Source organism: Polyangium jinanense (assembly GCF_028435365.1).
This window is the reverse complement of sequence record NZ_JAGTJJ010000019.1, coordinates 57,672-115,342: the sequence shown is the minus strand read 5'-3', so window position 1 is coordinate 115,342 and position 57,671 is coordinate 57,672. Positions and strand designations below refer to the sequence as shown.

At 68.0% G+C, this 57,671-nt stretch carries 46 protein-coding genes and 1 tRNA gene (1 of these 47 only partly in view); 27 read left to right on the top strand and 20 right to left on the bottom strand.

Annotated features, from left to right (window positions below; translation table 11 throughout):
- On the bottom strand, window positions 1–295 hold the 5' portion of the coding sequence (groES, locus tag KEG57_RS27500) for a co-chaperone GroES (protein ID WP_272419104.1). The gene continues 2 nt to the left of window position 1, outside the view; only the first 295 of its 297 coding nucleotides appear in the window; its start codon is at window positions 293–295; only part of the stop codon is in view: it crosses the left edge, with 1 base visible at window position 1.
- A gap of 505 nt (window positions 296–800) precedes the next feature.
- Here groES and KEG57_RS27495 point away from each other — a divergent pair.
- Together KEG57_RS27495 and KEG57_RS27490 are read left to right on the top strand one after the other, a co-directional pair.
- A complete protein-coding gene (locus KEG57_RS27495) occupies window positions 801–1,358 on the top strand; it encodes a hypothetical protein (protein ID WP_272419106.1) in 558 nt (185 codons plus the stop codon).
- Entirely contained in the window at window positions 1,358–1,966 is a 609-nt protein-coding gene (locus KEG57_RS27490) for a hypothetical protein (RefSeq protein ID WP_272419108.1), read from the top strand. Before KEG57_RS27495 ends, KEG57_RS27490 begins: the two co-directional genes overlap by 1 nt.
- Here KEG57_RS27490 and KEG57_RS27485 read toward each other — a convergent pair.
- Window positions 1,963–2,970 (bottom strand): NAD-dependent epimerase/dehydratase family protein, encoded by a 1,008-nt coding sequence (locus KEG57_RS27485; protein ID WP_272419111.1) that lies wholly within the window; start codon window positions 2,968–2,970, stop codon window positions 1,963–1,965. The two genes, KEG57_RS27490 and KEG57_RS27485, sit on opposite strands and share 4 nt — an antisense overlap.
- A 251-nt stretch (window positions 2,971–3,221) precedes the next feature.
- On the opposite strand from KEG57_RS27485, the gene KEG57_RS27480 reads away from it, so the two are divergent.
- From KEG57_RS27480 to KEG57_RS27430, 11 genes are all read left to right on the top strand, one after another.
- Complete coding sequence (locus KEG57_RS27480) at window positions 3,222–3,992, top strand: response regulator transcription factor (protein WP_272419112.1); 771 nt, start codon at window positions 3,222–3,224, stop codon at window positions 3,990–3,992.
- Between the two features lie 289 nt (window positions 3,993–4,281).
- The gene (locus KEG57_RS27475) at window positions 4,282–6,279 is read left to right on the top strand and encodes a DUF8809 domain-containing protein (protein WP_272419113.1); all 1,998 of its coding nucleotides are present in this window, start codon (window positions 4,282–4,284) and stop codon (window positions 6,277–6,279) included.
- A 52-nt stretch (window positions 6,280–6,331) separates the two neighbouring features.
- The gene (locus KEG57_RS27470; RefSeq protein WP_272419115.1) at window positions 6,332–7,333 is read left to right on the top strand and encodes an AAA family ATPase; all 1,002 of its coding nucleotides are present in this window, start codon (window positions 6,332–6,334) and stop codon (window positions 7,331–7,333) included.
- 14 nt (window positions 7,334–7,347) lie between these two features.
- Window positions 7,348–8,295, top strand: coding sequence for a DUF58 domain-containing protein (locus KEG57_RS27465; RefSeq protein WP_272458904.1), 948 nt, complete (start codon window positions 7,348–7,350; stop codon window positions 8,293–8,295).
- A gap of 3 nt (window positions 8,296–8,298) precedes the next feature.
- Window positions 8,299–10,194, top strand: coding sequence for a vWA domain-containing protein (locus tag KEG57_RS27460; RefSeq protein ID WP_272419117.1), 1,896 nt, complete (start codon window positions 8,299–8,301; stop codon window positions 10,192–10,194).
- Window positions 10,191–12,995: a VWA domain-containing protein gene (locus KEG57_RS27455; protein WP_272419118.1), complete on the top strand. Its 2,805-nt coding sequence runs from the start codon at window positions 10,191–10,193 to the stop codon at window positions 12,993–12,995. The genes KEG57_RS27460 and KEG57_RS27455 overlap by 4 nt, the downstream gene beginning before the upstream one ends.
- Window positions 12,996–13,191: 196 nt before the next feature.
- Window positions 13,192–14,136: a homocysteine S-methyltransferase family protein gene (locus KEG57_RS27450; protein WP_272419120.1), complete on the top strand. Its 945-nt coding sequence runs from the start codon at window positions 13,192–13,194 to the stop codon at window positions 14,134–14,136.
- A 49-nt stretch (window positions 14,137–14,185) separates the two neighbouring features.
- Window positions 14,186–15,547, top strand: a complete 1,362-nt coding sequence (locus KEG57_RS27445; RefSeq protein WP_272419122.1) for a glutamate--cysteine ligase — start codon at window positions 14,186–14,188, stop codon at window positions 15,545–15,547.
- Window positions 15,548–15,618: 71 nt separating this feature from the next.
- Window positions 15,619–16,971 (top strand): hemolysin family protein, encoded by a 1,353-nt coding sequence (locus KEG57_RS27440; RefSeq protein ID WP_272419123.1) that lies wholly within the window; start codon window positions 15,619–15,621, stop codon window positions 16,969–16,971.
- 43 nt (window positions 16,972–17,014) lie between these two features.
- Window positions 17,015–19,393 (top strand): S9 family peptidase, encoded by a 2,379-nt coding sequence (locus KEG57_RS27435; protein WP_272458903.1) that lies wholly within the window; start codon window positions 17,015–17,017, stop codon window positions 19,391–19,393.
- A gap of 224 nt (window positions 19,394–19,617) precedes the next feature.
- Window positions 19,618–19,694 (top strand) — tRNA-Pro (locus KEG57_RS27430).
- Between the two features lie 7 nt (window positions 19,695–19,701).
- On the opposite strand, the gene KEG57_RS27425 is transcribed toward KEG57_RS27430, so the two are convergent.
- From KEG57_RS27425 to KEG57_RS27415, 3 genes are all read right to left on the bottom strand, one after another.
- On the bottom strand, window positions 19,702–20,709 hold the full coding sequence (locus KEG57_RS27425) for a glycoside hydrolase family 19 protein (protein ID WP_272419127.1): 1,008 nt from the start codon (window positions 20,707–20,709) through the stop codon (window positions 19,702–19,704).
- Between the two features lie 63 nt (window positions 20,710–20,772).
- Window positions 20,773–21,189 (bottom strand): SpoIIAA family protein, encoded by a 417-nt coding sequence (locus KEG57_RS27420; protein WP_272419128.1) that lies wholly within the window; start codon window positions 21,187–21,189, stop codon window positions 20,773–20,775.
- Window positions 21,190–21,622: 433 nt separating this feature from the next.
- Window positions 21,623–22,396 carry a TetR/AcrR family transcriptional regulator gene (locus KEG57_RS27415; protein WP_272419130.1) on the bottom strand — a complete coding sequence of 258 codons (774 nt, stop codon included), beginning with the start codon at window positions 22,394–22,396 and terminating at the stop codon, window positions 21,623–21,625.
- Between the two features lie 58 nt (window positions 22,397–22,454).
- On the opposite strand from KEG57_RS27415, the gene KEG57_RS27410 reads away from it, so the two are divergent.
- The 3 genes from KEG57_RS27410 to KEG57_RS27400 all read left to right on the top strand — a co-directional run bounded on the left by KEG57_RS27410 (window position 22,455) and on the right by KEG57_RS27400 (window position 27,062).
- Window positions 22,455–24,014: an FAD-dependent oxidoreductase gene (locus KEG57_RS27410; RefSeq protein WP_272458902.1), complete on the top strand. Its 1,560-nt coding sequence runs from the start codon at window positions 22,455–22,457 to the stop codon at window positions 24,012–24,014.
- A 158-nt stretch (window positions 24,015–24,172) separates the two neighbouring features.
- Window positions 24,173–26,692: a S8 family serine peptidase gene (locus KEG57_RS27405; RefSeq protein ID WP_272419135.1), complete on the top strand. Its 2,520-nt coding sequence runs from the start codon at window positions 24,173–24,175 to the stop codon at window positions 26,690–26,692.
- Window positions 26,679–27,062 carry a hypothetical protein gene (locus KEG57_RS27400; RefSeq protein ID WP_272419137.1) on the top strand — a complete coding sequence of 128 codons (384 nt, stop codon included), beginning with the start codon at window positions 26,679–26,681 and terminating at the stop codon, window positions 27,060–27,062. The genes KEG57_RS27405 and KEG57_RS27400 overlap by 14 nt, the downstream gene beginning before the upstream one ends.
- An 87-nt stretch (window positions 27,063–27,149) precedes the next feature.
- On the opposite strand, the gene KEG57_RS27395 is transcribed toward KEG57_RS27400, so the two are convergent.
- From KEG57_RS27395 to KEG57_RS27385, 3 genes are read right to left on the bottom strand one after another with little or no spacing between them, the layout of a single operon-like run.
- Window positions 27,150–27,950, bottom strand: a complete 801-nt coding sequence (locus tag KEG57_RS27395; RefSeq protein WP_272419139.1) for an SDR family NAD(P)-dependent oxidoreductase — start codon at window positions 27,948–27,950, stop codon at window positions 27,150–27,152.
- Between the two features lie 27 nt (window positions 27,951–27,977).
- Window positions 27,978–29,696 carry an SMP-30/gluconolactonase/LRE family protein gene (locus KEG57_RS27390; protein ID WP_272419140.1) on the bottom strand — a complete coding sequence of 573 codons (1,719 nt, stop codon included), beginning with the start codon at window positions 29,694–29,696 and terminating at the stop codon, window positions 27,978–27,980.
- Window positions 29,697–29,741: 45 nt separating this feature from the next.
- Entirely contained in the window at window positions 29,742–31,538 is a 1,797-nt protein-coding gene (locus KEG57_RS27385; protein WP_272419142.1) for a flavin-containing monooxygenase, read from the bottom strand.
- Between the two features lie 118 nt (window positions 31,539–31,656).
- Between KEG57_RS27385 and KEG57_RS27380 the strand changes: the two genes are divergently transcribed.
- The gene (locus tag KEG57_RS27380) at window positions 31,657–32,211 is read left to right on the top strand and encodes a TetR/AcrR family transcriptional regulator (RefSeq protein WP_272419143.1); all 555 of its coding nucleotides are present in this window, start codon (window positions 31,657–31,659) and stop codon (window positions 32,209–32,211) included.
- 21 nt (window positions 32,212–32,232) lie between these two features.
- On the opposite strand, the gene KEG57_RS27375 is transcribed toward KEG57_RS27380, so the two are convergent.
- Both KEG57_RS27375 and KEG57_RS27370 read right to left on the bottom strand, forming a co-directional pair.
- The gene (locus KEG57_RS27375; RefSeq protein ID WP_272419145.1) at window positions 32,233–33,309 is read right to left on the bottom strand and encodes a glycosyltransferase; all 1,077 of its coding nucleotides are present in this window, start codon (window positions 33,307–33,309) and stop codon (window positions 32,233–32,235) included.
- A gap of 1 nt (window position 33,310) precedes the next feature.
- Window positions 33,311–35,875 carry an efflux RND transporter permease subunit gene (locus KEG57_RS27370; protein WP_272419148.1) on the bottom strand — a complete coding sequence of 855 codons (2,565 nt, stop codon included), beginning with the start codon at window positions 35,873–35,875 and terminating at the stop codon, window positions 33,311–33,313.
- A gap of 275 nt (window positions 35,876–36,150) precedes the next feature.
- On the opposite strand from KEG57_RS27370, the gene KEG57_RS27365 reads away from it, so the two are divergent.
- The 4 genes from KEG57_RS27365 to KEG57_RS27350 all read left to right on the top strand — a co-directional run bounded on the left by KEG57_RS27365 (window position 36,151) and on the right by KEG57_RS27350 (window position 40,850).
- On the top strand, window positions 36,151–37,047 hold the full coding sequence (locus KEG57_RS27365; protein ID WP_272419151.1) for a CDP-alcohol phosphatidyltransferase family protein: 897 nt from the start codon (window positions 36,151–36,153) through the stop codon (window positions 37,045–37,047).
- The gene (locus KEG57_RS27360) at window positions 37,044–38,915 is read left to right on the top strand and encodes an ArnT family glycosyltransferase (RefSeq protein ID WP_272419152.1); all 1,872 of its coding nucleotides are present in this window, start codon (window positions 37,044–37,046) and stop codon (window positions 38,913–38,915) included. The genes KEG57_RS27365 and KEG57_RS27360 overlap by 4 nt, the downstream gene beginning before the upstream one ends.
- 505 nt (window positions 38,916–39,420) lie before the next feature.
- Window positions 39,421–39,969 (top strand): hypothetical protein, encoded by a 549-nt coding sequence (locus tag KEG57_RS27355; protein WP_272419154.1) that lies wholly within the window; start codon window positions 39,421–39,423, stop codon window positions 39,967–39,969.
- Window positions 39,970–40,295: 326 nt separating this feature from the next.
- Window positions 40,296–40,850 (top strand): hypothetical protein, encoded by a 555-nt coding sequence (locus KEG57_RS27350; RefSeq protein WP_272458901.1) that lies wholly within the window; start codon window positions 40,296–40,298, stop codon window positions 40,848–40,850.
- A gap of 9 nt (window positions 40,851–40,859) precedes the next feature.
- Here the strand turns inward: KEG57_RS27350 and KEG57_RS27345 are convergent, their stop codons facing one another.
- The 5 genes from KEG57_RS27345 to KEG57_RS27325 all read right to left on the bottom strand — a co-directional run bounded on the left by KEG57_RS27345 (window position 40,860) and on the right by KEG57_RS27325 (window position 45,923).
- Window positions 40,860–41,501 (bottom strand): hypothetical protein, encoded by a 642-nt coding sequence (locus tag KEG57_RS27345; protein ID WP_272419158.1) that lies wholly within the window; start codon window positions 41,499–41,501, stop codon window positions 40,860–40,862.
- 7 nt (window positions 41,502–41,508) lie between these two features.
- Window positions 41,509–42,099: a hypothetical protein gene (locus KEG57_RS27340; protein WP_272419159.1), complete on the bottom strand. Its 591-nt coding sequence runs from the start codon at window positions 42,097–42,099 to the stop codon at window positions 41,509–41,511.
- Window positions 42,100–42,194: 95 nt separating this feature from the next.
- Window positions 42,195–43,556, bottom strand: coding sequence for a sigma 54-interacting transcriptional regulator (locus tag KEG57_RS27335; protein WP_272458900.1), 1,362 nt, complete (start codon window positions 43,554–43,556; stop codon window positions 42,195–42,197).
- A 7-nt stretch (window positions 43,557–43,563) separates the two neighbouring features.
- Entirely contained in the window at window positions 43,564–44,997 is a 1,434-nt protein-coding gene (locus KEG57_RS27330) for a serine/threonine-protein kinase (protein ID WP_272458899.1), read from the bottom strand.
- Window positions 44,994–45,923: a hypothetical protein gene (locus KEG57_RS27325; protein WP_272458898.1), complete on the bottom strand. Its 930-nt coding sequence runs from the start codon at window positions 45,921–45,923 to the stop codon at window positions 44,994–44,996. The genes KEG57_RS27330 and KEG57_RS27325 overlap by 4 nt, the downstream gene beginning before the upstream one ends.
- A gap of 136 nt (window positions 45,924–46,059) precedes the next feature.
- Here KEG57_RS27325 and KEG57_RS27320 point away from each other — a divergent pair, with 136 nt between their 5' ends.
- From KEG57_RS27320 to KEG57_RS27305, 4 genes are all read left to right on the top strand, one after another.
- Window positions 46,060–46,473: a hypothetical protein gene (locus tag KEG57_RS27320; protein ID WP_272458897.1), complete on the top strand. Its 414-nt coding sequence runs from the start codon at window positions 46,060–46,062 to the stop codon at window positions 46,471–46,473.
- A gap of 125 nt (window positions 46,474–46,598) precedes the next feature.
- Window positions 46,599–47,921 (top strand): fibronectin type III domain-containing protein, encoded by a 1,323-nt coding sequence (locus tag KEG57_RS27315; RefSeq protein ID WP_272419166.1) that lies wholly within the window; start codon window positions 46,599–46,601, stop codon window positions 47,919–47,921.
- Window positions 47,922–48,098: 177 nt separating this feature from the next.
- A complete protein-coding gene (locus KEG57_RS27310) occupies window positions 48,099–49,454 on the top strand; it encodes an extracellular catalytic domain type 1 short-chain-length polyhydroxyalkanoate depolymerase (RefSeq protein WP_272458896.1) in 1,356 nt (451 codons plus the stop codon).
- Window positions 49,455–49,532: 78 nt separating this feature from the next.
- Window positions 49,533–50,384 carry a hypothetical protein gene (locus tag KEG57_RS27305; protein WP_272458895.1) on the top strand — a complete coding sequence of 284 codons (852 nt, stop codon included), beginning with the start codon at window positions 49,533–49,535 and terminating at the stop codon, window positions 50,382–50,384.
- A gap of 3 nt (window positions 50,385–50,387) precedes the next feature.
- Here KEG57_RS27305 and KEG57_RS27300 read toward each other — a convergent pair whose 3' ends face one another.
- From KEG57_RS27300 to KEG57_RS27285, 4 genes are read right to left on the bottom strand one after another with little or no spacing between them, the layout of a single operon-like run.
- The gene (locus KEG57_RS27300; RefSeq protein ID WP_272458894.1) at window positions 50,388–51,146 is read right to left on the bottom strand and encodes a hypothetical protein; all 759 of its coding nucleotides are present in this window, start codon (window positions 51,144–51,146) and stop codon (window positions 50,388–50,390) included.
- 40 nt (window positions 51,147–51,186) lie between these two features.
- Window positions 51,187–51,798 carry a hypothetical protein gene (locus KEG57_RS27295; RefSeq protein WP_272419174.1) on the bottom strand — a complete coding sequence of 204 codons (612 nt, stop codon included), beginning with the start codon at window positions 51,796–51,798 and terminating at the stop codon, window positions 51,187–51,189.
- A gap of 17 nt (window positions 51,799–51,815) precedes the next feature.
- Window positions 51,816–52,889 (bottom strand): type IV pilus twitching motility protein PilT, encoded by a 1,074-nt coding sequence (locus tag KEG57_RS27290; RefSeq protein ID WP_272419176.1) that lies wholly within the window; start codon window positions 52,887–52,889, stop codon window positions 51,816–51,818.
- Entirely contained in the window at window positions 52,889–54,745 is a 1,857-nt protein-coding gene (locus KEG57_RS27285) for a type IV pilus twitching motility protein PilT (RefSeq protein WP_272458893.1), read from the bottom strand. Before KEG57_RS27285 ends, KEG57_RS27290 begins: the two co-directional genes overlap by 1 nt.
- A gap of 106 nt (window positions 54,746–54,851) precedes the next feature.
- On the opposite strand from KEG57_RS27285, the gene KEG57_RS27280 reads away from it, so the two are divergent.
- Entirely contained in the window at window positions 54,852–55,142 is a 291-nt protein-coding gene (locus KEG57_RS27280) for a hypothetical protein (RefSeq protein WP_272419181.1), read from the top strand.
- Window positions 55,143–55,266: 124 nt separating this feature from the next.
- On the top strand, window positions 55,267–56,001 hold the full coding sequence (gene ung, locus KEG57_RS27275) for a uracil-DNA glycosylase (protein ID WP_272419183.1): 735 nt from the start codon (window positions 55,267–55,269) through the stop codon (window positions 55,999–56,001).
- On the opposite strand, the gene KEG57_RS27270 is transcribed toward ung, so the two are convergent.
- Complete coding sequence (locus KEG57_RS27270) at window positions 55,980–57,479, bottom strand: serine/threonine-protein kinase (protein WP_272419185.1); 1,500 nt, start codon at window positions 57,477–57,479, stop codon at window positions 55,980–55,982. The two genes, ung and KEG57_RS27270, sit on opposite strands and share 22 nt — an antisense overlap.
- Between the last annotated feature and the right edge of the window lie 192 nt (window positions 57,480–57,671).

Here is a 57,671-nt window from a genome sequence, read left to right as displayed (position 1 = left end):
ACGACTCGATCACGCCCAGGATGTCGTCCTCGCGCAGGATGAGGTGCTCTTCCCCATCGAGCTTCACCTCGGTCCCCGAGTACTTTCCGAAGAGGACGCGGTCGCCTTCCTTCACGTCGAGCTTGCGCACCGTGCCGTCCTCGAGGACCTTGCCGTTGCCCACGGCGAGGACCGTGCCCTCCACGGGCTTCTCCTTGGCGGAGTCCGGGATGTAGAGCCCGCCCTTGGTCTTCTCTTCTTCCTTGAGTCGCTTGACGATCACGCGGTCCTGCAGCGGCCTGATCTTCGTCGCCATCGTGAAACCCTCCGGGGGTGGCCGAGAGCCACCAGATCCCATTCGCAATGGGCAGGCGCGGGGCGCGCATTCATCTGTGGGCGCCCCCGCCACATGCCCGATGAGCTTGCGGTTTTTCGATTGTTAGCACTCACGGGGGGTGAGTGCTAACGAACGGCGCGGAAGATAGTCATGGTCGTTCGGCTGTCAAGCGGCTGCAAATCACGGCCTTCGCGATCGCTGGCAGCCGCCCCTGGGGGTGGCCACAAATCCTCGGAATCCCACGTAAAACCATCTGCCGTCCGCTGGGCGTCGTGCGCCCGCTGCGGTAGATTCCGTTCATGAGGCCCGCGTCCGGCCCCGAGCCGTCCGCGAAGCCTCTGTCTCCGGTCTTTCGAGGACGAGCTGTTCAACCGGGCGCGTGGCGCCTGCTGGATCCCGGTCCCGAGGCGCCCCGTCCAGGACGAGGTGCCCCGTGAGCCGTACAACCAGCATTGCGATCTCTCCCAGTATCTCTGACTACTTCATGAGCGCCGTTGGCGATGCGCTGCGCTCGCGGAAGATGGAGGCCTCCGCGGCGGCGTCTCATTACCTCGTCGGTGTTCTCTGTGACTATGCCCACCCTAGCGAGGAAAACGAGTCGGCTTTTTCCCGACCCCTCGCCTTCCAGCTCCACGACGCGCTCAAGGCCTCGGGGGCCACGCGTTTCCGGCGCCTGCGCGCGCTCGGCGACGGCGTGCTCTACGGGGTCGGCTTCTTCGGCAGCCATGTCGAGCTGCGCGGCATCGATCGCGGCTACGTGATCCGCGTCGGCGCGACCGCGTACGACAACGCCTCGGCCATGCTGCGCACGCCGGGCCAGCGCGCGACCCACGACGTCCTGTCGGAGCTCGCCGACCGATTCGAGCAATTCGTGGAGGTCCTGAACGAGGTCGCCGACGGCGCCATCGCAAAGGGCGCGCAAGGCCAGCGCGGGCTGCTCAAGCTCTACGAGCGCTGGCTGCGCACGGGATCGTCACGCCTCGCGGAAGAGCTCGGCGCGCGTGGGCTCGTGCCCGTGCGTGGAAAGGAGGGCGTCCACTGATGGCGCCCTCGCTGCCCGCGCGCATTCAGGCAGCGCTCGAAGGCACGTACGGCATCCCGGAGGCGCCCTCGGTGGAGGACTTCATCCGGCCGATCGACGCGTCGGAAGACGAAGGGCGCGAGGTGCTTTTCGTGCGCGAGGACGAGGATGGCGTCTCGCTCTTGCTCCACCTGCCGCGCGCGGCGCTCGAATCGAAGAACCTCCCGTTCGATCTGCTCTGCCAGGTGGTGGAGGGAGTGAGCCATTTCCTCTGCCTGGCCGAGCGTGCGCGACGTGAGCTGCCGGTCACGCAGCTCGAGCTCGAGCTCCAGGCCGAGGTCGACAAGTACGTGCTCTTCGTGCACGGCCCGCTCGCCGCGCGCCGCTTCGATCCGGACCGCGCGGCCCGCATCCGCGCGCGGCTCTTCGAAGCCGTCGAGTATCTCCATCCGCCGGGCACCGAACGCGGCGATCGCTACCGCCTCGCGAACGATCTCGCCGCCCGCTTCGCCGGCAGGCTCGAAGAGACCTTCGCGCGGCGTGGCCACTTCGATCGCATGCGCCGCGCGCTTCGCTCTTTCTACGCGGCCGGACAATCCGACAAGATCACCCTCGCGCGCGCCGCCTAGACCATCCCGTTCGTCCGGAAATACTCGACCGCGCGCTCCACCGAGGTCCGGAGCGGCGTACACGGCATGCCGAGCTCGCGCCGCGCCTTCTCGCCGCTGAAGTACGCGTACTCCTGCATGTAGCGGACGCTCTTGTACGTGGCGATCGGCGGCGCGTGGCTCACGTGATCGGACCAGAATTCGAGGCCTGCGGCCATGGTCCGCGCGAGGCCCGAGGGGATCGGTAGCCGCGGCGGCTTCCTCCCCGAGACCTCGGCCACGAGCTCGAGGAACGCGCGGAACGTGACGTTGTGGTTTCCCAGGATGTACCGCTCGCCGAACCGCCCGCGCGTCTCGGCCGCGACGTGCGCCGTCGCGACGTCGTCCACGTCCACCGCGCAGAACCCGCCTTTCCCCACGCCGGGCATCTTTCCCTGGAGGAACGAGAGGATGATCCCGCCCGTCGGCGTGGGCCCGATGTCGCGCGGGCCGAAGGGGAACGCGGGGTTCACGATCACCACGGGAAAACCCGCCTCGGCGAGGCGCGTGACGACCCGTTCGGCGTGGTACTTCGAGGAGATGTAGTCGTTCGCGATGTTCCAGAGGTTCCACGGCGTCGACTCGTCCGCGGGCGTCCCGTCCTCCTTCAAGCCGACGGCCGCGATCGAGGACGTGTAGATCACGCGGCGCACGCCGACATCGCGGGCCGCGAGGAGCGAGGTCAACGTGCCCTCGATGTTGACGCGGTGGATCGGCGTCGGATCGGGCATCCACACCTTGTAGATCGCCGCGAGGTGGTAAAACGCGCTCGCGCCTTCGAGTGCCTTGCGCATGCCTTTCGCATCGCAGACGTCGACCTCGACCTGCTCGACACGATCCGCGGGCAAACCCGCGAGGTTTTTCGGATTGGCGCCGGGCTCGACGAGCGCGCGTACCTTGCGCCCCGCGTCGAGCAATTTGCGAACGACGGCCGAGCCGATGAATCCCGTGGCGCCGCTCACGGCGGCGAGGTCCTGGGTGGTCATGGTGCGCCTCCATGCTCGCCCGAGTTTGCGTCCGAGGGAACGAGGTACGTCGCGGCGAAGTTCGTCCGGCGCTCCCCGATGCGCGTCCGCGTGTAGGTGCAGGACTCTACGACGGCATCGGGAATGTCCAGGCGTCCTCGTTGCTTCCGGGCCGGGGCGCCTGCGCCGGGGCTCCGAAGCGCTGCGGTGAAAGTGCCCGGCGCATGTAGGCCTTGACCTTCTCCCCTTCGGCGTACTCTCATCCCGAAACGATGTCGTCCGCCAGCACCAGCACGAAGCCTCTCACCGTCGTCGTCGCCGAGGACGAGCCCGCCATGCTGAGCCTGGTGGCGCGGCATTTGAAGACCCTCGGCTTCCAGGTTCACGATGCCGCCGACGGCGAGACCGCCTGGCGCCTGACGCAGCAGCATCACCCGGATCTGGTGATGCTCGACGTGATGATGCCGCAGATGAGCGGCTGGGAAGTCGCGAAGCTCGTCAAGGCACCGGGCGCCGCGGGCGGAACGCTCGCGAACACGCCCGTCCTCATGCTCACGGGGATCGGCGAGAGCATGAACGCGATGACCTCGCCGCTCTTCGCCGACGGGTGGCTCGACAAGCCGTTCGAGTTCGCCAAGCTCGACGAGAAGATCGGCGAGCTGCTCGCGAAGTACGGCAAGGAGATGCCGGCGCGCCGCGCGCTCGACGACGCCGACCTCGACGAGGAGCCGGCCGAGGAAGCCGCGCCCGCGCCCGCGCCGAAGCCCGCGCGCGTCGCGAAGAAGGCCGCGAAGAAGCCGGTGAAGAAGGCCGCCGCGAAGAAGGCCGGAAAGGCCACGGCGAAGGCCGCAAAGACCACGAAGAAGCCGGCCGCGAAGGCCGCGGCGCCGGCGAAGAAGGCAGCCGCGAAGAAGGCCACGAAGAAGGCTTCGGGCGGCAAGGCGGCTGCGACGAAGAAGGCGGCGCCCACGAAGGCGAAGTCGACGGCGGGGCGGAAGTCGACGGCGAAGAAGCCCCGCGCGGCCGCGCGTCGATCGAGCTGACGACACGAGGGCCGGCACGAGGAGGGCGCGGCGGACGGTCTTCGTCCGAAGCGCCCTTCGTCGTTTGTGGCTGCTTGCGAGCTGCGAGGTTCCTGGAGGCGGGTAGGGGGCAGCCCCGAACGTGCTTGCGCCGTGGGGGAATCATCCAGGCACATGGCGCGTAAGATCGCGATGCGCGGCGCGTTCCCAAGGTTAGGAACTTACGAGCGCTCGAAACGTCAACAGCTACAATGACGCCCCTCACCACCCGGCGATCGGTCCTCCCGGGGCGATCGGAGCGACTTCTACCGTGAGCGATCACCGTACCCAAGGGCTCTCTCGCATCCGCCGCGCCGCAGCGATCGTCTCGCTCCGGCTGCGCATCGCGCGGGCCGTACGTTACGTGCCGAACGCGCTCACGCTGGCGTTTGCCGTCGTCGCAGGCACCCTCGCGTGCCGCAAGTTGTTCCCCGACCACCTCTCCGAGCAGCGCGCGCGCCACATCCTGATCGGCGCCGCCGCGGCCGTCGTCGCCGTGGCGCTCGTGGGGCTCCTCCGAAAGCTCCCGCCGCGGGCCGGGACGATCGCGCTCGATCGCCATCACAAACTCCACGACCGGCTCACGAACGCGCTCGCGTTCGACGCGATCAAGACCTCCGAGCGCACGCCGCTGATGGAGGTCGCCATCGATGACGCGGTCGAGAACGCGCGGGATCTGAAGCCTAGCAAGGCCGCGCCGATCCGTTTGCCCTCGGACTATCTCGCGGCGCTTTTCGTGGGCATCGGCGCCGTCGCGCTCGCGCTCTTCGAGATCCGCACGCCGATCAAGGAGGCGCCGCCGCAGCTCCGCACGATCGACGCGGTCGCGCTCTCGGACGACGATCTGGAGCTCTTCCGCGAGGCCGCGAAGGAGCTCGCGAAGAAGGATCAGACGCCCGAGGTGCAGGCCGCGATCGAGAGGTTCAACCAGCTCGTCGAGGACATCGCGAACAAGCGGCTCGATCGCACCGAGGCCTTCCGCAAGATGGAGGCCATCGAGCGTGACCTTCTGAAGGGCGCCGAGGCCGATCGGAAGGCGCTCGAAGAGGCGCTCGAGCAGATGGGCAAGGACCTCGAATCGAGCGAGCTCTCGAAGCCCGTCGGCGAGTCGCTGAAGAAGAAGGACCTCGAGAAGGCGAAGAAGGACCTGAAGGAGCTCGCCGAGCGGCTGCGCGACGGGAAGAAGAAGCCCGACAAGGCCTCGCTCGAGCGGCTCAAGGACGCGCTGAAGAAGGCCTCCGATCGGCAGAAGGAGGCGCTCGCCGCGATCAACGAGAAGCGCGCCGAGGCCCGCGAGGAGCTGCTCAAGAAGAAGCAAAAGAAGAACGAGCAGGACGGCGGCCCGCAGGACGAGCAAGAGGAGCGCCTGCTCAAGAAGAAGGAGCGCGAGCTCGAGCGGCTCGATCGCGAGGCGGAGAAGCAGGAACGCCTCGGGCGGCAGCTCGACAAACTCGATCGCGCGCTCGCGAAGGCGGCCGAGGATCTGATGCGCGAGCTCGGCGCGTCCGCCGAGGATCTCGAACAGGCTGCCGAGGACATCAACCGCATGCAGCAGGAGGAGATGTCCGAGAAGGAGAAGGAAGAGCTAAGGCAGCGGCTCGAAGAGCTGCGCGAGATGCTCCGGCAGCAGGGGCAATCGGGCAAGCAGCGCATGGCCCGCATGCTTCGCTTCGGCAAACGCGCGCGGGGCGGGCAGGGGCAAGGTCAGCCGCAACAAGGCCAGGGTCAGGAAGGCCAAGGCCAAGAGGGTCAGGACGGTCAAGAGGGCCAGGATGGCGAGGGCCAGGATGGTCAGAACGGCCAGAACGGCGGCCAGCAGAGCGGTGGTCAGGGCAAACAGTGGGTGATCGGCCCCGGCGGCAAGAAGATGCTCGTGCTCTCGCAAGGCAGTGGGCAGGGGCAGGGGCAAGGCCAGGGCGAGGGCCAGGGGCAAGGCCAGGGCGAGGGCCAGGGGCAGGGCGGTCAGGGCACGGAGCCGGGCGGTAAGGGCGTCGGCTCGGGGCACGACGGCGACATCGCCGGCAAGCGCACCGATCCCAAGATGGGGACGCAGGACGTGCAGGCCCAGGGGCTCGATTCCGGCGGCGGTCCTTCGAACAGCGAGGTGATCCTCGCGGCGGCCGAGAAGGGCTTCCGGGGCGGCGGCTACAAGAAGGTCTTCACGCAGTACAGGACCGTCGCCGAGGAGCAAATCAACAAAGAAAAGGTGCCCGACGGGTACCGATTCTACGTGCACCGCTATTTCCAGCTCATTCGACCCAGGGAGTGAGCGGCGCGCGCGGGCACGATTGGTTTTTCCAAGTAGAACGATAGGGGAAGAGATGGCCGAGAAAAACAAGGATCTCGCGCGCGCCGAGGTCGCCGATTTTCAGAAGAGCATCGGCGGGCTGCGTGAGGAGGTGGGGAAGGTCATCGTCGGCAACCGCGAGGTCGTCGACGGCGTGCTCACGTGCATGCTGGCCGGTTCCCACGCGCTGCTCGAAGGCGTGCCGGGCCTCGGCAAGACGATGCTCGTCCGGACGATGGCGCAGGCGCTGGAGCTCCAGTTCTCGCGCATCCAGTTCACGCCCGACATGATGCCGGCCGACATCCTCGGCACGACGATGATCGACGAGGGCGCGGGCGGGCAGCGCTCGCTCTCGTTCCGCAAGGGCCCGATCTTCGCGAACATCGTGCTCGCCGACGAGATCAACCGCGCCACGCCGAAGACGCAGAGCGCGTTGCTCGAAGCGATGCAGGAGCATCGCGTCACGGTTTCAAAGACGAGCTACACGCTCGAAGAGCCGTTCTTCGTCCTCGCCACGCAGAACCCGTTGGAGAGCGAGGGCACGTATCCGCTCCCCGAGGCGCAGCTCGATCGCTTCTTCTTCAAGCTCCACGTGCCGTTCCCCGGCCGCGAGGAGCTGCACGCGATCCTCGATCGCACGACGGGCATGGACGCGCCCGAGGCGAAGCCGGTGGTCGACAAGAAGCGGCTGCTCGCGATGCAGAAGCTCGTGCGCGAGGTGCCGGTCGCGCGGCACGTCCAGGACTACGCGGTGCGGCTGCTCCAGTCGACGCATCCGGAGGGCAAGTCGCTCGATCTCGTGAAGCGTTTCGTCAAGTTCGGCTCGTCGCCGCGCGGCGCGCAGGCGCTCCTGCTCGCGGCGAAGATCCGCGCGCTCTTCGAGGGGCGGTTCGCGGCGTCGGTCGATGACGTGAAGGCCGTGTGCTTGCCGGCGCTCCGGCACCGCGTGCTCCTCAACTTCGAGGGCGAGGCCGAGGGCGTGAAGACCGACGACGTCCTCCTCGCGATCATGAAGCAGCTCCCCGATACCGAGTAGGGATCGTCCTCGCCATGGGTGTGCTCGAGTTCCTGGGGCTCCGGCCCGACAAGCCGTCCTTGCGCCGCGGCGGCGCGGCCGGCGAAGACGACCTCTTCGACGACGAGTTCCAGCGCAAGCTCGAGTTCCTCGCGATGGTGAGCCGCCGCGTCTTCTCGGGCGCGATGCGCGCCGAGCGGCGGACGAAGAAGACGGGCTCGGGCATCGAGTTCGCCGATCACCGCGACTACGCGCCCGGCGACGACATCCGCTACCTCGACTGGAACGCCTACCAGAAGTTCGATCGGCTGCTGATCCGGCTCTACGAGGAGGAAGAGGATCTCGCGATCTACTTCATCCTCGATACGTCCTCGTCGATGGGCTTCGGCGAAGGCGAGAAGCTCCGGCAGGCGAAGCGGCTTTGTGCGGCGCTCGCGTACGTCGGCCTCGCGAACCTCGATCGGATCGCGATCGTCGCGGCCACGGACGAGATCAGCGGGCGGATGCCGACGACGCGCGGCAAGGCGCGCATCTTCCGCATCTTCCGCTTCCTCAACGGCGTGAAGGCCGAGGGCCCGACGGACCTCGGCACGGCGATGAAGACGTTCGTCGCGCAGCACAAACGGCGCGGACTCGCCGTGCTGCTCACCGATCTCTACGATCCGGAGGGCTTCGAGCGCGGCATCAACGTGCTGCGTTTCAACCGCTTCGAGCCGTACGTGATCCATCTCGTCGATCCGCACGACGCGCGGCCCGACATCAAGGGCGACGTGCGCGTGTACGACTGCGAGACGGGCACGGAGCGCGAGGTCACGGTCACGGCCAAGGTGCTCGAAAAATACCAGCAGGCGTACGACGGGTACCTGGACGAGGTGCAGCGGTTCTGCACGACGCGCCAGGTGAGTTACTTCCGCGCCGACGTCGACGTGTCCTTCGACGAGCTCATCCTCCGCGTCTTCCGCCGCGGCGGCTTCCTCCGGTAGGCCATGCATTTCGTCGGCGTCCCGCTCGCGACCCTGCTCCAGATCGGCGCCCTCGCCGGCAGCGTGGTCGTCGTCTTCTACATCCTGAAGCTGCGCCGGCGTCCCGTCGCCGTGCCCTTCGAGAAGCTCTGGGAGCGCATCCTGCGCGACAAGGAGGCGACGAGCCTCTTCTCGCAGTTGAAGCGCTTCCTCTCGCTCCTCCTGCAGCTCGCGCTCCTCGCGCTCCTCCTCCTCGCGCTTGGCGATCCGCGCCCTGCGGCGAACATCCTCGAAGGCCGGAATATCATCGTGCTCGTCGACGCGAGCGCGAGCATGAAGGCCACGGACGCCGCACCGTCGCGCATCGATGCCGCGAAGGACGAGGTCAAGCGCATGGTCCGCGGCCTCTCGGGCAGCGATCGCATGCTCATCGCGCAGATGGATGCGGCCGTGACGCCGCTCTCCACGATGACGAGCGAGATCCCCGATCTCGAAGCGGCCGTCGCGTCGATCAAGGCCACGGACGCGAGCGCCGACTTCGCGCGGGCTTTGCGCTTCGGGGCCGACACGCTGCGTGGCCTCTCCTCGCCGGAGATCATCGTCGTGTCCGACGGCGCGCTCGGCCCCGCGGTCGACGGGGCCGGGCCCGTGGAGCTCGGCGACGTGCGGATCTCGTACCTGCCCATCGGATCACGCGCGACGAACGTCGCGATCACGGGCTTCTCGGTGCGGCGTTACCCGCTCGACAAGAGCCGCTACGAGGTGATGCTCGAGGTCACGAACACGAACGAAGAGCCGGTCGACGTCGAGCTCTCGCTCTTCGGCGACGGGCAGCTCACGGACCTCTCGCAGATCCGGCTCGGGCCGAAGGAGCGGCTGCCACGCTTCTATCCGAATCTCTCGGGCGCATCGAAGACGCTCGAAGCGAAGATCGCCTACGCGAACGGCAGCCGCGACGATCTGCCCGCCGACGATCACGCCTTCGCGCTCTTGCCCGAGCGCAGGCGGGCCCGCGTGCAGGTCGTCACGACGGGCAACATGTTCCTCGAAGCCGCGCTCCTGCTCGACGAGTATCTCGAGGTCACGTCGATCGATCCGTCGCGTTACCCGGCCAAGGGCAACTTCGACGTGACCATCTTCGACGGCGTGACGCCGAACGTCGCGCCGGGTAGCGGCAGCCTGCTCTACCTGAACCCCTCGGGCGAGAACGTGCCGTTCGAGGTGGGCAAGCCCGTCGAAGATACGGATCCGAACTATCGGCTCGGCTTCGACGAGCTCGACGAGAAGCACCCGATCCTCCGCTACACGGTCCTCTCGGACGTCAACATTGGGCGCGCGCGTCCGCTGAAGGGCGAGAAGGAGGACAAGGTGATCGGCAAGAGCTACAAGGGGCCGATCCTCATCGCCGGCAGCCGCGCGGGGGTGAAGTTCGTCGCGCTCGGCTTCGACGTCCGCGAGAGCGATTTCCCGCTCCGGATCTCCTGGCCGCTCTTTTTGCTCAACACGATCAACGAGTTCGTCGAGGAGGACGTGCAGTACATCTCCTCGTTCCGCACGGGCACGGTCTGGCAGATCCCGGCCTCGTCCGCGGCGGCGACAGCGACGCTCGAATTGCCCGATGGAACGAAGCGCGAGGTGCCCGTGAAGGACGGCCGCGCGGTCTTCCTCGGCCAGCAAGCGGGTTTCTACAAGCTGTCCACGGGCCCGGACGAGACCACGACCTTCGCGGCAAACCTCGTCGATCCGGCCGAGAGCGTGATCAAACCGGCAACTGAGCTCGTCGTCGGCGGGCGCGCCGCGGGCCCCGTTGGGGAGTTCAAGGTCGGCGTGCGGCGCGAGATCTGGATCTACTTGCTCGCCGCGGTGCTCCTCGTCACCGCGATCGAGTGGCTCACGTACCATCGGAGGGTGACGGTGTGAACAAGCGCCTCCGGGTCATCGCTTGGGTCTCGACCTGCGTCGCGCTCGCAGGGCTCCTCTTCTGGGCCTATCGGCGCTTCGTCCTCCTGCACCCCGATCCCACGCTGACGTGGGTTCGCGGCGGGATCACCTACGAGCTGCTCAACCCGAAGATGCTCGGGGCGATCCTGCTCGCGCCGTGGTTCGTCGGCGTCCTCTCGCAGTCGCTCGCCGATCTGCCGTGGCCGCAGCGCGTGCTCTCGGTGCTGCTCCGCATCTCGTTCGTCGCGCTCCTCGCGCTCGGCCTCTCGCGCCTCGCGCGCACGGCCACGACCGAGAAGGTGTGCACGGTCTACCTCGTCGACGTCTCGGACTCCGTCACGGACGAGGCGCTCGACGACGCGCGCGCGGCCGTGCAACGGGCCTGGGCCGAGAAGCCGAAGGACGCGGTCGTCAAGCTCGTCACGTTCGCGAAGCGGCCACGCGTCGTGGAGGTGCCCGAGGTCGAGGGCGAGGAAAACGCAAAACCACCGCCGATCACGCGGCACGAGAGCGCCGACAAGGCGCAGTCGGAGTCGCTCGGCGCGGGCTCGAACCTGCAGGCGGCGCTCCAGCTCGCGTACGGCCTCTATCCGCAGGGCTACCTCAAGCGCGCCGTGCTCCTCACGGACGGCGTGCAGACCGAAGGCGACATCCTCGCCGAGTCGAACCGCGCCAAGGAGCTCGGGATCAAGCTCTTCACGATCCCGTATCGCAGGCCCGCGCCGCCCGAGGTCGCCGTGCGCGAGCTCAAGATGCCGGAGCGCGTGAAGGTCGGCGAGACGTTTGCGATCCACGCCGACATCTACGCGACGCGGGCGACGAAGGCGCGCGCGCGGCTCTACCAGGGCGAGGCGCTGAACGGGCTCGAAGGCATCAAGGAGCTCGATCTCAAGGCCGGCCCGAACGACGTCATCTTCAAGAGCGTCGTGCGCTTGCCGGGCCAGGTGACGTACGCGTTCGAGGTCGACGAGATCCCGGCCGACAAGTTCAAGGAGAACAACAAGTACGCGACGACGATCGACGTCCCCGGACGTCCTGCAGTGCTCTACATCGAGGGCACGCCGCAGCACGCGGGGCCGCTTTCGAGCGCGCTCACGGCACAGCAGCTCGACGTCGACGTGCGTCCGCCCGCGGGCTTTCCGGCCTCGGTCAAGGAGATCGAGCGCTTCGACTTCGTGATCCTGAGCGACACGCCGAAGGACGCCGTGTCGCTGCAGGCGCAGGAGCTCATCGAGACGTACGTCCGTGATCTCGGCGGCGGCTTCCTCTTCGCAGGCGGCGAGGCGGGCTATGGGCTCGGCGGCTGGTATCACTCGACGATCGAGCGGATCTTGCCGGTCCGCATGGACAACGAGCGCAAGAAGGAGATGCCGAGCGTCGCGCTGGCGCTCGTCATCGATCGCTCGGGCTCGATGACCGGCCTGCCGCTGGAGATGGCGAAGGCCGCGGCGAAGGCGACGGCCGGCGTGCTCTCGTCGGATGATCTGATCGAGGTGATCGCCTTCGACTCGGCGCCGACGCGTTACGTGAAGTTCCAGCCGGCGCGAAACCGCTCGCGCATCACGGGCGACATCGCGCGCATCCAGCCGGGCGGCGGCACCGAGATCTTCCCGGCGCTCGACGCGGCCTACCAGGACCTCACGGTCACGCAGGCTCGCAAGAAGCACGTCGTGCTGCTGACGGACGGCAAGGCGTCGAGCTCGGGCATTCGTGATCTCGTCTCGGCCATGATCGCCGAGTCGATCACGGTGACGACCGTCGGCCTCGGCGGCGACGTGGACGAGCAGCTCCTCAAGATGATCGCGGACGTCGGCGGCGGCCGTTATCACGCCGTCGCGGACGCGAACAACCTGCCGCGCATCTTCACGAAAGAGACGGAGATGATCGCGCGCGCGGCCGCGGTCGAGGAGTGGTTCCCCGTCACGCAGGTCGGCGACGCGGCCTTCCTGCGCGGCGTCGACGTGCGCACCGCGCCGAACCTGCACGGCTACGTCTCGACGAAGATGAAGCCGCCGCCTGCGGTGGAGCTGCTCCAGAGCGACACGCAGGAGCCCATCCTCGCGCGCTGGCGCGTGGGCCTTGGCTGGACACTCGCGTGGACGAGCGACGTGAAGTCGCGCTGGGCCGTCGAGTGGCTCCGGTGGCCGGGCTTCGAGCGCTTCTGGGGCCAGCTCGTGCACGAGCACATGCGGCAGAAGCACCGGCGCGAGCTCGACATGAAGGCCGACGTCGTGGGCGGGCGGTTGCGCGCGTCGGTCGATGCCTTCGGGGCCGACGAGCGCTTCGAGAACAACCTGACCTCGAAGCTCTCGATCATCGTGCCGGGCGGCGAGACGAAGGTCGTCGACTTCCGGCAGACGGCGCCCGGTCGTTACGAGGTCGACGAGCCGCTCGACAAGTACGGCTCGTTCCTGCTCAGGGCCGAGCACATGCGCGAGGCCGAGGGCGGCGCGATGAAGCAGGTCGCCGTGAGCTTCGGCCACGTGTCGAACCCGTATCCGAAGGAGTACGCAAGCTTCGAAGCCGATCTCCCGACGCTCGAGAAGGCGGCCCTCGCCACGGGTGCGGCCGTCGATCCCGCGTCCGTGCAGGCGATCTTCGACCCCGGCGGGGAGAAGGTGACGTACCACGAGGAGCTTTGGACGCGCTTCGTGTATGCGGCCATCGTGGTCTTCCTCCTCGACCTCTTCGTCCGTCGCGTCCGCTTGTTCGATCGGAAGTTCCTCCCGAAGCGTGGGGCGCGCCCGTCCGGGCAAGCGGCCTCTGCGCGAGGGGCTTGATGCGTGGAGCGAAGCGTTGTGACGAGCACGTGAAGGCTTGCTCGCCGACCCGGACGGGAAATGCACGTGGCAGCCGCGTCTCGGGTTCCGTGTTTCCAGGTGAAGTGGTAGAAGGGGACGAAGGTTCGTCCTGTTGTCGACGGCCTTCGGCCGATCTTGGATTCCCGGCTCGGCCCTCGAACCCCTGCGTGATGACGTGAGCTCTCTCGATGCCCTCCTGACCCGCCTCGAAGCGGGGCGCCCGCTCGTCCTGGGTGGCGATCCGGTCTCGTCCTTCGTGGCGAGGGGCGTGGAGACCTCCGGCGCGGCGCCCCTCGGTCGCGCCGTGCGCGAGAACCCCGGCGCTGTTTCCGAGCACTACCGCCAGGAGATCGCGGCCGGATCGGACGTGATCGTCGCGGTCACGGACGAGACGATGCCGCGGGCGCTCGCGCAGATCGGCATGGCGTTCCGCTCCGCCGCGCTCACGGGCGCCGCGGTCGATCTCGCGATCGAAGCGGTCGGCACCGCGCATCGTCCGGTCGTCGTGGCGGGCCTGCTCGGCGCGCGCTGGATAGCTCCGGCGCTCCCCGAGCGGATCACCGAAGAGTACGCGATGCACGCGACGCGCCTGTCGACGTCGGGCTGCGAGCTCATCATCGCGCGTGGTTTCTCGCCGGAGGCTTTCCCGCACGGCACGCAGCTGGCGCGCATGGCGCGGCTCTCGGCCATCGTGAGCGCGTGCGCGACGCAACTCCCCACGTGGGCGCTGCTCGAAACATCCGACGGCGAGCGTGTCGTCGATGGGGACTCGCTGGAAGAGGGGACACGCGCTGCGGTCGAGGCGGGCGTGCATGCCGTGCTCGTCGACGTCCCGAGCGAGAGCGCGGCCAAGGCTGCGCTGGAGATCGTGACGCGCGCGGGGGCTCCTCGCGTCGGGGTTCTGCTCGCGGCGAGCCCCGAGTGCCAACATGGCGTACCTGACACCACGACATCGGTGGATGCGTGGGCCGCGGCGTGCAAACGTCTGGTGGACGCAGGGGCGAGGTTCGTCGGCGGTGGTGCTGGGACCACGGCAAAACACGTCGCTGTCCTCGCGCGTGTGCTTGGTCCGAAGGGATCCGGCTCGGAGCGCTCCCCGATGTGGCCGCAGGCCGTCTAGGCCTGATCTGCGCCCCCCAACTCCCCGAACAGTTTGAGAACCACGAACGATGGCCGAAGCGAGCCTTTCGAATCAGGCGGAGATCATCCGCGGCATCGATGACCTCCTGATCCCCTTCCACGCGGCGATGAAGCCGCGAGATCGTTACCGTATCGGCGCGGAAGCCGAAAAATTCGGCGTCGACACGACGACCGGGGCGCCCCTCCCTTACGAGGGCCCGCGCAGCGTCCTCACGGTGCTCGAAGCGCTCGTCGAGCGCCATGGCTGGAAGATCGATCGCGAGTCGCCCACGGGCCCGATCATCGCCCTCGAACGCGCGGGCGCCTCCGTCACCCTGGAGCCCGGCGGCCAGCTCGAGCTCTCCGGCGCCGCGTTCGACAACGTCCACCAGATCTGCCTGGAGATGAGCGGTCATCTCGCGGAGCTGCGCGACATCTCGGGCGAGCTCAACCTGAGCTGGCTCGGCGTCGGCTTTCATCCGCTCGCGCGGCAGGACGAGCTGCCGTGGGTGCCGAAGTCTCGATACGGCATCATGCGCCGCTACCTGCCGACACGCGGCACCGGCGGCCTCGACATGATGCGCCGCACGGCCACGGTGCAGGCGAACTTCGACTACTCGAGCGAAGAGGGCGCGATGCGCGCGCTTCGCGTCTCGCTCCGGCTCTCGCCCGTCACCACGGCGATGTTCGCGAACTCCCCGTTCGTCGAGGGCGCACTCTGGGGCGGCAAGAGCCGGCGCGCGCTCACGTGGCTCAGCGTGGATCCCGCGCGGCAAGGGCTGCTCGAGAACGTGCTCGAGCGCGGCAAGCGCTTCGTCGACTACGTCGAGTGGGCGCTCGACGCGCCGATGTTCCTCATCAAGCGCGGCGACACGGTCCTCGAGAACACGGGGCAGTCCTTCCGCAGCTTCTTGAAGCACGGCTTCCGCGGCCACCGCGCGACCTCGACGGACTGGCAGACGCACCTGAACACGCTCTTCCCCGAGGTGCGCCTCAAGCGCACGATCGAGGTCCGCGGCGCGGACTCGCAGTCGGCCGCGCTCACGTGTGCGCTGCCTGCGCTTTGGACGGGCATCCTCTACGACGAGCGCGCCCTCGACGAAGCCGAGGCACTCACCGAGAGTTTCACCTATGCCGAGCTCGAAGCGCTCCGTCCGGCGCTCGCCGAGAAGGGGCTCGGGGCGACGTTCCGCGGCGAGAAGCTCGCAGCGCTCGCGGAGCGCGTGCTCGTCATCGCCGAGGGCGGGCTCGCGCGGCGGGCTCGGATGCGCAACGGCAAGGACGAACGCGTGCACCTCGCGCGCCTCGGCAGCCTCATCGAGAAGGGCCAGTGTCCCGCGGACGCGCTCGTCGAGGGGCTCTCCGCCGACTCGGATCTCCGTAGCGAGATCCTCGTGCGGGCTCGCATCTAGAGCCGCCATCGCAGGGAGAACGAGCCCTCGTTCGGCGCGCTCTCTCGCTTCTGGGGGACGGGGTTCGGACGATGTCGACGATTCTCTATCTGCTCGCGACGGCGCTTCTCATCCTGCTGAACGCGTTCTTCGTCGCCTCCGAGTTCGCCATCGTCAAGATGCGCCCCTCGCGGCTCGAACAGCTCGTGCGCAGCGGTGATGCGCGGGCCAAACGGGCGCTCACGATGTCGCAGCGCCTCGACGCCTACCTCTCGGCGAATCAGCTCGGCATCACGCTCGCGAGCCTCGGCCTCGGCTGGATCGGCGAGCCTGCGGTCGCGCACCTCCTCGAGCCTGCGCTCCTCCGGTTCGGCGTCGGCCCCGAGGCCACGCGCGCGATCGCCCTCGGCGTCGCCTTCACCCTGATCATGTCGCTGCACACGATCATCGGTGAGCTCGCGCCGAAGACGCTCGCCATCCAGCGCACCGAGAAGGTCACGCTCTTCGCCGCGCAGCCGCTCCACGTCTTCTTCGTCCTGATGTGGCCCATCATCTGGGTCTTGAACTCCGCGGCGAACGGCTTCGTCCGGCTCTTCGGCCTCCAGCCCGCGCACGAGGAGGAGATTGCGCACACGTCCGAGGAGCTCCGCATCCTCCTCACGCGCAGCCCCGCCGGCCTTGATCCCGCGCTGCGCAGCATGCTCGTGCGCATCTTCGATCTCCGCCGCCGCACCGCGCGCCACGTCATGTCGCTGCGCAGCGAGGCCGCGACGCTGCGGGCCGCGATGAGCATCGACGAGGCCGTGAAGATCGTCGCGGAGGCCGGCTACTCGCGGTATCCCGTCCTCGACGCCCAGGGCCACACCGTGCTCGGGTACCTGCACCTGCGCGACCTCTTCGACGTCCTCTCGGGACGCCGCAAGGCCGCGCGTGTCGCCGAGCTCCTCCGCAAGCCGATCTTCGCCCGCGAGACCACCTCCGTCGAGCGCCTGCGCCTGGAGATGCAGGCCAAGCAGATCCCCGTGGCGATCGTGACGAGCCCGACCGGCGAGTTCGTCGGACTCGTCACGATCGAGGACGTGCTCGAAGAGATCGTCGGCGAGATCCGGGACGAGAACGACGAGGAGGTGCCGCCGATCCATCGCCGTGGTCCGGGCATCGTGGAGGTCGACGGCCGCGTCCTGCTCGCGGACCTCGAGCGCGACGCGGGCATCGTCCTCCTGCCCGAGGCGAAGACCGTCGAGACCGTGGGCGGCTACATCCTCGAGCGTCTCGAACATCCGGCCGAGCCTGGGGATCGTGTCGAGTGCGAGGGCTACACGCTCGTCGTGACGGACGTCGTCGGCCGGCGCGTGCGCCGCGTCCGCATCGTCACGACCGACAAGTCGGTGCCGCCGCCGCCGCCTTCAGCGGCCGAGGCGGACGGCGGCGTGTTACCCGATTGATGGCCGGAGTGGACTCGCGCTCGGTCTCGGTCTAACCGGGGGCATGCACAAGGCACAGGGTTTGGCGGGCGTGCTCGTGCTCGCGGGGGTGCTCTCCGGTTGTGGCGGGGCCGGCGAGCCGTGGCCGAAGCGGCCGCTCTTGAACGAGATGACGAAGGACCGCGCGGCGGAGGGCGCGCCCAAGGCGGCGGCGCAAGAAGCCGATCCGACGCGCGGCGCGATCCTCGGTCCCGAGAAGAGCGCCATCACGTACGAGCGTTTGGTGAAGATGCCGGAGCCCGGGTGGAACATCCCGCGCGCGGTCCAGCCTTCGCCCGACGGCAAGCTCGTCACGTACCTCGCGAGCGAGTCGGGCGACATGACGATGTCGCTCTACGGGTTCGACCTTTCGACGCGCACGTCGAAGGTGTTGCTCCGCGCCTCGGATCTGCCGGGCAGCTCGAAGCCGCTCTCGCGCGAGGAGGAGCTCCGACGCGAGCGCCAGCGGCAGAAGACGATGGGCATCGTCGCGTACCAGTGGGCCGAGAAGGCGCCCGTGATGATCGTGCCTTCGTCGGGGGACGTCTTCGTGCGGCAAGGGGCGGGCACGATCACGCGGCTCACGGAGACGAAGGAGCCCGAGCTCGACCCGCAGATCTGCGCCACGGGTGAGCGTGTCGCGTTCGTCCGGTCGGATGACCTCTGGGTCGTGGACGTCGCGACGCGCAAGGAGACGCGGCTCACGACGGGCGGACCTGCTGGCACGACGCGCGGCCAGAGTGATTTCCTCGGCCAGGAGGAGTTCGACGAGCCGCACGGGTTTTTCTGGTCCCCGGGCTGCGACAAGATTGCGTATCTCGAGGTCGACGAGCGCGAGGTCCCCGAGCATCCGGTGCTCGGGTATCGCGGCGACAAGCCCGACCTCATGATGCAGAAGTATCCTGCCGTGGGCGACAAGAACCCCAAGGTCCGCGCGGGGATCGTCGATCTCAAGACGAAGAAGACGACCTGGTTGAAATGGCCCGCCGAGGCCGAGCGCTACATGGTCCGCTTCCACTGGGCGCCCGACGGCAATGCGCTTTATTTGCAGACGCTCGACCGGCTCCAGAAGCGCCTCGCGCTCGTGCGTGTGGACGCGAAGAACGGCGAGACGAAGGAGCTCTTCGCCGAGACCTCGGCCACGTGGCTCGATCCGGCCTCGTTCAAGCCGCTCGACGATTCCAAGCGGTTCCTCTGGACGCGCGACATCGGCGGGCACACCCACCTCGAAGTCCGCGACGCCGCCACGGGCGCGCCGATCAAGCAGCTCACCTCGGGCGAATGGGACGTGCATCTCCTCAGCCGCGTCGACGAGGCGAACGGGCGCGTCTTTTACATCGCGGACAGCAAAGAGGCGCCGCTCGATCGGAACCTTTATTCGGTGAAGTTCGACGGCAGAGAGACGAAGCGCTGGACCGAGGAGCCTGGCGTGCATTTCGCGGGCGTCGATCGGAACGGGAAGATCGTCATGGACATCCATTCGGCGAAGGATCGGCCGCCGAAGGTGGTCATTCGTGAGCTCGGGGGCGCCGTGATCGGCGATCTCACGTTCCCGATGGATGCCGATTTCGCTTCGCTCGGCGTGCGTACGCCCGAGATCTTCTCGGTGGACGCCCCCGGCGGCGTGAAGCTTTATGGCACGCTCCTTCCGCCGCGCGTGATCGAGCCCGGGAAGAAGTATCCGGTCATCGTCATGGTGTATGGCGGCCCGGGTGTGCAGACGGTGCTGAACATGTGGTCGCCGTACCTCCTGTGGCAGCACCTCGCGGATCGCGGGTTCGTCGTCTACCAGCTCGACAACCGCGGCACCGCGGGGCGCGGCCCGGCGTTCGAGGCGCCGCTCTACAAGAACGTGGGCCACGTCGAGCTCGAGGACCAGATCGCCGGCCTCGACGCCGTCGCCAAGCACCCGTACGTCGACGCGAGCCGCGTCGGAATCATCGGCCACAGTTATGGCGGGTACATGGCGACGCTCGCGTTGCTCAAGGCGCCCGATCGGTTCCACGTGGGCGTCGCGGGTTCGCTCGTGACGGACTTCCGGCTCTACGACAGCGCATACACCGAGCGGTACCTCGGCGACCCCAAGGCGGACGCGAAGGCGTACGAGGCGGCGGACCTGACGAAGCTCGCGGGGAACCTCCGCGGCAAGCTCTTCCTCCTGCACGCGCTCATGGATGAGAACGTGCATTTCCAGAACACGGCGGAGCTCATCGACGCGCTCGTCGCGGCGAACAAGCGCTTCGACCTGCTCGTGTTCCCCGGCGAGCGCCACGGCTACCGGGCGCCGGCTGCGAAGCTCTACGCGACCCAGCGGTCGATCGAATACTTCGTGGAACCTGCGGTAGAGCGCCGAACAGTTCGGCGCTCTGCGAGATCGCGAAGCGGTTTTCGCCTCGGGGGGTGAATCGGCCGGGCTTTGCCCGGACGAGAGGGGGACGCGAGGCGTCCCCCTCGGGACGAAAGAAGGCTAGAACATCGAGCGGTTGTCAAACCGATCGATGTTCTAGGCGTCCTGCAGGGGAGGGGACTCGGCTCGGACGAGCTCCGCCGAGCCCCTTCGAGGCCCTTGCTCTGGACCCGGACGTCGTCTAGAGTGCCGCCGCGCGGTGCCCGACAGCGGGCGGCGTCCGGGGAGTCGCACAGTCCGGTAGTGCACGAGCTTTGGGTGCTCGTTGTCGTGGGTTCAAATCCCACCTCCCCGACCAGTTTCGCTCAATACGATTTCATCGTGTCGCAATAAAGGTTCGGGCCGGGATCCACGCCGAGTAGCTGCGTGTATCGGTGGTAGAACCCGACGCGGTCCTCGACCTTGGCGTTCGTCGGCTGGTTGCACTCGAGCCCGCCGTTGATGATGTTGATCGTCATCCCGAACCCGGGCACGCGGCCGAGCATTTGATCCTGCGACGACGGCGTCCACTTCCCGGTCATCACGTCGTGGCAGGACGGCTTCGGCGATTGCGGCGTCATCCAGAACCACCCGCCCGTCCGGAAGGCCACCGTGCCATTCGAAATCACCTGATCTGGATCGGTCAGGAGCGGCAGCCCCAGCGCGTCGCCCGCTTGCCCGTAGTTGTAGTTCCACGAGAGCTGGATGGGCCCGCGCCCGTGATACGTCTTTCCGGCCGCGCAAGGCCATTGCTGGTAGGTCGGGTTGCAATAACCGGTGCAGCCCCCGTTCTCGCAGCCGACCTCCTGCGTGAAATAGAGGCCCCACGCATATGGACCGTCCGGGGCCGCGGGCCAGCCGCCCGTGGTCTCGTGCGAGATGTTCGCGAGGAACGCGGCCGCTTCGCGCTTCCGGTCGTCGAGGCTGCCCTCGTTGCAGAACGCCGGGAACGTCTCCGCCGCGGCGACGAGCGATTCGTACGCGTAAAGAGCGTTCCGGTGCAGGAACATCGCGTCGTAGACCTCTTTCGAGACGATCGCCGCGAATCCATTGCCGCCGCCGCCGCCGCTGCCGCCCATTCCACCGGCGCCGCCCATTCCGCCGGCGCCGCCGCTTCCGCCAACGCCGCCGCTGCCGCCCGCGCCGCCGCTTCCGCCCGCGCCGCCGCTGCCGCCCGCGCCACCGCTGCCGCCAACGCCACCGCTGCCGCCAACGCCACCGCTGCCGCCGGCGCCGCCGCTTCCGCCGCTGCCGCCCGCGCCTCCTTCACCGTTGCCGCACGCCACGCCGAGCAGGGCCATGGCCACGATCAAGCTCGTCCACCGGGTCTTCATGGGCCGCCATCGTCACTCGGGCTGCCCTCGAAATCCACACCAGCGTGGCCGGCTGCGCGCGCCTCAATGCGCGCGGCGTTGCTCCGCGAGCCACGCCCGCGCCGCGCGTTCATCCTTCACGCAGACGGGCATCGGCTTGCCGAGCGCTCGCCCCCGCAGAAACCAGCCTGCCGTCGTCGCGAGCTTCGCCACGAGCTGCTGCTGGAACGTCCCCCCGAAGACCACGAGCCCTGCGTACGCGGGTGGCAATTGCCGCATCGCCGCGACGCGCCTCGCTTCGGGGGTCACGCGCCCCACGTCCGCCACGTCGATCAGCAGATACGCGCGCCCCGACGCCGTCGCGAACGCCGAGAACGCATCCAGAATGCGTTCGACATCCGCGTCGGTCACATCTCCCACGAATCGCACGAGCGCGGTATCGGGCGGCTCGAACGCGAGCTGATGCGCCCCGACCCTCACGGTCTCGTGGTCCGCGCTCACCGGCGCCTGAGACCCCTCGCCCCCACCACGTCGACTCTCTCCGCGCTCGTACGTCGACCCTCCCCGAGGGTCAAGCTCGTCTGCGACGGATACGTTTGACCATCGCGTGCGGGGCCTGCCCGCACGTCCTGGTCATCTTGGGCCCCGGCCTTCCGGAGCCCGTCCCCGCTTCAACCCTGGCCGTCCTGGGACGTGATCTCCACGCCCGGGCCGAGGAAGACCACGGCAAGGGCCAGTCCCACGAACTTCAGAACTTGGTGAACGCGCTCGCGCATCATGGCCGCCTCCATGTCAAGTCGAAGGACTGATTGTTACAGGACGGTGACACACGTGCAAGTTTCTTTTAGCGCGCCTTGACTTTTTATTCTCCCGGGTCACGCGCCGCGTTAGGGGTGTTTTCCGCGGAGCGGGCAGCGTGAAAGCCCGTCTTTCGTCATCGGGCGCGCTTCACGCTGGCAGCGATGCCGTCGAGGACGCAGTCGAGGCCTTGCTCGAACACGACGTCTGCCGGCGGATGCTTCGCATCGTGGACGACACGCGCGAGCGTCGGGAAGCGGCCCGTTGCGATCAGACGCTCGATGTACGGACCCGTCGCCTCCTGCCACTCCTTCTCGGTCATGCCCGTCGCACGCTGGGCGAGGAGCTCGCTCGCCTCGCTGCGGATCGCGCCGACGACGTACGCGTTCACGGTGCCCAGCGCAGTGACCACGTGGTCGATGTCATCGAAGCCTTTCGCCCCGCTCAGCGCGGCGAGACCGGCTTCGAGATGCGCGAGCGCGTTCGGGCCGAGCTGCGGACGACCGCCGAGCAGCTCGACGAACCACGGATGCTTCTTGCTCGCGTCGCGCGTGCGATGTGACAGCGTGCGCAGCGCCGTCTTCCAGTCGCCCTTCGGCGCGCCCGCCGCGTTCATCTCTCCGTAGACCGCGTCGACCATGAGCTCGAGCAGCTCGTCCTTCGACTCCATGTAGCCGTAGAGGCGCATCGGTCCCGCGCCGAGCGCCGCCGCGACGTTGCGCAAAGACACCGCCTCGAGGCCGTCGCGATCGGCGAGCGCGATCGCAGCCGTCACGATCCGCTCGCGGCTCAGCGGCTCCGGCGCGGGTCGCTTCGGCGGCTCGGGGCGTTCCCAGAGAAGCGCAGCTCCTTCTGCTTTCGTGCGTGCAGCCATCGCGCTCGTCTTGCCCGTCTTGCGCGTGGTTGACAATGTCTCTAGACGATACACTGTATCTTGTAGATACAGTGTATCGATGGAAGGAGCAACGATGAACCTGGAGAAGACCGACGTGCTCGTCGTCGGCGGGAGCCTGGTGGGGCTCTCTGCCGCCGTGTTTCTGGCCGCGCGCGGCGTGCGCCCGATCGTCGTGGAGCGGCATGCCGGTAGCTCGCCGCATCCGCGAGCGATCGGCTACACGCGGCGGACGATGGAGCTGTTCCGTGGCGTCGGCCTCGGCGACGCCATCCCGCAAGCGCCTCGGGATCACCGCGTGCGTCGCGTGCGCGTGCGGAGCCTCGCGGGCGCGTGGTTCGAGGAGTCGTCGTGGTCGTCAGCCGCTCCCGCGCCCTCCGAAGAGCGCCCGCCGTGCTCGCCGGTGAACGCGGCAGGCATCGCGCAGGATCGCCTCGAGCCGATGCTCCGCGCGCGCGCCATCGAGCTCGGGGCCGACGTGCGGACGCGGACCGAGCTCGTGTCGTTCGAGCAGGACGCCGCGGGCGTCACCGCGGTCCTCCGCGGGCACGACGGCACGGAGACGACCGTGCGCGCGGCTCATCTCGTGGCCGCCGACGGCGCGCGCAGCACGATCCGCGACGCGCTCGGGATCGGCCGAAGCGGCCGCGGATACCTGCGCACGGCGCGGAGCGTCCTCTTCCGTGCTCCGCTCGACGCGTACCTCCGCGAGGGCATCGTGCAGTTCTCGATCGACCAGCCCGGTTTCCAAGCCTTCCTGGCGAGCTACGGCGACGGTCGCTGGGTGCTCATCTTCTCTGACGACGTCGACCGCGACGAGGCCGACCTCCGCACGATGATCATGCGGGCGATCGGCCGCGACGATATGCCCATCGAGATCGTCGCCACCGGGCGCTGGGAGATCTGCGCGCTCATCGCCGACCGCTTTTCCGCAGGCCGCGTCTTCCTCGCGGGCGACGCGGCGCATGCGCTGCCGCCGAACCGCGGAGGCTTCGGCGCCAACACCGGCATCGAGGACGCGCACAACCTCGCGTGGAAGCTCGCGTCCGTGATCGACGGCGTCTCTTCCCCCGCGCTGCTCGACACGTACGACGCCGAGCGCCGACCCATCGCGTGGCTTCGCCATCAGCAGATCTTCGCGCGCGACGACTTCAAGGCATTCGCCGACGAATCCGCCCGCGCGGCGCCCATTTACGACGACGATGCGATGGAGCTCGGCCAGCTCTATCGATCCGCGGCCGTCCTCGGCGCCGGTCCCGATCTCCCGCCGGCGCGCCATCCCGACGCGTGGCGTGGCCAGCCCGGCACGCGCGCGCCGCATGCGTGGCTCGAGCGAGACGGCGCACGCCTCTCGACGCTCGACCTCTTCGGCCGAGGCTGGGTGCTCGTCACGGGCGAGGGCGAAGGGGAGCGCTGGTCCGCCGCCGCCGCGGCCGCGCGAGATGCCCTCGGCATCGACGTCACCGTCGAGGTCCTCCTGCCCGACGTGTGCGCGTCCTTTGGCCTCGAAGAAGGAGGCGCGTCGCTCGTGCGGCCGGACGGCTACGTCGCGTGGCGCGCGCCGCCGCCGCCGATCGATGCGAAAACGGCGCTGCGTGATGCGCTCGCGCAGGTGGCGCTCGCGACGCGCGGGTAACGACAGGGAGCGATCGATTGTCACGTGGCCGCGACAGGTGATATGGCCACGTGACAGTCGACTGACATGGCCGCGTGACACCGCTCTCCGCGGTACCGCGCACGCAGGTGGATCACGATTGGCAAGCACATTGCTTTGCATGCCTGGCGGAGGCCAACATGCACTGGCATTTCTTGCATTCTTTACGTGGGCGATCTCGTTCGAATCCGACGTTCTGCAGCGCCCTCGCGCTCGGCGTCTTGACGCTCGGCGCCGCCGCATGCGAGCAGGGCGACCCGGAAGAGGCGCGGCTCGAAGCTGCCGCGGCGGAGGCGCAGGCGCCGATGATCGCGAAGGCCGCGGTGGAGGCTCCGCAGCAAGAGAGGATGGAGCTCGTCTTCCAATCGCGCGTCGAGGAGACGGCCGAAAAGAAGGTCGTGAGGACCGACGTGGTCGGCGAGCTCGACGAGGACCAGCGGGATCGCGTCGCGCGGCCCTATCGGTTCGTCGACGAGCCTTACCTGTATGCCGAAGAGGCGTGGTCCAAGGGCGGTAAGGACGGCGTGACCGAGCGCGGCTATCGGGTTTGGCGGCACGAAAATACGACGCCCTTGAGAGCCGAGCGAAAATCCGGCCCGCCGAAGATCAACGACAATGTGGCGCAGTTCGTCGAAAGGCCGGAGGCGAAGGCCGAGGGGAAGCTAGAGCTCGATCTCAAGCTCCAAAACTTTCCGGAGTGGAACATCCCCTTGGCGCCGCGCGCCGAGGACATGGCTCCTGCCGACGTCGAGGCGCAGACGAACCGGCGCTCCCGCGCGATGGCGGAGCGCGAGGCGCTGTTCGACAGGATGGCCGCGGGCATCGTCGCGGAGGTGACGGAGCGCGGCGGGCGCGTCGTCGCGCGTCACAAAAAGACCGGGTGGTTGAGCGTCGAGGTGCCCTTCGCGATGTTCGATTCTCTGGCGAGGAACACCGCCCTCGCGCGCATCGACGGGCCGTACGGCAAGACCGGCGGGCCGACGTGGAGCCTCGGCGGGGGCAGGGACCCGAATTATCTCGACGTCGACAGGTTCCATGCGGCCGGATATCTCGGCGAGCAACCGAACGCGGCGAGGCACGCATTCGGGGACATCGTCATCGGCGTGAACGAGCCCGGGGGCTTCGAGAGCGGCGCGTGCGCATTCAAGGAGGGCGCAGGCTGCACGGGCGCGAGCCGCATCATCGAGACCTACCGATGCGACCACACGGGGACCGTCTGCCAGCCGGACCCGGTGGAGACGAACTTCTGCGATTCCGACGGCTGCACGGATAGCCACGGCACCATGACGGCTTCGATCGCCCTCGGCGATTACACGGACGGGCAGGGCAATGGAAAGGCCCTCGGCGACACCTGGGCATCGAATACCTGCACGTCGAGCGCGGATTGCGTCGGCCAGCCGTGCGAGGCCGGCCTCTGCGCCCACAGCGCCGCCTGGGAGGATGCGCGTACGGGAATGGCCCCCGAGGCCAGGGCCGTGCTGTTCGGGATCACCCTGCCCGGGACGGCAAAAGAAAGCAGCTTCACGTCCATGTTCGAGGAGTCCACCACGCTCCGCCTCGATATCTCGAGCAACTCGTGGAGCTGGGGCTCCCCGAACTGCGACATCGCGGCGATCTCGTCCACGGAGGATGCGATCGAAAACGCCTACGACGACGGGATGCTCGTCGTGTTCTCAGCGGGCAACCAGAACGGCGACGACGCGACCTCCTGCACGATGAGCGATCCCGGGGACACCCCGAAGGCGCTCGCCGTCAATGCATTCGATGGGAACACCACCGATTGCCTGAACACGCCGTCCACGCGTTGCCTCCTGGACAGGGACCACTGCAAGGACTCCTCGGGCAACATCATTGGCTGCTCCGCGCGGGGCGGCGGGAACGTCGTCGTGGCAGGGCGCGGCCTGCAAACCGACGCCGTGTCCATCGTGGACCTCGTCGGGCCCAACAACGTCACCAATTATACGACGCAAGTCACCACGAGCAGCGACGGAATCGCGGCGAACACCGGACGGTTCGTCGGCACGAGCGCGGCGGCGCCGCACGTGGCGGGTATGGCGGCGGTCGTGAAGGATTGGTACCTGCACAATGGTCAGAGCTGGGTGAACTCGCCGGGTCGCCTGCAGACGATCATGCTCGCGATGGGCGATCGGCATTTCAGCGCCGATCCCTCGAGCGGCACGACGTGGACCGACCAGATCGCGGCCACGCCCGACAAGTGGTACGGGGTCGGCCGCGCGCGCCTGCGCCTGCTCGAAGGCACGGACCTCGGCCCGTGGGCCAACCATTTCGCCACGTACACGTTCACGTCGCAGCAGACCGTGACGTATTACCCCTTCGGCACGTCCCCGATGCCGGACGGAATCGAGCTCGTGAAGTGCGTCGCGATGCAGGCGGAGGACATGTCGGACAAGAGCGACATCAGCGAGATCAAGCTGTCCGTGCGCGTCCGGCCGACCGCGGGGTCGACCTGCACGGGCACCGCGACGGCGACGAGGATCAGCGACAACTTCGACACGAAGAAAGTCGCCGCGCTCGAGGGCTTCACCTTCACGAATCGCTGCGTCGAGGTGCAGATCGAGGCCGAAAACGTGACCACCCAGGGCGTGACCGTGCAGGCGATGTGTTACTACGCGGGGGTGAACGACGATGCGTCGCCTTGATTCGACGTGGGTCTCCGGAGCGCGCGTGGTTTTCGCAGGGCTCCTCGCGCTCGCCTCCGGTTGCGCAGAGGCGCGCAGCGCGCCCCATGACGAGCCGGATTGCACCGTGGCCCGCGTGGGTGACGACGTGGTGACTGTCCGGGATGCCGAGGTCCTGCGCGCCGTCCTTCAGCCGCCTCCGACGCGCGGCGAGGCCAAGCGCCTGGCGGTCTCCGCGACGGCCGCATATCGCCAGGAGCACCCGTCGGGAGCCCTGGCGGCGATGGACGAGCGATTGATCGCGTATCGGCAGGCCATCCGTGGGAAATCGGACCTCGCCGCGCTGCCCGTCCAGCCCGGTGCGTGCTGGGATAGCCACTCCGCCCGCTAGAGCGAACGCCGGGCGCCGAGGCCTACCCGGCTGCGGCGCCCTTTCGACTCATTCCTTGCCAGCCGAGGCGCCTTCCTCGGCCCGCGCCTACTTCGGCAACAAGCCGGCCATCTGCTTGTAGATGAACCGCGCCGCGCGTTGCGGATCCAGCCTGTAGAGGGCATCCATGAGCATGGCATCGGGGCCCACGAGGACGCGGTAACGGTCATTCTCGATGCCCTCGATGATGATCCGCGCGGCCTTGTCGGCTGGAAGCATCCTGGCCGACCCCTCTCCGCCCTTCGTCTCCACGCTGACTCCCGAGTTCTGCACGATCTTCGTGTGAACCGCTCCCGGGAAGACGACCGTGACCTTCACGTTCGTCCCCTGGAGCTCCGAGTTCAAGCCCTCCGTCAAGAGCTTCACGGACGCCTTGGCCGCTCCGTAAATCGTTTGTCCCGGAACGGGCAAAAATCCTCCCATGCTCGAGACGTTCGTGATGTGCGCCTCGGGCCGCGCGAGCAGGTGCGGCAGGAACGCCTTGATCATGTAGAGCGTCCCGAACAGGTTGACGTTCATCACCCGGTCGATCGCCGCATAGTCGAGGTCCTTCAATCGGACGAACGGTTGAATGACCCCCGCATTGTTGATGATGCCGTCGACGGCGCCGAAGCGGGAGATGACCTCGGCCGGGAGCGCGTCCACCGCGGCCCGATCCGTGATGTTCACGACGTAGGTGCCGAGCCTGTCCCGGTTCTTCCCCGAACGCGCGAGCGTCTCTTCCAGGGCAGACGCGTCGACGTCGACGGCTGCGACGCTCGCGCCCTTCGACAGGAGGCCGAGGCAGAGCTCTCTGCCGATGCCATTTCCGCCGCCGGTCACGACGACGACCTTGTTCCGGACCTTCATGGCCGTATACTCCTTCGAAATCGGTTTTCAGGGCGCTGGCACGAATCGATAAAGTGCGCTCTCGATGTCCGACGACACGTAGATGGTGCCCGAGCGGCCCACGGCAACCCCCGTGGGAATGTAGCCCGGCGGCAGGCCCTCGCTCTCGGGCAAACCGATGGGCAGGTCGCTCGCGAGCACGGTCGACTGCCCCGTGGCCGGATCGATGCGCACGAGCTGCTTTCGGCCCACCTCGGCGACGATCAATCCGCCGTCGGGATGCCGGGCAATCCCCTCGGGCGCCCGAAGATCGCTGGCCACCGTTTGCCGCGATCCATCCGACAAACGCACCCGGGTCACCTTCCCCGAGCCCACTTCGGTGACGTACACCGCCGGCTCCTTCGCCTCCGTGTCTGCCACGAGCCCCACCGGCCCCGAAAGGCCCTCGGTGAGCACCGTGGTCTTTGCGGGCTCGGCGTTATCGATACGCACGAGCTTGCCCGTGCTCGCCTCGGCGATGAGCAGCGTGCCATCGGGCAGCTCGAGCGCGCCCTGGGCGCCATTCGGGGTGGGAATCGTCCGCAGGAGCTCTCCCGAGGCCCGATCCAGCACCTGCACGCTGCTGTGCCCGCCGAGGTAGGCCGTGCTCAGCACCACGTGCTTCGCGCTCAGGCTCACGTTCATGGGGAAATTCAACCGGGTGGAGAGGACGCGGGTCGTCTGGTTGATTTTCCCATCACGCCCTCCCACCCGGCGAAAGGCATACACATCCGCCACGTAAAGCTGCTCGTCCGGATCCTCCGGCGCGACGGCGAGCCCGGAGGGCACGCTCAATCGAGCCTCGACGAGGGGCCGGACGGAGCCGTCGGCGGGATTGACGACACGAATGTCGTTATCCACCATGTTCGACACGTACACCTGGTCGTCGGGGCCGACCGCCAGGTTATCGAGCCCGGTGGGCAGCTTCGCGACGACCTCCTTGCTTCCCTTGGGCAACCGGACGCGGACGAGCTCGCCGCGCGCCGCGTCGACCACGTAGAGGTGCTCCTTGCGCGCGTCGAAATTGACGGCGGTCGGCATGGCGAAGCCCTCCGCCACGGGCTCCATTTTCCCCGTGTCCACGTCCATCCGGACAATCTGCCCTTTGAGCAGGATCGGGCCGTAGAGCCGATCGTCCTTGCCAAACTCGAATCCGTTGAGGAAGCCGACCGGGGAGAGGATCTTGCGCGGAGGCTTTTTCCCTTCTGGATCCGCCTCCCACAGCGTATCGCCCCGGCCGAGCTGGGTGATGTAGAGCCGGCCGTCGCGGCGGAAGGCCAGCGAGTTGAGGCCCGGCAGATCCTTGGCAATGATGTGCGTCTTGCCATCCGGCGTGCGCCGCATCAACTGACCGGAGAAATAGCCGGTCCAGTAGACGGAGCCATCGGGCCCCAGGGTCACGTCATCCGCGCCGCCGAGAGGAGGCCCCACCAACGTGGACACCGCGCCGCTCTTCAAGTCGACGGAATGGACCGTCTGGCCGAGCAGATTGCTGGCCAAAAGGTGTCCCTTGCCATCGACGGCCATCCCATGGACGCCCTGGAAGGGAGAACCGGCCACGACCACCTCCTTGCGATACACCTTGGGAGGGGCCTGTGGAGACGCCTGCGGAGACGCCTGTGCAGAAGCCTGCGGAGGCGTCTCGGGCGGGGTCTGGGGAGGCGCGGCCGAGGGCTGGCATCCCAAAAGCAGCAAGGCGAACAGGGACTTGGAGAGGAATCGGTTCACGGGTGGGGACCTCCGGGTGGGGCTCAGGCGCTCATGCTCGACCGATCAGCCACGCGTCACTTCGAGCCCCGCGAGATCGTCGGCCTTGCGCCAGTTCTGCAGGATCTCGAAGAACTCGAGCGTGCCGCCCGCATACGCGGCGAAGCGCGCCAAGCTCGGGCTGAGGTGGCCCTCGTTGTTGTAATAGCCGGGCGTGCATTCCGGGCCGCCGAAGTGAATGGTGCTCTTCATGAGGCTACCGAGGATCACCTCCCACCACTTCTGCTGCGCCTCTTCCGTCGGCTCGATGGTCTCGATGCCCCGCGTGAGGCAACGCTCGATGATGTAGGCGGCGTGCTTCGACTGCTCGTCGATGACGTGGACGAAGTTGATCGCCCAACCGCTCTGGGTGGGGCTGAACATCAGGAGGTTCGGATAGCCGCGGGTCTGCATGCCGTGGAGCGTCGCCGGGCCGTCGGCCCAGCTCTCGCGCAGGGACTTGCCGCCGCGCCCGCGAATGTCGAAGCCGAGCCGTCGGGTGTATTCGCTCGAGATCTCGAAGCCCGTGGAGTAAATGAGGCAGTCGACCGCGTACTCCTTGCCATTCACGACCACGCCGGTGGGCGTGATACGCTCCACGCCCTTGCCGTCGGTGTCGACGAGCTGCACGTTCGGGCGGTTGAACGTCTGCAGGTATTCGTCGTGGAAGCACGGCCGCTTGCAGAGCTGGTTGTAATAGGGCTTGAGCGCCTCGGCCGCGGCCGGATCCTCGACGATGGTGGTCACCCGCGTGCGGATCTCCTCCATCTTGCGGAAATCGGCCATCTGGCGAAGCTTTGCCGCCTCCTCGGGGGTCGTGGCGCCGCGGGTCGCGGGATCATCGAAGATGTAGGTCCAGCCGTCCCGCACGAGATCGACGTTCTGCGGGTTGCCCGAGACGATCGCGGTGAAGTTCTCCATGCGCTCTTTTTGCCAGCCGGGCTTCAGCGTCTTCGCCCAGGCCTCGTCCGTCGGCTGGTTGTTCCGTTCGCCGACGCCCGAGGGCGTGCGCTGAAAGACGTACAATTGCTTGGCCGAAGCGCCGAGGTGGGGGATCGCCTGCACCGCGGTCGCGCCCGTCCCGATGATGCCCACGCGTTTGTCCGCGAGCCGGGTCATGTTGCCGCTCGGGCTGCCGCCGGTATAGGAATAGTCCCACCGGCTCGTGTGGAAGCTATGGCCCTTGAAGGTCTCGATCCCCGGGATGCCGGGCAGCTTCGCCTTGTGGAGGATGCCACCGGCGATGACCACGAACCGCGCCGCGAGCCTGTCACCGCGGCTTGTCGTGACAATCCAGCGCCGCTCGTTCTCGTCCCAGTCCATCTGCTCGACTTCGGTCTGGAACAGCGCCGCTTTGTAGAGATCGAACTGCCGACCGATCCGCTGACAGTGGGCGAAGATCTCGGTCGCCTTGGCGTACTTCTCCGTCGGGATGTAGCCGGTCTCTTCGAGCAGCGGCATGTAAATGTAGGATTCGACGTCGCAGGCGGCGCCCGGATAGCGATTCCAGTACCAAGTGCCGCCGAAGTCGCCGCCCTTCTCGACGACGCGGAAGGAATGCACCCCCGCCTGGCGCAGCCGCACCGCCGCCAGCATGCCGCCGAAGCCACCGCCGACGATGAGCACGTCGATCGTCTCGGTCACCGCCGGACGGGTGAAGCCGGGCTCGACGTAGGGATCCTTGTCGAAGTCCGCGTAGACCCGGCTGAGCTCGATGTACTGGGTGCTGCCGTCAGCGCGCAGCCGCTTCTCGCGCTCGAGCCGGTACTTCTCTTTCAGCGCTTCCGGGGAAAAGGTGACCTCGCCCTTCGTCGTCGCATCCATCGGTACGCATCCTTTCGACTCTGTCGCCGTAGTACACGGCTGTGTACATGGCTGGACGTACCTCATCCTCCGTCGTAAGTAAACAGTTGTGTACAAACCCCCGACCGAGCCTGAGACGTTGGCGCGCCAGCGCGATGCCGACCGCACGCGCGCCGCGCTCCTCGTCGCCGCGAGGACGCTGTTTTCCACGCGAGGCTTCGCCAACACCGGCGTGCGCGACGTGGCGGACCTCGCCGGGGTGAACTCCTCGCTCGTCGGCCGCTACTTCGGCTCGAAGCAGGGGCTGTTCCGAGCGGCGCTCGACTCCGTGCTCGACATCACGCCGGTGCTCCAAGGAGATCGGCGCCGCTTCTGCGCGGACATGGTGTCGGCCCTCTGCGACACGCCGGATGCCCGGGGCCCGCTCGCGATGATGATCCTCTCCGCGGCCGATCCCGAGGCCCACGCGACGAGCGTCGAGCTGCTTCAGACGAAGGTGCTCACGCCTTTGGCCGAGTGGCTCGGACCCCCCGACGGCGAGTGGCGCGCGGCGCGGCTCCACATTCTCTGGAGCGGCTTTCTCACGAGCTGGAGACTCTTGCCCATCCAGGCGCTCGACGACACGCGCATCGCTTCCGCCCGCCGGTGGCTGGAGGACGCGACCCAAGCGATCGTCGACGAAGGCGCGCCCTGAGTCTTTCGCCGGGCGAAACGCTCAGCGCCGAACGACCTCGCCGAACACGGCTTCGAGCTCCTCGGCGTGGTGGCTCCACGTGTACCGCGATCGCACGAGCGAGGCGCCGGCCGCGCCGACACGCGCGCGAAGATCCCCGTCCGTGAGCACTTTTTCGAGCGTTTGCCGCAAGGCATCCGGGTCCTCGGCCCGGTAAAGGAGCACCTCGTCATCGGCGCGGAAAAGCTCCCGCATGCGCGGCGTATCGATCGTCACGGCCACCTTCCCGAGCGCCATGTACTCGAGCACCTTGATGGGGTCCCGGTTCATGCCGTACACGCGGAAAATCGGGTGCTTCGAGGGCGCATACGGCGCGACGCACACGTCCGCCGCGTCGATGTACGCGCCGATCTCCCCGTGCGGCACCCGCCCCGCGAACACGACCCGCCCTCGGGCCCCGCGCGCCGCGGCCAGCCGCTCCACGCGCCGTTTGTCTTGTCCATCCCCGACGAGCAAAAACACCACGTCCGGCCCCGCCCACGACCGTGCGACCTCGACCAGCACCTCGACCCCGTGCCAGTCCGGGAAGCTGCCCGTGTACAGCACGATTCGCTCCCCGCGCGGCGCATATCGCGCCCGCACGGCCTCGCCGCTCTTGCCGACGAGCCCGTCCACGTCGACGCCCCAGTGCACGATCCGCAGTTTGTCCCGGTATTCCTGGGGAATGAACTCCGCGCTCGTGGCCACGATACGATCCGAGTACCGGAACGAGAGCGCGCTCGCGTCCCGGTCGAGCGTCATGAGCACGCACGGCGCGCCCGTGGCCCGCGCGAGCAAGGGCCCGAGCCCGAACGCCGAGTATCGCTCGTAGATCACGTCGGGCCGGAAGCGCCGCACCGCCCCGACCACACGCGCGAACGCCACGGGCAAGAAGCCTTTTTGCAGCACCGGGTGGAGGTTGAATCCACGCGCGAGCGCGCCCTCCTCGGTCGAGCCCGAGCGGCAATAGAGCAGCACGTCGTGGCGCTTCGAGAGCTCGCGATACACGTGGGTCACGTGCGTCGAGCCGCCATGCGTGCCCGGGACCGGGATGTTCGGGGCGAGATAAACGATACGCATTTCAGGCCGCCTGACCGCCGCTGCCCTCGGCCGAAGGCGTCGCGTTTTGCGCCGCCTTGCGCCGGCGGTCCAGCCACACGAGGAACGCCGGCAGGATCAGCACCGCGGAGAGCAAGCAGGCGATCTCCCCGACCGCCGCCGCCAGCCCGAAGCTCGCGATCCCTTTGTTGATGGAGAACATCAGCGCGAAGTACCCGATGCACGTGGTCATCGAGCAGAGCACGAGCGCGCCGCCCGTCTCCGTGAAGACCCGATCGAGCCGCTCACCGCCCTCCGAGAGATATCGCTGCATCAGGTTGTGCGAATACTCGGCCCCGATCCCGAACGTGATCGGCAGGACGATGAAGTTCAAGAAATTGAGCTTGATGCCCCGCAGATGGAGGAACCCGAGCAGCATCGACACGCCGAAGAGCCACGGGACGAACACCCCGAGCGACTGCGCGCTGCCCCGGAACGCAATCAGGATGATCACCACGACCCCGATCGCCGCGAGCCCCACCGCCTTCGGCGCGTCCTCCACCACGGCCTGGATCATGTCCGCATAGATGACCGCGCGGCCCGACCCCTTGATCACGTCGCCGTTCGGCAGCGTCGTCGACCGGAAACTATCGGCCCAGCGGATGAGGTAATGCGCGTCCCACACGCTCTGGCCTTGCTTCGGCACGATGTACACGATCCGCCCGCGCGTCCCGTCCTTCTCCGTGAACGGCCGCGCCACGGTCTCCGGCAGATTCGCGATCGCGATCGGCTTCAGGTTCTCCGCGGGCATGTACGGCCCGATCTCGGCCCAGTCCGCGTCCGAGATCAGGTTCCGCTTCCGCGCCTTTTGCACGATGCGCCGGATGTCCTCGACGAGCGGGATCTTTCGCTCCTGCTCCTTCGGGATCAGCGAATGGATCGTCACCACCTTCTCGAACGGTTTCGCGTCGGCGGGCGCCGCATCGAGCCGTTTTTGCAGCTCCGTTTCGAGCAGCGGGACCTGATCCAGGCGGTCCGTCATGACCGCCATTCCGTCCTGCGACATCCGCCCGACGATGTACCCCACGCGCACCGACAGCGACAGCGCCGCGCTCTTGTCGCGCCGCTCGCTGCGGATGTTGCGCATGTCGTACTCGATCGGATCCTTCGTCAAATACCGATAGGTGAGCCCCACCGAGATGAGCCCCACCACGACGCCGATCGCCCCGAGCGTGCGTGGCGCCGCCTGCGCGAGCTTCGCGAACAGCACGCCGTAATACCCGCGCGCCTTCGTCTTCTCCTTGCTCGGGAAATACACCGGGCGCACCCGCTCCGTCGCCGCGAGCAGGGCCGGCGTGAAGAGGTACGTCGCGAGCCAGCAGAGCAGCATCCCGTAGGCGCCGATGACCCCGAAGTGCTTGAAGCCCCGGAAATCCGTCAGCATCAGCGAGCCGTACGCCAGCATCGTCGTCGCCGAGCCCGAGAGCGTCGGCAGCCACGTGTCCTTGTGCGCCGCCTCGATCGCCCCCTCGACGTCGGCCCCATCGTCACGGCGCGCCTCGAGATACCGCGCCATGTACATGATGCCGTAGTTGATGCCATTGCCGGCGATGATCGTGACCAGAAAGCCCGTCGAGCTGTTCAGGTATCCGATCGTGAAGTACGTCAGGCCAAACGTCCACACGAGCCCCACGAGCAGGCTACCCGCCATCACGAGCACCGTGCGCACCCGCAGGAAGAACAAGAGCACCGGCACGAGCACGCCGAGCACGCCGCCCACGCCGACCTCGCCGAGGTCACGCACGATCGCGTCGTACTCCTCGCCGCTGATGACGAGATCTCCCGTGTATCCGACCTCCATCGTCGCATCGAGCTTCTTCGGGTCGATCTCCGCGACGATCCCTTCGACCTTGCGCCGGAGCTCCTCGCGATCCGCCTTCTTCGACAGGCTCGTCCGCGCGATGACGGCGGCGAACTTGCCGTCGGCGCTCATGTAATACCCGTTCGGGTGCGGGCCTCGATCGATCTCCGCTTGGCTCTTCGGTTTTGCCGGCGCTTCGCCCGCCTTTTTCCCCGTCAGCCGCTCCTTCAGCGATGCGGCGGTGATCGGCGGCGGTGGATCCGCGTCGTCGAGCAGGAGGCCCGTTTCCTTCTGGACCTCGTACTCGTACCTCGCGACGACCTCGTCACGCGCCTTCTCGAGGTCCGCGACATCCGCGAAGAGCAGCTTGTTCTCTTCGACGAACTTCTTCGTCTCCCCCGCGCTCCAGTCGACCTGCTCGACCCACGGTTGCCCGAGCGCCTGGAGCTTCGGCGCGAGCGCGTCCACGAATGCCCTGAGGGCCGCCTCGTTTTTCCCGTCCGCGATCTCGGCGGTGATCGTCAGCGTGGTGATGCCCGAGAGGCGCGCCGACACCCGGCGCATCTCGATCACGCTGTCCTTGTTGTCGGGCAATAACTCCGAGAAGTCGGGCCGAAAGCCGATCTTCGTGGCGAAGAAGCCCGTCGGCACGAGCGAAAGCAGGGCGAAGAGAAGGACCAGAAAAGGCCGACGCGCCTGGAATCGACCGAGGGCGCGAAGAGGCCGGGGGGAGGTACGTTCGTGCATTGGAAAAGCGCGTCTCGGCGCGGGATCCACGGCCGCCGGACGCGGCAGGATAGTGCACGCCGGAGAGGGCCTGCAAGCCCGCGGGCCGGAAAGCCCCGGCGGAGAACGTGCTCGCCGCTACCTTGCCTACGCACCGTCCTCGGGGGCGTGAACCACGTTCACACCGTGTGCCGTGCGGCGACGGTTTCTTTCCGTCGTCCTTCATGCCAAATGGGGCCTCGCTCGCGCCTCCCCCGGGCGCGCGGCAGACCTCTCCTTCTTTTGCGTTCCAAGCGATGACCATCCGCCTCAGCGACGTGATCAAATCTCCCGACGTGGAGGACCCCGTGAACCTCCACGTCCACCGGCCGCTCCAGCTCCTGCTCGCGCGGCCGCTCGTGAAGACCTCCATCACGCCGAACCAGGTCACGTTCCTGTCCCTCTGCGCGGGCCTCGGCGCCGCCGCTTGCATCGCCTGGGGCAGCCTCTACGTGCGGCTCGCGGGTGCGCTCCTGCTCTTCGCGTCGGCCATCCTCGACGGCGTCGACGGCATGATCGCGCGGCTGAAAAAGACCTCGTCCGAGACGGGCCACGCGATCGACGGCGCCTCGGACTACGCGGTCAACATCACCACGACCCTCGCGGCCATCTACCACCTCGGGCAGACCTCGGGCCGCCCCCTGCTCGCGGCGGCGCTTGGCCTCGGCGCGCATCTTGCGTGGGCGCACCACCTCATGCTCTACGATTTCCACTGCGCCCTCTATCTGCGCTTCTACTCGGGTGGCAAACACCAGGGCGGTGATCGCGAGCGGGCGCAGAAGACGCTGGAAAACGTGCGGCAGGGGGGCTCGCTCTTCCAGCGCGTCCTCATGACGGTCTTCGTCTGGCAACTCGGCAACCGTCAATCCTTGCTCGCCAAGGTGAGCCCTCTTGGCGTGCGCCTCTCGGAGCGACCGGCCGATGACGCGTTCGGCAAGACGTACGTCGCGACGCACCGCGCGCCCATGCGGTTATGGGCGCTCTGCGGCAACGCCCCGCACATGGATCTGATGGTCCTCGCCATCGTGCTCGATCGTTTCGAGGTTTATTTCGTGCTTCGTATCGTGGTCTTCACGCTGATCGCCCTCTTCGCGACCGTATGGGAGCGCCGCGTCCTTGCGAGTCACGCCGAGCCTGGCGAGGTCCTTTCGTGACGACGGCGCTCACGGCCCAGGAGGAGAAAGCCGCGCCCTCGGAAGAGTCCCTCGCGCGGGCGAAGGTGCGGCGCGCGGTCGCGTTCGTCGCGCTCTTCACGGCGATCTTCTACATCCCCTCGCTTCGCTGCGGCTTCTTCGCGGACGACTGGCTGCACCGGCTCGCGCTCGATCAGTTCCCGGACATCTTCCGCGAGCACCTGAACCTCTTTGGCCTCATCCGTTCGACGGAGGAGGTCGTCGCATTCAAGAAGTTCGGCCTCGCGCCCTGGTGGACCGATCCGGACATGCGGATCAACTTCTGGCGCCCGATCCCGTCGATCACGCACTGGCTCGAGTACCAGCTCTTCGGCCACAGCGCGATCGCGGCGCACCTCATCAACATCGGGTTTTACACGGTCACCGTTTTCCTCGTCCACCGCCTCCTCGCGCGTTACCTCTCGCCGTCCCGCTGGCCGCTCGTCTTTGCGGTCGCCGTCTTCGCGCTCGACGACGCGCACGCCCTCAACATCGTGTGGAGCGCGAACCGCAACGAGACCGTCGGCGCGATCTTCGTCCTTGCGTCGCTGCTCTCATTCATCCGGTACCGCGAGGGATCGGGCCGCGCTTTCGCGGGCCTCTCGCTGCTCTCGTACACCTGCGCCCTGCTCTCCAAGGAGTCGGGCTTCGTGCTCCCGCTTTTCGTGCTCGCGCACGTCGTGGTCTTCCCTGAGCGCCCCGGACAACCCTTTTTCGCGCGCATTCGCCCCCACCTCGGCATGCTGGCCGGGTTTTTCCTGGTCAGCGTGGCGTTCATCGTCCTCTACTTCGTGGTGCTCGGGCACGGCGCGAACTCGGTCTATTACATCAACCCGCTGAAGAACCCGGGCCTCTGGGCCGAGCATTTCTTCCGGTCCGGCTTCTTCCACGCCGTGATCCTCGCGACGGGCGTGCCCCTGCACGTGCTCTCGAGCACGCCCGTGCGTGACTATCCGCTCGCGGCGCTCGCGCTCGGCGTGGTCACGGTCGGCTTCTGGACGCTCGCGTGGCGCTGGCTCCGGAACGACAGGCCGCTCCGCTTCTTCGTGCTCACGATGGTCGCGGGCCAGGTCATCGTCACGACGAGCTTCCCCGACCCGCGCAACCTCTTCTTGCCCTCGATCGGCTTCGCCTACATGGTCGCGCGTGTCCTCGAAGAGGCCGTGGCGCGTTTCCCCAAGGGCCGCCCGTATCGCGCCGTCGCTGGCACGCTGGTCTTCTTGCACCTCGTGCTCGCGCCCGTGCTCTGCCAGGTGTGCATTTACATCGTCGCCACGTTCGACGGCCGTTTCCGGGTGATCTCGGACTCGCTCGCGAAGTCGATCGATTACCGGCGTTTGCCCGAGGACAAGCTCGAGGTCTACTTCCTGAACTGGCACCAGCGCGAGATGACCGCGCTCTACGGCCTCTACCTCCGCCGCGTGCTCCCGACGGGCGTAACCGATTACAAGCCGATCACGCACAACCCGAACATCTCCTACGTCGACAAGCTTTACCAGGGCCTCGGCGGCGAGCGGATCCATTACTACTCGCTGTCGTACGTGACGGGCGAGGTCGACGTGGAGGTCCTCTCGGAGTACGAGATCGCGGTTCGCCCGAAGCAGGGCCATTTCTTCCCGACGCTCTTCGAGCAGCTCTACACGACGGGCAAACCGTGGCGGGCGGGGCAGGTCTTCGAGCCCGGCACGCACCGCGCGACGATCGAGGAGGTCTCGCCGGCGGGGGAGGTCCTGAAGGTGCGCTTCACCTTCCCGGAGCCCCTGAGCTCGCCGCGGTATCGCTTCATGAAATGGGACGGCGAGCGATTCGTGCCGGTCTCGTTCGTGGCGGTCGCCGGGCGGAGCGATTGAGGCTCAGCGCCGTCTGCGCTCGTAGACGGCGCCGCCGCTAGCCGTACCTCGACGGCCCGGAGCCGTACCTTGACGGCCCGGAGCCGTACCTTGACGGCCCGGAGCCGCTTCGAGACGGCGCCTCGCGTTTCCCTCGACGGCCCGGAGCCGTACCTTGACGGCCCGGAGCCGTACCTTGACGGCCCGGAGCCGCTTCGAGACGGCGCCTCGCGTTTCCCTCGACGGTCCGGAGCCACTTCGAGACGGTCCGAAGCCACTTCGAGACGGCCCCTCGGGTTTCCCTCGACGGCCCGAAGCCGCTTCGAGACGGCCCGAAGCAGCTTCGAGACAGCGCGGAGCCGCTTCGAGACGGCCCGAAGCCGCTTCGAGACGGCCCGGAGCCGCCCAGGGATCCCCGTGTCCTTTTCGGACGCGTTGCATCGGCCGCAGCGCCCGCCTTCGCACACGTTGGAGGCGTGTTGGTAGGATCTCCCTGGTCTCGTCGTCCCGTCGATCGTGAGGCGAGGTGGCCGAGAGCACAGACGCGGATGAAGTCAAGGGGGAAGCGGGTGGAGAGATGAGCCGGCGGGACGTGGGGGGCGTGGTTCGAGGGACGGGGATGGTGAGCGCCACGGCCGTGGCGGCGCTCACCCTGGCGGGGTGCACGTTCGGCGATGAGCCGATGGAAGCGCCCCCCAGCAGCGTCATCAACTGGCCGCAGGACAACTGCGTCCCTGTGGAGTGCTTACGCGAGTGCTGCAATGGGTGGCATTGGAGTCCAACACCCCTGTTCCACGGGGGATCCGTCATAGCCCAAGAATGCGGCACCTACCAAAACAGGCCGGAGTACCTGGAGTACGAAAACCTGATGAGGGAGGACTGGAACCAGTGCATTCAGGAATTTGCCCACTTCGAAGGGGGGTTATGCACGGTCATTTACCCGCCCGACGTCATAAGAAAGATCAACCCTGATGGCACCCGCGAGTATTCGGGGTTGAAACTCTCGGTGTGCCCGCCGAGGGGCCAGAAAGCGGCACATCCACTGGAAGGAATCGAGTTCACCTTCCAGGAGTGAGCGAGATCGTGGTCTACCGCGCCCGTACCTTTGCGACCTTCACCGTCATCGCCGGCCTTACCGGTACCTCGGCTGTCGTCGCCCAGGAGGATCCCTGCGCGGCACCCGTGAAGCCATACAACGGGTTCTGGGGCGGGGGTCAGGTCCAGGTGAGCAAGCGCGTGGCGGGGATTCCAGTCCTCGCTACGGCGCGGTTCTCGTACAGGGAGATACGGTATTCGACCTGCGGCGGCGGGAGGGCTGTACTGCCCCCAGGGGTCGGCCAAGCGAGCGTCATGGTTGGAATCCCGCTATTCAACAACCGTCGAGGTGGGTGGGTCCTGCAAATGGCCGCCCAAGGACAGGGCTCGCAGAAGGCGGGCGATCCCGTCCGGGGGACGATCACCGGGGCGCCCGCCACGGCCGGCCACATCAACCTCTGGGAGACGCCGCTGCCGTTGATCCAGCTCACGGGAGCAGTGTCCGCGGCGATCGTGCCGCAATCGCCGGATATTCCCCTGTCGTTCGCGTATCTCGGAGGGGTACGGGTCTATCCTCTCCACGGTAGGCACACGCAAGCGAACCTGGGGATGACGATCGGCGGTAGCAACGCGGCCGTCATGCTCGTCCCCTCCCTCGCGTTTCGGGTCAGCGACCTCGCGATATGGGGCTACAAGGTGGCGATTGGCTTCGAGTTTCGCTCGCCCATCGAGCTGGCCAGCGCCCCCACGCCCTTCCGATGGCGGCTCTGGGGTGCCTTGACCTTCTTGCTCGACGAAATGAACGATGGGAGGGATGACCGCTTCCATGGAGCGCATGACGCCTCGCCTCGCTTCGATCTGGTCCGTTCGCCCGCCGAAGCCGCCCCACCCACCCAGACGCCCTGGGAAATGACGTTATGACCAATTCGTCTATTCGCTGGGCAACACATTTCGCTTGCGGCATTCACTGACAACACTATCCCTCCACCGTTCCATTTTTTCTCTGCTCATCAGGCGCCGATTGCTCTCGGACTCCGCGAGTCTAATCCTTTCTCCTTTGTTGATCTCGTCCTCATCCAAATGCCCCGGGAAGTCTTCGAACTCGGCGCACTTGTCGAAACTATTCACCATGTACTCATCGACCCCGCCCGTCTCCACGCATCCCGAGTGATTCATGAAGACGCTCAGCATGGTGATATGGTCCATCATGGTGCCGCAGACATGGGCATTGACCAAAGTCGCGCGGACCCTGCATTCCTGGACCTCCTTTTCCAGCGCCTCGACCTTGGCGGGGCTCTCCGCCCCCGCGTCGTTCGCTTCTCCCGCCGTAGGAACGACGGTCGGGATCACGCGAGGCCTCGAGAGCTCCGCCCATTCGCGCCGACACGCCTTGAGCTCTCTCTTCACCTCCTGCGGATCCGGCGCGGAAGCCGCGCTCGTCTCCGGGGCCTTCGGCTTGCGCTCCCGCGTCGCCCAGCCGAAAAGCACGCCGCCACCAAAGGCGAGAGTCAAGACGCTCGCCGCCGCGAGGAGAGGCACCCGAAGGCCCGCGCTCTTGGGGCGTTCATTCATGCCAACCTCATAAAGGCCTCGGAGCCTCGGGCTCCGTCGTGCTCTTCGGCGTCTCGGTGCACGTCCAGACGAACTCTTTCAGGCGGCGGAGCACCTCGTCTTCCGGAAGGGTCTTGTGAATCCGGATCGCCTCGGAGACGAGGCTCGACTGCTCCTTCGTGAGGTCATTCGATCGAAAGTCCTCTGGGACGTCTGCCAAGGTGGCACAATGCTCGAAGTTCTCCTCGATGAGATCCGCGGCCCTCGACTTGGGCCCGCACCACCTTCCATTCTGCGGCAAGGACAGGAGCGCGCGGTACTGACGAGCGGCCGCGACGCAGACCTCCGCGCTCACCACGACCTCGCTCTTTCTGCACTGCGCGAGCTCGGCTTCGAGCTCCAAGGCCGTGGCGATTCGCTCGCCCGCGTCTTCTGGCGTATCCCCCGGAGGCGCCGCAGGGGCCGATGAGGTTCCACGCGCCCCCGAACGAGCCGCCACTTTCTCTCGGCACGCAGCCAGATCTTGCCGATCCGCTTCCTCCGCGGCGCGCTCCAGCCCGGTCTTCCGCTTCGTCTCGGTCTTCGTCGTCGGCGCGCTCCGCTCCCTCCGCTCCAGCATCGTACGGCTGACCCAAACGCCGGCCCCAAAGGCAGGAATCAGCAAAACCGCTGCGGCAATGCCGGCGCCCCTCCTGATTCTCTGCGCCTCCTCCATCACGCCCCCTCGTCACTCGCCCGGATCCCGAGCCGCGCCGCGAGCCGTTGCAAAAACCTCCGGCTCACGCCCGCGAGCTCCGCCGCCCGCGTCACGTTCCCGCCCGTCTTTTTCAGCATCGCCCGCAGATACACCTCCTCGAACCGCTCGGTCCACGCCTGCCGCGCGTCCTTCAGCGGCAGGTGCAGCGGCACGAGGTCGTCGAGCTCGGCGTGCGGCCGCTCCACCGAGGGCGGGGGCGCCGACGGCGGCCCGTGTGGCGAGACGAACCCGAGCGAGACGCTCCGCTCGATGAAGTTCCGGAGCTCGCGCACGTTGCCCGGAAAACTCCGCGAGGCGAGCAGGCGCAAGAAATCCTGCGGCAGAGGACCCGCGCCCGGGGAGAGTTTGTCGTAGAAATGCTGCGCCAGGAGCGGCACGTCCTCCGGGCGCTCGCGCAAGGAGGGCAGGGAGACCTCGACGACGGCCAGCCGATAATAAAGATCCTCGCGGAACGTCCCCTCGTTCACGCGTCGCGCAAGATCCCGGTTCGTCGCGGCCACGATCCGCACGTCGACGCGCTTCGCCGTATTGCCCCCGACACGCCTCACCGTGCGGGTCTCGATCGCGCGGAGCAGCTTCGCCTGGAGCGCGAGCGGCATCTCGCCGATCTCGTCGAGGAACAACGTCCCACCGTCCGCCTCCTCGAACACGCCGCGCCGATCCGAGGTCGCGCCGCTGAACGCGCCGCGCATGTGCCCGAAGAGCTCGCTTTCGAAGAGCGCCTCCGGAATGGCGCCGCAATCGATCGGCACGTACGACCCCGCATTTCGCCGCGACATCGCGTGCACCGATCGCGCGACCACGTCCTTGCCCGTTCCGGTCTCGCCCGTGACGAGTAGCGTCGTATCCATCGGCGCGACCCGCTCGAGCACTGCATAAAGCTGCCGCATCGGCAGGCTCGCGCCCACGAGCTCACCGAACGAGGTCCGCGGCGAGACCTCCACGAATGAAGGCGCGTCCCCCACGTCCACCCGGATCGACGTCGCCCCCACGCGCAGCACCGTGCCCGCGGGCACGTCCGCGTCGCGGATTCGCGCCCCGCCCACGTACGTACCATTCGTGCTGCCGTGATCCTTCACGGTCATCGTCCCCGCGCGGACGCGGAGCTCGCAATGCATGCGCGACACCGTGGGATCCGTGAGCACGAGGTCGCAGTTGCCCGCCGTTCCGATGCGCGAGAGTGAGGCCTGTACGGTGACCCGTTTGCCCCGGTCCTTGCCCTCGACGACGACGAGGTCGACCGACGGAAGTCTGAGCCCCGTCACCGGCGCCGGGACACGCGTCGTGGAGCCTTGCTCGAAATCGTCGAAATCGCTCATGCGGCTCTCACTTTGCGTAGGGGTTCGGCGGCAGGCGGCTTTTGGTCTTGCCGGTGGCGGTCGCCGTGGATTTCGGGCGCGCGGGGCTCGGCGCAGAGGCGGGAGCGAAAGCGGAAGCGGGAGCGGGAGCGGAAGCGGGAGCGGGAGCGGAAGCGGGAGCGGGAGCGGAAGCGGAAGCGGAAGCGGTCACGGAAGCGGAGGCGGAAGCGGTCGCGCTCGCGGTCACGGAAGCGGTCGCGCTCGCGGTCCCCGTTTCTTCGTGGTTCTTTCTTCCAAACAGGAAAACGCCTCCGCCCACGGCCACCATCAACACCGCCCCCGCCACCCCCAAAACGATCCCGCGCCGCGGCTCGTTCGCAGGCATCGCCGCGATTTCCCGCGCCAGCATCTTGTGGGTCGTCGTCTCCGCGACGGCCACCTCGTTCCGCGGCGTCGCGACCTCCAACATCGACGCCGACGGCGCGCGCACCGAAGGCAAACCGAACTCCGAAAGCCTCGCGCGCACCTCCTTTCGCCGCTCGGCCAGCGTGTCGCCGACGGTCTCCCGCACGACCCGCGACACCTCCGCCGCGCTCGCGAAATACCCCGCGCGCCTTGCCGCCTCTTCGAGCGCCGCGGCAAACTCGTCCGCGCTCTGAAATCGCACCGCCGGATCCTTTTCGAGCGCCCGCCGCACCACCGCGTCGAGCGCATCCCCCATCTCCGGCAACACCACGCTGATGAGCGGCGCCTCCTCCTTGAGCGCGCGATCGAGCGCCTGACCCTCGTTTTGGCCCTTGAACAGGCGCTTGCCCACGAGCGCCTCCCAGAGCACCACGCCCATCGCGAACACGTCGACCCGTGCGTCCGGACGCTCGCCCCGGATGTATTCGGGCGCCATGTACCCGACCTTTCCCTTGAGCGTGCCCACCGTCGTCGGCGCGCGGGAATCGTCCTCCGCTTTCGCCACGCCGAAATCCGTGATCTTCGAGACCCCGTCGAGACCGACCAGAATGTTCTGCGGCGACACGTCGCGATGCACGAGCCCGAGCGGCCTCCCCTCGTCATCCGCGAGCGCGTGCGCCGCCGCGAGCCCCGCGCACGCGTCGAGCGCGATACGCACGACCACGCCCGGCGCGAGCCTTTGGCCGGCGCGCCCCGCGGCCGCCATGAGCTGACCGAGCGACGCGCCCTCGACGTAGTCCATGACGAGCTTCATCGACGCGCCCGTGAGCTCGACGTCCCGCACGTCGACCACGTTCGCGTGGTGGATCCGCGCGGCGATCTGCGCCTCGCGGACGAGCGCCTCGCGGAAGCCGGGGTCTTCGAGCAGGTGCTCGTGCGGCCGCTTGATCGCCACGAGCTGCTGAAAGCCGAGCGGCCCGCGCAGCACGCCGACGTACACCGTCGCCATGCCGCCGGAGGCAATCTTCACGAGCGGCTCGTAACGAGGGGCGCTCACGGCAGGGATACGGAGACCTTGGCGACGCCGCCGCCGGGCTGGGTTTCAAAGGACAAACGAGCGGACGCCGGCTCGTCACCGCCGCCGAACGAGAAGAGGCCGAGGGGGATGGTCGCGAGGCCGAAGACGGCCGTCAGACCGACGAACACGTTCGTCCGGACCTGCGCGCCTTCCCCGTCGCTCGCGATCCCACGGCAATCGCTCGGGGCCGCGGGGCCGGGACACCCGCGCGCCACGAAGTCGTCGTGCAAGCCCTTGGTTTGCAGGCCCGACACGGTGAGCGCCGCGCCGGACGCCACCGTCGCGCCGAGGCCCACGAAGAACCACACGGGCGAACGTCGACGTGATCCATCCGCGGGTTTCTGCGTATCGGGCGGACGTTTCGGCGTGACCGTGAGAGATGCGCCGGCGGAGACCTCCGCCGCAATCTCCTCACGCGCGGCGCCTTGCTCGATCGTCACCACACGCGGACCCGCGCGCACGTAGCGTTCCTCGTTCGCCTCGAAAGGCGCGCCGTCGACGGACACACGACATGCCCCCGGACAAATCACGCGGAGTTTTCCCACGCGTGCCCCGAAGCGCGCGCGTGCCGTGCGCGCGAGCTCGACGAGCGTTGCATCCTCGCTCCGCGCGGACGCGCGCGCCGCGAGCTCCATTCCGAGCACCGGCTCGTCGCCTTCGATCGCGGCCCGCAGCGCCGACGCGAGCGCCACGGGGTTCGGCAGGAGCGCGTCGGCGCGGGCAAGCTCCCGCGCGGCCGTCGCCATGTCGCCGCGCTCGTAGGCGGCCGCGCCGCGATCGTAGGCCGCCTTCGCCTCGGTCGCGGCGTCGGGCTCGGCCGCTCCGCTCGTGGTCACGCAGAGGAGCACGAGCGCGGCTGCGGCGAGGGCAAAGGTCATCCGGCCGTGCGAGCGCTCGCGTCGCATGAGGGCCCGAGCCTACCACAAGACCCGGTGCGCAGAGCGTCCCGGATAAACGTTTGCCGTGGCAACGCTTGGCGGCGGCGGGCCTCTCTTGGTAGCCTGCCCGTTCGTGTCCCCCGTCCCTGGTATAACGCGCTGCGTGATCTTCCTTTGCGCCACGATTTCTGCGTTCGTGGCGAGCTGCGTATACGACTGGGAGGTCGGCGCGCCTGCGTCGACGGACGCCGGCCCGGGGACGGGCGGCGCAGGCGGCAGCGGCGGCGGCGGCGGCGCCGATTGCGCGGATCTGCTGGCCGACCTCGACGCCGCGCGGATCGCGGCGAAGTCGTGTGTCCTCGGCGCCTCGGGGCAGTGCGCGGAGAAGGTCACGGACGAATGCGGCTGCCATTCGTTCGTGAAGGCCGGCGGCAGCGCCGAGGCGCAGAGCTTCGCCGCGGCGGTCGAGGCGTTCCTTTCGGCCGACTGCAAGCCGTCGTGCGCGGGAGGCTGCTCCGTCGTGGTCTCGGGGATGTGCCTCATCGTGGGCGGCCAGGGTCCGTACTGCACGCCTTGAACTTGTTCGTCCTGTAAAACGTATCCGTTCCGCAGCGAAACGGGTCTCCCGACAGGCGCGAATCTCCGTGCGGCGAGCACATCCTGCGACGATGTGGCAGATGGTGTGTTCGAGGGGAGGGATGTATGCGTTCCATTCGCAAGGGGACGGGTGCATGCGTCGTGACCATGTTCCTGGCTTCGTGTGGGTATGAGGATTGGTTCGTCCGGACGGACGAATCGGCCCATGCGCATGCCATCGGGGTCGCCACGTCCGCGATCGCGACGGTCGAAATCGGGTGCCGCCCGGCCGAGACGTTGCGCGAGCTCGCCACGTGTATCCGCGACACGATGCCGAGATCGGGGTCCGAGGGGTACATCGCGCCGTCCGCCACGGCCCTCGCCGATCTCCGCACGGCCGTGTCGCGCATGCTGAACGGACATTGCGATTTTGCTCTCGGGGCGAGCATCGCCCCGGTCATGGATCTCCGGACGTTCAGGGACGTCGAGAACGGCAAGACGTATTGCGTGCTTTTGGAGGACACCGACGCGAACGGCGACGGCGTCGTGGATCGAGGCTGGGGCACGTTCATCGTCGACCCCACCGCCTCGCGCGAGGTCTCGCACCAGGCGCCGCACCCGCTCGCGGATCTCGATACCGACATCGAGGCCATCGAGATCTTCAAGCGAACGGATTCGCGGAGCTTCCTCCTCTGCGGCGCGCATCGCAATGCAAATGCGACGCGTGCTTGCGATGCCGACTACCAGAAGGCGGATTGCGCGCACGACACGGCGGGCCTGTTCTACGCGGCGTCGCGCGAGATCTCCGCGTTTTACGGCTCTCGCTCGCATCACCAGGTGCAGTGGCACGGCATGGGGACCGACACGTGCCCGGGCGTCACGGCGTACATCTCGCCAGGCCTCGCGAGCGCGCCCGCGGCGAACGCTCTCGTGCGTACGCTCGAGGCCCAGGCCAAGGCCACGAATCCGACGTGGAACGTCACGCTGCCCGGCAGCGGCACCTGCGGGCTGAACGCCACCGACAACGTCGAGGGGCGATTCTTGAACGGCGTCGTGATCAACCAGGTGTGCAGCACCGCCGCGACGGCCGCCAGCGGAGCCTTCATTCACGTCGAGCAGAAGCGCGAGGCGCGCGACCCGCTCCTCTGGCTCACCCCCGTGACGCGGACCTTTCCCATTCCGGACGCCACGCCGCCGACCTCGCTCGCCGCCGCCGCGACCCTGGGTCGCATCACGTTGTCCTGGGTCGCCTCGAATGGCGCGAGCCGCTATGAGGTTCGGCGCAGCCTGGTCAACGGTGGCCCGTACAACGTCTTGGCGAACGTCTCCGCCACGAGCTGGGTCGATACGAACGTGGTCTCACGTACCCAGTATTTTTACGTGGTGGCTGCGGCGAACTCTCGCGGCACGAGCGCGCCTTCGAGTCCGGCCAGCGCCCGCGCCCTTTGACCTCGACCTGCCTGCGTCACGCGTGACGCCCCCCTCTGCCGGGACCGGGTGCGACGCGCGTGACGCCCCCCCGGGCCATTTCCCGCGAATTTTCGCGAAGACCGCGGCGCTGCGTCGTGGCATGCCGCCTGCTCATGGGTCGTCTCCGACCGCCCCGGAAACCAAGGAGAACGACCCATGCCGCGCTCGATGACCCGCTCTGCTCTTTTCGCCCTCGCCCTCGTCACCCTCGGCGCCGGTTGCCTCGGCACCCCCTCGGACGACGGCGAAACGCTCGACGGTCCCATTGCGACCGACGCCTCGGGCCTCACGACCGTGACCAGCTTCGGCACGAACCCGGGCAACCTGAAGATGTACACGTATTCCCCGGCGGGCGTGGGCGCGGACGCGCCGCTCGTCGTCGTGATGCATGGCTGTACACAATCGGCGCTCGATTACGTCAAGGCAGGCTGGAACAGCCTCGCGGACACGTGGAAGTTCCACGTGATCTACCCCGAGCAGCAAACGGCAAACAGCAGCACGCGTTGTTTCAACTGGTACGAGCTCGGCGACATTCAGCGTGGTCAGGGCGAGGCGCTCTCGATCAAGCAGATGGTCGACTGGATGAAGGGCCAGGTCTCGATCGACGACGAGCGCGTCTTCGCGACGGGCCTCTCGGCGGGCGGGGCCATGACGGCGGTCATGATTGCGACGTATCCGGACGTGTTCTCGGGCGGCGCGATCGTCGGCGGCATTCCGTACCGCTGCGCCGCGGGCTCGGCGGATCTCACGAAATGCATGGGCGGCTTCGATCGCACGGCGACGGTCCACGGCGACGTCGTGCGGAACGCGGTGCCGGGTTACGTCGGACCGCGGCCGAAGGTCTCGATCTGGCACGGCACGAGCGACATCGTCGTGAAGCCGCTCAACGCGACCGAGCTCGTCGAGCAATGGACGAACGTGCACGGCGTCGACGCGACGGCCGACGCGACGTGGACGGTCGACGGCGCGTCGCGGAAGGAATACCGCGACGCGAACGGGGAGACGGTCGTCGAATCTTGGTCGATCCCGAACATGGGCCACGGGACCCCGGTCGACCCCGGATTCGCCGCGGCGGGCGGCTGCGGGACCGCGGGCGCGTACATTCTCGACGTCAATCTCTGCTCGACGTATCGTATTGGCCAATTCTTCGGCCTCGACCAGGGCGTGCCGGGTGGCGGGACCGGCGGCACGGGCGGCACGGGCGGCACGGGCGGGACCGGCGGGACCGGTGGCACGGGCGGCACGGGCGGCGCTGGGGGCACGGGCGGGACCGGCGGAACGGGCGGGACCGGCGGCAGCGGCGGCAGCGGCGGCGACCCCGCCCCGGTCTGCGAGGAGTTTTACGAGGGAAACTATTACCACGTGCAGAAGGGGCGCGCGGTCGTGTGCGGCGCATTCAACAGTTATGCGTGTGCCGTCGGCTCGAACCAGAACCTCGGCCTCAACAACGTGCTGCCCACCTGGATCCGCAAGACCGGCCCGAATTATTACGAAGCCGGCCGGTGCCCCTGAGCATCGCCGCCCTCGTGCTCCTCGGGGTGACGAGCCGCGCTGCAAAGCGTACAATCTCGTCCTCCGAGGAGCGCAGGCATGACCTATCGTGATGAAAGAGATGCCCTCCGCGGGCGGATCCAGGGCCTCGAGCAGGACCTGGACGAAGCCCGCAGGTCCCAGCAGACGGCCGAGGAGAAACGCGCGCGCATCGAGCAGATCGAAGGCCGCATGCGCGAGGCCGAGCAGGATCTGCAAGCCCTGCGGAGCGAGCTCGCCTCGCTCCGGGGAGCGCCGCCGCCGAACAAGCGCGCCCGCGTGTTGCCGTTCCTCATCGGCGGCACGTTCACGCTCTTCGCCCTCGGCGGCGCCTTCCTCGCCATAGTCTACAAGGCGCCGCCGCCGCGCCCACACGAGCGTATCGCCCCGCCCCCCGCGGTCGTCACCGCGCCCGCCCCTCCCGGAGAACCGCCTGGAACGGAGGCGCCCCCTGCGCCGCCGCCCGCGCCCGCGCGTCAGGTCGCGGCGCGCTGGAAGGGCAAGGTCACCCGCGCGAATGGATTGCCGTTCGGCGCCGGCGCCGCCTGCGACGTGGATTCGACCCTCGAAGGCAACGGCGAAAAGGGCAGCGTCGTGGATCTCTCGGTGACGTGCGGCGGACGCCCCGTGTATCGCTCGACGGACCAGCTCGAAGGAATGAGCATGAACGGATACGGCCTCGGGGAGCAGCCGGGCAAGGAAGCTGGGACGTTCACGTACGCGGTGCGATACAGTGACACCGGCACGCGCTCCGGGCCCCGCACGCAGATCTCGCTCGACTCCACGCAGGGCCAGGGCGCCGTCTGGAGCGACGTCGTCCCGATCTTCCGCGTCGAGTTCCAGCTCCCGACGTTCAGCGCGCCGGTGCGCGGCGAGCGCCTCCTTTCGCCCGCGCCCGCGAAGGAGCCCTGACGCTCAGAACGGATAGACGACCGAGTACAGCCGAAACTCCGCAATCCCGTCGCCGGCGACGGTCGGCTCCGCGGAATCGGCGAGGCTGAAGCGCGCCTCGCCCATGAAGGCGATCCAGTTCTTGGGCCGGTAGGCAAGGCCAAACCCGAGCCCGCCCTGGAAGAGGATGTCCTTTTTCTTGTTCTCCTCGGAGAACGACACGCCGAGCGAGGCGAGGACCAGGTACGGCTGGAGGCGTTTGTCCTCGCGATAAAAGATGAACGTGTTGAAGAGCAGCGGCATGTCGTTGCGATCGATGCCGAGATAGCTGTTGTAGCCGAACTCGAGCTCGAGCTCGAGATACCCTCCGTAGAAGCGGAGCCCGCCCCCGCCGCCAATCCCGAATTCATTGCGGTTGACCATCCAGAGCGACGAGAACCGCCCGGACATGGCGAATCTCGGCCCGTACCCGCCGATCGGCGGGGGGCCACTCTTCGCCGGCGTGGTAGGCGTCACCGGCGGCGTATAGACCGGCGGAGGCGGTGGCGGAGGCGGCGGCGGCGGCGGCGGCGGCATGGTCCACGGCGGCGGGGGCGGCGGAGGCGGAGGCGGCGGCGTGGTCCACGGCGGCGGAGGCGGCGGAGGCGGAGGCGGCGGCGGAGGCGGAGGCGGCGGCGGAGGCGGCGGCGGAGGCGGCTTCATCCCCGTGCCCATCGGCCCCGTCGCATGCACGTCGGGCACCGAGATCATCTGGCTCGTCGCCGCGACCGAGACGACGATCACCGCCGGCAGGAGGCGAACACAGAAACTGGAACGGCGGCGCTCAGAAGACATAAACGACCCCCACGAGCTTCGCCTCGACGAACCCTTCGGCCCCGAGGGGGCCCCCTGGCGGGCCCGGGACGACGTACCCGCCGCCTTTCACCTGGGCGCCCACGGTAAACGTCCTCGTCCGATACCCGACGCCGAATCCACCGCCCAGGTGCCACCGCGTGTCGCGCCCCGCGTCCACCTGACCGAGCGACCGGCCTGCAGAGGCGAGGATGTACGGCTGCCACTTCCCCGACGCCATGTGAAGGAGGAACGACCCGCCATAACTGAGCTCGTAATGGTTCGTCCCGAGATAACGGTCGTAGCCGATGTCGAACTCGACCTCGAGCGGCATGTAGCTCGCCGGCCTCGACGGATACGAGATCGGATGCATGCGGATCACCGCGCCGCCGCCCATCGCGAATTTCCCGCGCGGGATGTTGTAGAGCGTCGCGAACCGCGGGCCGAATCCGAGCGTGCCCCAGTAGACCTCCCGCCCGCGGTAGCGCATGTACGTGGCCTGCGACGGCCCCGGCGGCATGGGCGCGGGCGCGGGCGTGACTTGCTGCGCGAACGCCGCCGCCGGCGCGAGCAGCGAGCCCGCCACGATTGCGAATGCCCCCATTCTCCGTGAGATTCCCATCATCCTCCCGCGAGCCGCTGCGCGACGACCTTCTGGAAGCTCTCCTTGTCGATCGCCTTTTCGAGCGCGACCTCCGGCGAGATCGTCCCTTTTTGCACGAGCCGCTCGAGCGCCATATCCATCGTCTGCATCCCCTGCGCCTGGCCCGCCTGCATGATGTTCGGGATCTGAAACGTCTTGCCCTCGCGGATCATCGCCGCGAGCGCCGACGAGCCCACGAGGATCTCGTGCGCGGCCACGCGCCCCTTGCCGTCCGCCGTCTTGAGGAGCTGCTGCGCCACGATCGCCACGAGGCTCTCGGCGAGCATGCCCCGCACCTGCGGTTGCTCGTCGGCGGGAAAGGCGTTGATGATGCGGTCGATCGTCGCCGCCGCGCTGTTCGTGTGCACGGTGCCGAAGACGAGGACGCCGAAGCTCGCGAGCTGCAGCGCAAGCTTCATGGTCTCGTTCGTGCGCAGCTCGCCGATGAGGATGACGTCCGCGTTCTCGCGCCCCGCGCTCCGGATCGCGGCCGCGAAGCTCGACGCGTGGGGCCCGACCTCGCGGTGCGTGACCTGCGACGTCTTCGGCGGGTGCACGAACTCGACCGGATCCTCGATCGTCAGGATGTGGCAGGGCCGCGTCGTGTTGATGTGATCGATCATCGCCGCGAGCGTCGTCGACTTGCCGCTGCCCGTCGGGCCCGTGACGAGCAAGAGCCCGCTGCGTTTGTCCGCGAGCTTGCGGACGACCGGCGGACAGCCGAGATCGTCGAGCGTGAGGATCTTCGTGGGGATGATGCGGAAGACCGCGGCGAGCCCCGTGATCTTGTAGAAATAGTTCGCCCGGAAGCGCGCCTTGTCCTCGTACTGGTAGGCGAAATCGAGGTCGAGCTCGTTCGTGATCTTTTCGCGCTCCTCGGCCGACGTGATCTCGAAGAGAAGCTCCTCCATCTCGGCCGTGTCGAGCGGCGCGTCGCGCAGTGGCACGAGCTCGCCGCGCGCGCGGAGGAGCGGCGGATACCCGACGCCGAGGTGCAGGTCGCTGCCCTTTTTCGCGAGCAGCTCGTCGAAGAGCCGGTCGATGCGGGCCACTACGCGCCTCCCTTCTTGCCGAAGAGCGCGCCGGCGCGCCCGAGCAGGCCCTTGTTCGCCTCGGGCTCGGCGGGTTTGGGCGGCTCGGCGGGCGCCGCCTGAGGAACTGCCGACGCGCGTTTGCCCGCGAGCGCGGCTTCGAGCTCGTCCGGGGCTTCGGCGACGAGCAGCGCGTCTTCGAGCGAGGCCTTGCCGGCGCGGACGAGATCGGCGAGCGAGTCGTCGAGCCGCACGATGCCGAAGCCCTTGCCGCGCTGTTGCAAGCTCGGGATCTGCCAGGTCTTGCTCTCGCGGATGAGGTTCCAGAGGGGCACGGATCCGGGGAGCATCTCGGCGGCGGCGATCATGCCGGGGCCGTCCTTTCGCGGCAAAAGGCGCTGGCTCACGACGAGCCTGAGGCCGCCGGCGAGCGTCACGCGCACCTGCTGCTGATCGCCGGGCGGGAAAAGGTCGATGAGCCGATCGATGGTCTTCGCCGCGCTCGGCGTGTTCATCGTGCCGAGCACGAGGTGCCCGGTCTCGCTCGCGGAGAGCGCCATGCGCACGGTCTCCGTGTCGCGCAGCTCGCCCACGACGATGACGTCCGGATCCTCGCGCAGCGATGCTTTGAGGGCCGATTGAAAGTCCCGCGTGTGCGATCCGACCTCGCGCTGGCTCATCATGGCCTTCTTGCGCGGGTGGACGTACTCGATCGGGTCCTCGACCGTGATGATGTGGTGCGAGGTCTCGCTGTTGATGATGTCGACGATGGCCGCGAGGGTCGTGGTTTTCCCGTGCCCCGTGGGCCCGGTGATCACGATGAGGCCCTGGTGATGGCGCGTCGCCAGCGCGATGGCGTCGGGCAGACCGAGCTCGGCGAGCGTCGGGATCTCCCGCGAAACGAGGCGGAACGACGCCTTGAGGCCGGTGCGCTGGCGCGTGACGTTGACGCGCGAGCGGCCGAAACGTGGATCGTCGAGCGCGAAATCGCAGGAGCCTTCGATCGCGAGCTGGGCGCGCAGGCGCTCGGGGATACGTGACTCCAGCATGCGCTCGAGGGCCTGCGGCTCGACCTCGGGGCCCCGCGGCAGGAGCTTTCCACCGATGCGGAGGAGCGGCGGCCGGCTCGCGACGAGGTGCACATCACTCGCGCCGTCCGCGCGCGCCCGGAGCAGGACGTCATCGAGCGCGAGCGCTGCGAAATGGGCGGCGCTCGCCGCGGCCGCGAGCAGCGTGGGGTCGGCCGGATCGTCCAGCGTGATGGCGAGGCTGTGCGGACGCGGCGTGTCTTTCCGCGTCCGCGCGGGCGCGGGCGGGCGGTCGTCGTCGAGATCGAGCTCGAACGAGGGCGACGCGGTGATCACGGGCGCCGCCGCGGTGATCTTCTCCGCGGTCGGGAGCGTGGCCTGCGCGGGCGCCTGCGGAGGCGCATCCTCGTTGAGGTCGCTCCACGAGAACTCCGACGGAGGTGCGCCCGGCTTCGACGGGCTCGCGGGCGCGGGGCGCGCGGGGATGGGCTTTTGCGGCGTGGGTTTCGGCGCGGGGACGGCGGAGGCGGCTACCGTGCGTGGATCCTGGGCGAGCCGCGTCAGCCGTGCTTGCACGGCGTTCGGGTTGCGCACGGCCGCGATGGCGATCGGGCCGATGCCGTCGACGCGGCAGCCCCACTGCACGGGCTTCGGGCCGAGGTTGTCGACGTGGCGGCTGCCTCCGGCCGTCGTGAGCATCTGCAGGATGTCGTCGGACGAGAGGATTTTCCGATCGATGATCTCGTAGACGCCGCCGATCTTGACGCAGGGATTTCGGCCTGTGGCGAGGGCGATCTCGGTGACGTCGGGCCGGAGGAGGTTCTCGAGCAGGGCTTTGAGCTGGGACATCGCGTTGGCGCAGCGCGGGGGAGGGTCATCGTACCGGACGGCTCGATGTTTCGGCAAGGACGGCGCCGTGCGCGATACAATCGCTGTACGATCGCTCGGGTTCGCCATGGTACACGCCCCCTTTCTCGCCGCGCTGCTCTCGGCCCTCGCGGGCGTGATCGAGGGCTTCGTGCTCGCGATCCTCGTGGCACATCACCAGCACCCGCACGGCGTGAAATCCGGCGTGTCATTCCTCGTCTACCTCCTCTTCGGCGCGTTGTTGGGCGGGATCACGGGCGCCATCGCGGGGGTCTTCCTCCCGCTCGGCCGGGCCGTGGGCGTGGGCGCGGCGGCGTGGCCGCTCGTGTTCGGGATCTTGTGGCTCGTCACGCAGACCGCGGGAGGCAGGCGGGCTTGATCGCGGGCATTCCGCAGAAAATGGCAGGGTTCGTCCGGGCGCACCTGCCCGCGGGCCCTTTCGGCGGCGCGTTTTCGTGGTTCGAGGCGGTTCCACCTGGCCAAACCCGTCGCGATGCCTTACGATGCGACGTGTTCACGTCATGAAGATCGATTTGCCCCGCTCCTGGCGAAAGGTCCTCGCGGACGAGCTCTCGCGCCCCTCGTTCGCCGAGCTCGCCGTGTTCGTCGACGAGGAGCGGAAAAACCACGAGGTTTTCCCGCCCGAGGACGAGGTGTGGAATGCGTTCAAGAAAACCCCGTTCGAGAAGGTCCGCGTGGCCCTGCTCGGCCAGGACCCGTACGTCGGCAAAGGGCAGGCGCACGGGCTCTGCTTTTCGGTTTGTCACTCCCAACGCATCCCGCCCTCGCTCGCCAACATGTTCCGCGAACTGCGCGAGGACATTCCCGGCTTCGAGGTGCCCGACCACGGCTGCCTCGAGCCCTGGGCCGAGCAGGGCGTCTTCCTGCTGAACACCATCCTCACGGTGCGGGCGGGCGAGGTGGGATCCCACCGCGGCAAGGGCTGGGAGACATTCACGGACGGCGTGATTTCGGCCCTCTCTGCGCGAAAAGAACCGGTCATTTTCGCGCTCTTCGGGGCGCACGCGCAGAAAAAGGCGCGCCTCGTGGACGCCTCGCGGCACCCGATCATCAAGACCGGCCATCCTTCGCCGCTCTCGGTGCGGAGTTTTTCCGGGACGAGGCCGTTCTCCGCCATCAACGCGGCGCTGCGCTCGATTGGAAAAACCGAAATCGATTGGAGGTTGCCGCCGCGCCGAGAGCTCGGCGCCGCCGCTCAGGCGTCCGGCCTGCCCTGACCCGAGACCATCGTGAGCGAGGGCTTCGAGCGGCGTGTCGAGGCCCGCCGGACGATCGTCAAGCCGGGCGGCCCCGGTTCGAGGAAGAAGCCGCCCGCGCTGCCGCTCAGGCCCTCGATGGCGGCGTCCGTCGCCGCGAGCGCGTCCACGTTGCCGCGTGGCGCCCACGCCTCCGTGCGCGCGAGGTTGCCCGAAGCAATGTCGAGCTCCGACGCGAGGCGCACGTTCACCGCGTCCACGTGCACGGCCACGTTCGCGTGCACCGCGCTCCCTTCGTCCTGCTGCTGCAGGGCGGCGTGGAGCGTCAGGGCAAACTGCACGGCGGAGCGGCGCTCGGTCTTCGCGTGCACCGGATCGGCCGAGAGCAGCTTGAGCCCGAGGAGCTGCGTGCTCGTGACCGTGGCGAGCAGGAAGCCGCCCGAGCGCATGCATTCCTCGGCGCGTTCGAGGGTCTGGGCGAGGGCCGTGACGAGCGATTCGTCGGCCTCGTCCGCGCCCTCGGGGAAACGCAGATCCACATGGATCCCGACCGCGCGCCGCTCCGCCTCGGCGCGGGCCGTCTCCTCGGATCGGCCTGCATGCACGGCTTCGCGGAGGGTTTCGAGGAAGGCGCCCACGGATTCGAATCGGCGATCGGGCTTTTTTTCGAGGCACCGGAGCACGATGGCGTCGAGCGCGGGGCTCACGGGGGCGCGCTGGCTCGGGCGTGGCGGCGGCGCCGCGAGGTGTTGCTCGACGAGGCCCTCGTGCGCATTCGATTCGAAAGGCGCGCGTCCCGTGAGCAGGACGTGCAGGAGCGCGCCGAGCGCGTAAATGTCGGTGCGCACGTCGATGGGACCACAAAGAATCTGCTCGGGCGCCATGATCGAGGGCGTGCCGAGCTGCTGGCCCATCGAGGTGAGCCCGGCCCGGCCCGGCTCGGGTGCGAGCAGCTTCGCGATCCCGAAATCGAGGAGTTTTACCACGCGCGGCGGGCCCTCGCAGATCATGATGTTGCTCGCCTTCACGTCCCTGTGCACGATCCCGGCCTCGTGCGCGACGGCGAGGGCGGCGCAGACGGGCTCGAGGATTGCGAGCACCTCCTCGGGCGCGAGCCTGCCGCGCGCGCCGAGGTAATTGCGCAGCGTCGTGCCTTCGAGGTATTCCATCACGTAATACGGGGTGCCGTCGGACAACGTGCCGAGCTCGTGGACCTTCACGATGTTCGGGTGGTGGAGACGTAGAATGACCTCGACCTCCCGCACGAATCGCTCGGCCATGCGCGGCAGCGCCATGAGCGCCGGGTGCATCACCTTGATGGCGACGCGCCCGCCTTGGATGCGGTGACGCGCGCGATACACCGATCCGTGCCCGCCTGACGACGCGAGCTCCTCGATCACGTGGTCCCCGAGGATCGTCCCTGCCCGAAGCTCGCCCGAGCGCCCGATTTCTCGGACCTTGCCGTGCGGCAGCGTGGTTTTGTCGTTCTTCCCCCCCATGGCCTGCCCCCTGCTCTCCGTCCTCGAACAGTGCGCCTGAATTCGTAGGAATCAGCGAAAACGGAGATTAATCAGGATAGCACGTCCCGCGCGGCTCCGCGCGTCCACGAGCGGAATTTTCCTGCGTCTACGAGCGATTTCATAATGGCGGTGTCGCGGACGGAGCGGCGGTGTGCTCGGGCACCTCTTTTT

Bases quoted from the DNA above. Each gene is read 5' to 3' on its own strand.
- KEG57_RS27495 (WP_272419106.1), top strand. From the start codon at position 801: ATGAGCGCCGTTGGCGATGCGCTGCGCTCGCGGAAGATGGAGGCCTCC.
- KEG57_RS27490 (WP_272419108.1), top strand. From the start codon at position 1,358: ATGGCGCCCTCGCTGCCCGCGCGCATTCAGGCAGCGCTCGAAGGCACG.
- KEG57_RS27485 (WP_272419111.1), bottom strand. From the start codon at position 2,970: ATGACCACCCAGGACCTCGCCGCCGTGAGCGGCGCCACGGGATTCATC.
- KEG57_RS27480 (WP_272419112.1), top strand. From the start codon at position 3,222: ATGTCGTCCGCCAGCACCAGCACGAAGCCTCTCACCGTCGTCGTCGCC.
- KEG57_RS27470 (WP_272419115.1), top strand. From the start codon at position 6,332: ATGGCCGAGAAAAACAAGGATCTCGCGCGCGCCGAGGTCGCCGATTTT.
- KEG57_RS27465 (WP_272458904.1), top strand. From the start codon at position 7,348: ATGGGTGTGCTCGAGTTCCTGGGGCTCCGGCCCGACAAGCCGTCCTTG.
- KEG57_RS27460 (WP_272419117.1), top strand. From the start codon at position 8,299: ATGCATTTCGTCGGCGTCCCGCTCGCGACCCTGCTCCAGATCGGCGCC.
- KEG57_RS27445 (WP_272419122.1), top strand. From the start codon at position 14,186: ATGGCCGAAGCGAGCCTTTCGAATCAGGCGGAGATCATCCGCGGCATC.
- KEG57_RS27440 (WP_272419123.1), top strand. From the start codon at position 15,619: ATGTCGACGATTCTCTATCTGCTCGCGACGGCGCTTCTCATCCTGCTG.
- KEG57_RS27435 (WP_272458903.1), top strand. From the start codon at position 17,015: ATGCACAAGGCACAGGGTTTGGCGGGCGTGCTCGTGCTCGCGGGGGTG.
- KEG57_RS27425 (WP_272419127.1), bottom strand. From the start codon at position 20,709: ATGAAGACCCGGTGGACGAGCTTGATCGTGGCCATGGCCCTGCTCGGC.
- KEG57_RS27410 (WP_272458902.1), top strand. From the start codon at position 22,455: ATGAACCTGGAGAAGACCGACGTGCTCGTCGTCGGCGGGAGCCTGGTG.
- KEG57_RS27405 (WP_272419135.1), top strand. From the start codon at position 24,173: ATGCACTGGCATTTCTTGCATTCTTTACGTGGGCGATCTCGTTCGAAT.
- KEG57_RS27400 (WP_272419137.1), top strand. From the start codon at position 26,679: ATGCGTCGCCTTGATTCGACGTGGGTCTCCGGAGCGCGCGTGGTTTTC.
- KEG57_RS27395 (WP_272419139.1), bottom strand. From the start codon at position 27,950: ATGAAGGTCCGGAACAAGGTCGTCGTCGTGACCGGCGGCGGAAATGGC.
- KEG57_RS27385 (WP_272419142.1), bottom strand. From the start codon at position 31,538: ATGGATGCGACGACGAAGGGCGAGGTCACCTTTTCCCCGGAAGCGCTG.
- KEG57_RS27375 (WP_272419145.1), bottom strand. From the start codon at position 33,309: ATGCGTATCGTTTATCTCGCCCCGAACATCCCGGTCCCGGGCACGCAT.
- KEG57_RS27370 (WP_272419148.1), bottom strand. From the start codon at position 35,875: ATGCACGAACGTACCTCCCCCCGGCCTCTTCGCGCCCTCGGTCGATTC.
- KEG57_RS27365 (WP_272419151.1), top strand. From the start codon at position 36,151: ATGACCATCCGCCTCAGCGACGTGATCAAATCTCCCGACGTGGAGGAC.
- KEG57_RS27350 (WP_272458901.1), top strand. From the start codon at position 40,296: ATGGCCGCCCAAGGACAGGGCTCGCAGAAGGCGGGCGATCCCGTCCGG.
- KEG57_RS27345 (WP_272419158.1), bottom strand. From the start codon at position 41,501: ATGAATGAACGCCCCAAGAGCGCGGGCCTTCGGGTGCCTCTCCTCGCG.
- KEG57_RS27340 (WP_272419159.1), bottom strand. From the start codon at position 42,099: ATGCTGGAGCGGAGGGAGCGGAGCGCGCCGACGACGAAGACCGAGACG.
- KEG57_RS27335 (WP_272458900.1), bottom strand. From the start codon at position 43,556: ATGAGCGATTTCGACGATTTCGAGCAAGGCTCCACGACGCGTGTCCCG.
- KEG57_RS27325 (WP_272458898.1), bottom strand. From the start codon at position 45,923: ATGCGACGCGAGCGCTCGCACGGCCGGATGACCTTTGCCCTCGCCGCA.
- KEG57_RS27315 (WP_272419166.1), top strand. From the start codon at position 46,599: ATGCGTTCCATTCGCAAGGGGACGGGTGCATGCGTCGTGACCATGTTC.
- KEG57_RS27310 (WP_272458896.1), top strand. From the start codon at position 48,099: ATGCCGCGCTCGATGACCCGCTCTGCTCTTTTCGCCCTCGCCCTCGTC.
- KEG57_RS27305 (WP_272458895.1), top strand. From the start codon at position 49,533: ATGACCTATCGTGATGAAAGAGATGCCCTCCGCGGGCGGATCCAGGGC.
- KEG57_RS27295 (WP_272419174.1), bottom strand. From the start codon at position 51,798: ATGGGGGCATTCGCAATCGTGGCGGGCTCGCTGCTCGCGCCGGCGGCG.
- KEG57_RS27285 (WP_272458893.1), bottom strand. From the start codon at position 54,745: ATGTCCCAGCTCAAAGCCCTGCTCGAGAACCTCCTCCGGCCCGACGTC.
- KEG57_RS27280 (WP_272419181.1), top strand. From the start codon at position 54,852: ATGGTACACGCCCCCTTTCTCGCCGCGCTGCTCTCGGCCCTCGCGGGC.
- ung (WP_272419183.1), top strand. From the start codon at position 55,267: ATGCGACGTGTTCACGTCATGAAGATCGATTTGCCCCGCTCCTGGCGA.
- KEG57_RS27270 (WP_272419185.1), bottom strand. From the start codon at position 57,479: ATGGGGGGGAAGAACGACAAAACCACGCTGCCGCACGGCAAGGTCCGA.